The organism is Pseudomonas sp. SM4, assembly GCF_051913165.1.
In the GTDB taxonomy this organism is placed as follows: domain Bacteria; phylum Pseudomonadota; class Gammaproteobacteria; order Pseudomonadales; family Pseudomonadaceae; genus Aquipseudomonas.
In genome coordinates this window covers 56,642-114,312 of sequence record NZ_JBODOE010000015.1, presented here as the reverse complement: position 1 = coordinate 114,312, position 57,671 = coordinate 56,642, and the positions used below count along the sequence as shown (strand labels likewise).

The window sequence follows — 57,671 nt, the reverse complement described above, 5'->3', positions numbered from 1 at the left end:
GGCGCACTTATAAGCTGCCAATAAGTCAATTTTCGTCATTGCCAAGCCCGACTAAGATGCTCCGGTATTTTTCCCTCCGGAGTGTGTATTCATGACATCCCTGACGGCGGCAGCGTCCATCGCTGCGGCCAGCCCGGCGAAGGCGGCGACGCCACCGGTGTTCGGGGCGCGGATCATCATCGGCCTGGTCGGCGTGCTGCTGGCGGTATTGGTGTCGGGCCTCAACGAGATGGTCACCAAGGTTGCCCTGGCCGACATTCGCGGTGCGTTGCACATCGGCTACGACGAAGGCACTTGGCTGGTCGCCAGCTACACCGCCACCTCAGTCGCGGCCATGGCCTTCGCGCCGTGGTGCTCGGTGACCTTCTCGTTGCGCCGCTTCACCCTCTGCGCGATCGGCTTGTTCACCTTGCTCGGCGTGCTGTGCCCGTTCGCACCGAACTACGAAAGCCTGCTGCTGATGCGCATCCTGCAAGGTCTGGCCGGCGGCGCATTGCCGCCGATGCTGATGACCGTCGCCCTGCGCTTTTTGCCAGCGAACATCAAACTGTACGGCTTGGCCGGCTATGCATTGACGGCGACATTCGGCCCGGGCCTCGGTACGCCGCTGGCCGGTTTGTGGACTGAATACGTCGGCTGGCAGTGGACGTTCTGGCAAATCATCGTGCCGTGCCTGATTGCCATGGCCGCCGTCGCGTATGGCTTGCCGCAGGATCCGCTGCGCCTGGAGCGCCTCAAGTCGTTCAACTGGAAAGGCCTGCTGCTGGGTTTTCCGGCGATCTGCATGCTGGTGATCGGTCTGTTGCAGGGCAATCGACTGGACTGGTTCGAGTCGAGCCTGATCTGTGGATTGCTCGGTGCCGGCTCGCTGCTGTTGGTGGCGTTCCTGATCAATGAATGGTCGCAGCCGATTCCGTTTTTCAAGTTGCAGATGCTCGGTATCCGCAACCTGTCGTTCGCCTTGATGACCCTGGCCGGGGTGCTGATAGTTCTGCAGGCGGTGGTGTTGATTCCGTCGAGTTATCTGGCGCAGGTGCAGGGTTATCGGCCGGCGCAGACTGCCCCGATCATGCTGATCGCTGCATTGCCGCAACTGATTGCGCTGCCGATGGTGGCAGCGTTGTGCAACCTGCGCTGGGTCGACTGCCGCTGGGTGCTTGGCATCGGTTTGAGCATGTTGACGTTGTCCTGCCTGGGCGGATCGCTGCTGACTTCTGAATGGATTCGCGACAATTTCTACGTCCTGCAATGGCTGCAGATCTTCGGTCAACCGATGTCGGTGTTGCCGCTGTTGATGTTGTCCACCGGCAGCATCCAGCCGCAGGACGGGCCGTTCGCCTCGGCGTGGTTCAACACGGTGAAAGGCTTGGCGGCCGTGGTCGCTACCGGGGTGATCGAAGCGCTGACCACCGCGCGTCTGCATTTCCACTCGACCATGTTGGTCGACAACCTCGGTAATTCGCCGCTGGCCGATCACAGCGATCCGGGCCTCGCCCATCGCCTGCACGAACAGGCTGTGGTGCTGACTTCTTCCGATCTCTATGTGTGCATGGCTGGCGTCGCAGTGGCGCTGATCCTGCTGATTTTCTGGCTGCCGACGCGGATCTTTCCGCCACGCGCGCCGACCTGATTGCTTCACTGAAACAGAAGGTTTTTATGACGACTCAAGCAAAGCAAAAACTCGCGGTGGCCATCGCCGCCGCACTGGCGGTCGGCGTGCTGGTGTACCTGGCGCTGCCCGGCGTGTTTGGCAAACGTACTCAGCAAAACACCAACGATGCCTTTGTCTCCGCCGACTACACGCTCGTCGTGCCGCGCGTGGCCGGGTTCATCAAGGAAGTCTTGGTGGAGGACAACCAGCAAGTGAAGGCGGGCCAGTTGCTGGCGCTGATCGATGATCGCGACTTGCGTGCTTCAGCCGAGGCGGCGGATGCGCAGACACTGGTCGCGCGGGCGCAGTTGCAGAACGCCAAAGCGACGCTGGAACGCCAGACGTCGGTGATCGCCCAGGCGCAAGCTTCGGTGGTGTCGGCCAAGGCTGAAATGGCTTTCGCTCAACAGGAATTGAATCGCTATAACCATTTGGCCGGCGTTGGCGCCGGCACTGTGCAAAACGCGCAACAGGCGCGCACGCGCATCGATCAGGCCACGGCTCATCTCGACACGGCCACCGCGAAGCTGGCGGCGGAGCGCAAGCAGGTCGACATCCTCACCGCTCAGCGTGACGCGGCTGAAGGCAGCTTGAAACATGCGCAAGCGGCGCTGGAAATTGCCAGTTTTGAACTCTCCTACACGCGCATCACTGCGCCGCAGGATGGAATGATTGGCGAGCGTGCGGTGCGCGTCGGCGCGTATGTGACGCCGGGCAGCAAGCTGCTGGCGGTGGTGCCATTGAAGCAGGCCTATGTGGTGGCGAATTTCCAGGAGACGCAACTGACCGACGTGCAGCCAGGGCAAGAGGTGCAAGTACGCGTCGACAGCCTGGGTGGCGAAGCGTTGAGTGGCCGTGTCGAGAGTATCGCCCCGGCGACTGGCGTGACCTTCGCAGCAGTCAAACCGGATAACGCCACCGGTAACTTCACCAAGGTGGTGCAGCGGATTCCGGTGAAGATCCTGCTGGAACCGGGTCAGCCGCTGGCCGAGCGGTTGCGTGTGGGGATGTCGGTGGAGGCGAGTATTGATACGCGCAGCTCGGCGACGTCGGTGCGTGAGGTGACTCAGCGATGATTTGTGGTAATTCGACTGGCCTCATCGCTGGCAAGCCAGCTCCCACAGGGGGTCTCGGTGGGACTAGAGTTTTCGCACAACCTGCAAAGTCCCTGTGGGAGCTGGCTTGCCAGCGATGGGGCCAGTGGCAGCCACTGATTTTCAGTGCCTTGGTGACAGCAAGCCTCAGCGCCTGCACCGTCGGCCCGGACTTCCAGAAGCCCGAAGCCACACAAATCGCCGACTGGGCCAAACCGGCCAGGTCCGCGCCGAGCCAAGCCGTCAGCGAACCGTTGAACGAACGCTGGTGGGAAGTCTTTCATGACCCACAACTCTCCGCGCTCACCCAGCGCGCCGTCCGCAGCAACCTTGACCTGCAACTGGCCAGCAGCCGCCTGCAACAAAGCCGCGCCGCCCGCCAAGTGATCACCGCCGACCGCTATCCGAACACCGCCGCCACCGGCAGCTACGGCCGCGAGCGCAACAGCGGCAAAGGCCTGAGCGATCCGTCCGGACACAACGGCGATTCCGCGTTCAATCTGTGGGACGCCGGTTTCTCCGCGTCATGGGAACTGGATTTCTGGGGCCGCGTGCGCCGCGAAACCGAAGCCGCCGACGCCAATCTCGAAGTTGCCGAAAACGACCGGCGCGGTGTGCTGCTGGCGGTGCTTGCCGACACCGCGCAGAACTACATCCAGTTGCGCGGCGTACAGAACACTCGCGCCGTCACTGAGCAGAACCTCGACGTCGCCCGGCACAGCCTGAAACTCTCGCAACTGCGCCTGGCCGATGGCGTGGCAACTGACCTCGATGTCGCTGAAGCCGCCGCGCAAGTCGCCGCCATCGAGTCGCGCTTGCCGGCACTGGAGCAACGCCAATCACAGTTGATCAACGCGATCAGCCTGTTGATGGGCGAACCACCGCAAGCCTTGGTCAAAGACTTATCCACCGACGCCGCCGTGCCGCAGTCGCCGCTGCAAGTCGCTATCGGCTTGCCGTCGCAACTGGCTGAACGCCGTCCGGACATCCGCCAGGCCGGAGCGCGCCTGCACGCGGCCACTGCCAATATCGGCGTGGCCAAGGGCGATTTCTATCCGCGCATCACCCTGTCCGGCAACCTCGGCTCGCAAGCCATGCAACTCAGCGACTTTGGCTCGTGGGGCTCACGCGCCTTCGGCATCGGCCCGCAATTCAGCCTGCCGCTGTTCGACGGCGGACGCCTGCGCGGCGTGTTGCAGTTGCGCGAAGCTCAACAGCAGGAAGCCGCCGTCGCCTACCAGCAAACCGTGTTGCGTGCCTGGCACGAAATCGACGATCAACTGACTGCGTACAACGCCAGCCAACGCCGCCGCGACAGCCTCGCCGAAGCCGTACGCCAGAACCAGATCGCCCTGCGCACTGCGCAACAGCAATACGTCGAAGGCGTGGTCGATTTCGTCAACGTTCTTACTGTGCAAGGCGCGTTGCTGGCGACGCAGGAGCAGTGGGTGGAGAGCTCGACCGGTGTTTCGCTGGCTATGGTCGGGTTGTATAAGGCGTTGGGTGGGGGATGGGAGTCGGTGTATCCGGCAGGAGGGATGGCGCAGCTTTGAGGTTTCCCCTAGAGGACGAATTTGGCTAATAGAGCATTTCAACGGCTGAGTGAGCGGAACCTCAGCCTGCGAAATTTTCGATTTTGATTTGTCCGTCGGGAAACGTCGCGATGATTTCAAGTTCTCCGCCCATTGCGCGGATGTAATTACGCAGTGTGCTGATGTACATATCCGTACGTCGCTCCATCTTCGAAATCGCTGCCTGATTGACATGCAACGTTTCGGCAAGCGTTGCCTGACTCAGCGCTTTGGCCTGTCGCAGCTCGTTCAGCGGCATTTCCTTGATGTGTTGTTCGTAGATCGAATGGGCGCGCTCCCGGGCTTCGGGGGTCATGCGCGCCTCGAGTTCGGCAAATTTCTTAGCCATTTTTACAACCCTCTTTGCGCAATGTTTCGAGATGCTCATCGTACAGTTGATCGGCGATCGGGACGTTGACTTCATACCAGCGATCCTGACCGGTTTTATCTCCACCGATCAATAGCAGGGCGCAGCGCCTGGGATCAAACGCATACAGTATCCGGTACGGTCTTCCGGCATGTTGAACACGCAGTTCCCTCAAATGCCCATGCCGCGCGCCATTGATTGCGCTGCTGTGCGGAAAGCGTAATCCTGGGCCAAATTGACCCAGCAGTTTCACGCTCGCAGCCACCGAGCTCTGCTCGTTTTCAGTCAGATCTTCCCACCAGTCGCCGAACTCGTCGGTGTATTCGATACCCCAATTCATGGGTATCGAATATGAACGTTATGGAATATTCCATCAAGGTTATATTTTAGATAGGTTGACCATAGCTCTTCACTCGCGCTACAGCAAGGATTGCGATGCAATGATGGCCTTTCGCTTGACGCTAACCCCCGCTGTCGTAGACTCCGCACATCCGTCAGGGAGTAGCGGTTATGCAGCGTTTTCGTGGTTGGGTTGTCGGATTGACCTTAGTTACGTGTGCAGTTCAGGCGCAAACGCCCGGGCCAGACGATCCGCTGCTGGATAATCCGGGGACGGCGGCGGCCACCGTGAGCAGTGAGGCGCGCGGGGTGTTGCGGGCGCGTGATCAGGCGACGCTGGCCAGTGAGCTTTCCGGGCGGATTGTTGAGTTGCCCTACAGCGAGGGCGAGTCGTTCAAGAAGGGCGATACGCTGGCGAAGTTCGATTGTTCGGCCTATCAGGCGCAACTCAATGCCGCACAGGCGGCCAGTCGTGGTGCCGGTGAAGAGCTGGCGCACAACAAACAGTTGGCCGCCCTCAATTCTGTCGGCCGATTCGAAGTGGCGCGGGCCGAGGCCAAGGTCAGCGAAACCCAGGCGCAATCCCAGGTTTATCAAGTGCAGGTCAAGCGCTGTAGCGTGGTCGCGCCGTTCGACGGGCAAGTGGTCGAACGCAAAGTGCAGCGCTATGAAAGCGTGCCGGCCGGCGCACCGCTGCTTGATGTCGTCGATAACCGTACCCTCGAAATTCATTTGCTGGTGCCGTCACGGTGGATGGCACGGCTCAAGCCCGGCCAGACCTTCAGCTTCGTTCCCGATGAAACCGGCCAGCCGATCGATGCCACGGTCAAGCGCCTGGGCGCGCGAATCGATGAGGGCAGTCAGACCCTGTTGCTGGTCGCCACACTCCCCGAAGCCAAAGGCTTGCTGGCCGGCATGAGCGGCACGGCACGTTTCCCGGAGCTTAAGTGAACGCCCCGGTGAGCGGCGGCGCCGAGCAGGTATTCGCCAGGTTTCTTGACCTGGAACGCCAGACCCGCGCTGCCCGCGACGCCTCGCAACTGGCCTACAGCCTGGTCAACGATGGCCAGGCGCTGTTCGGCTTTCGTCATGCGGCGTTGTTGATTGCCGGCAAGGTGCAGGCGGTCACCGGGGTCAGTGCGGTGGAGCCCAACGCGCCGTTCGTGGCGTTCGTCGAGCAGGCCGTGGCGCAGTTGTTCAAACAGGGTGTGCTGCAGCAGGCGCGGGTGATTGCCCCGGAATTGCTGAATGACAGCATCCAGGCTGACTGGCGCACGCTGTCGGCGGCGCAGGTGTTCTGGCTGCCGCTGATCGACCGCGACGCTCAGGTGTTTGGCGGTTTGTGGCTGGCGCGCGATGTGCCGTGGAACCCTTCCGAACAAGTCTTGCTGTCGCAATTGGGCGACACCTACAGCCACGCCTGGCTGGCGCTGCAACCGCGCAAACCGTGGCGGTTGCGCTGGACCCGTAAACGCCAAGTGGCGCTGGTCGCGGTGCTGTTGCTCGGGCTGTTGATCCCGGTGCGCCAATCGGTGCTGGCCCCGGCTGAAGTGGTGCCGCTGGGCGGCCGCGTGGTGGCGGCGCCGCTGGACGGGGTGATCGCCGAGTTTCTGGTCAAACCCAATCAAACAGTGAAAACCGGTGATGTGCTGGTGCGTTTTGAAAGCACCACGCTGAAGGCGCAGGCCGATGTCGCCGAGCGTGCGCTGGGCGTGGCCGAGGCGGAATTGAAATCCAACTCGCAGCGCTCGTTTGCCGACGCGGAATCCAGTGCCAAGGTCGATTTGCTCGCCGCCCGCGCCGAACAGAAACGCGCCGAACGCGACTACGCCCGCGAGTTGCTCAACCGCAGCGAAGTGCGCGCCGAACGCGACGGCATTGCGGTGTTCGCCGACGCCGAACGTTTGACCGGCAGACCGGTACAGACCGGCGAGCGCCTGATGGAAGTCGCCGATCCGAGCCAGGCCGAGCTGCGCATCGAACTGGCCGTGGGCGATGCGATTGCCCTTGAGCCCGGTGCCGAGGTGGCGCTGTTTCTCGACAGCGATCCGTTGAAGCGCCATCTCGCCACGCTGGAACGCTCGGCTTACGAAGCGCAACCGACGGCGGGCGGGCAACTCGCTTACCGGCTCGACGCCAACTTCGCCGAGGCGCCGCCGCGTATCGGCCTGCGCGGTACGGCGAAGATTTTCGGTGATCGCGCGCCCTTGGCGCTGTATCTGCTGCGTCGGCCATTGGCAGGCCTGCGTCAGAGCGTGGGCCTGTAAATGAACCTGCCGAGCCTGCGTGCCGACCTGCAATTGTCGTCCGCGGCGCCGGCCCTGGACGGTTCGCCGCGCTGGACCCTGGCCGATCCGGTGCGCGGACGTTATTTCAAACTCGGCACGGCGGCGATGCGCCTGTTGCGCCACTGGTCGTTGGGCGATGCCGAACAGGTCTTGCGCGCGGCCAATCGCGAACCCGGTCTGCCGCTGGATGGCAGCGAGCTTGAGCAGTTGCTGGAGTTTCTTCGCGGTCACGATTTGATCAGCGCGCTCGATGACCAGCAGCGCGCCAGCTACCGGCTCAAGGCGTTGGCGCAGCAGCAAAGTCTGTGGCAAATCCTTCTGCATCAATATTTGTTTTTCCGCATTCCGCTGTGGCGCCCTGACGCTTTTCTCAATCGTGCCTGGCCATGGCTGCAGCGCTTCGGTCCGCGTCTGCTGCGTTACGGCTTGCCGGCAACGCTGGCGTTGGGCGTATTTCTGGTGTCGCGGGACTGGCAACGCTTTGTCGGGACGTTTCCCCACCTGTTCAGCCTCGGCGGCGCCATGGCGTTCGGTGTGGCGCTGTTTTTCGCCAAGCTCTGCCACGAATTCGGTCATGCGTTCATGGCCAAGCGTGCGGGCTGTCGGGTGCAGAGCATGGGCGTGGCATTCATGGTTTTGCTGCCGATGTTCTATACCGATGTCAGCGACGCCTGGCGGGTCAATGACCGCCGCGCGCGGTTGCTGATCGGTGCCGGCGGTGTGCTCGCGGAATTGCTGTTGGCGTGTATCGCGTTGCTGGCGTGGTCGTTGTTGCCTGACGGCCCGGCACGCACGGCGGCGTTCATGCTCGCCAGCGCGACATGGATCACCACGCTGGTGGTCAATCTCAATCCGTTCATGCGCTTTGACGGGTATTTTCTGATCAGTGATTTTTGGCAAGTCGACAACTTGCAGGGTCGCGCGTTTGCCCTGTGTCGCTGGCGCCTGCGGGAGTTTTTGTTTGGCTATGGCGCACCCGCGCCGGAGCCTTGGTCGCCGAAGATGCAACGGCGTTTGCTGATCTGGGGGTATGGCTCGTGGTTGTGGCGTGCGGCGTTGTTTTTCGGGATCGCGCTGGCGGTCTATCACCTGTTCTTCAAGGTGTTGGGGATCTTCCTGATGCTGGTGGAACTGGTGTGGTTCATCTTTCTGCCGATCATGCGTGAGTGGCGTCAGTGGTGGAGCCGTCGCGAGCAGGCGCACGCTCCGCGCGTGTTGCTCAGTGCATTGGCGCTGCTCGGGCTGTTGCTGCTGCTGATTGTGCCGTGGCGCAGTTCGGTGGAACTGCCGACGATGCTTGAGGCCGGGCGCGCCAGTGCCTTGCATGCGCCGACGGCGGCGCGGGTCAAAGCAGTGAAGGTGACGGATGGGCAGCAGGTTGCGCAGGGCGATGTGCTGATCGAGCTGGAGTCGCCGGATCTCGAATCGCGTCTGGCGATTGTCCGCCGCGAAATCAAGATTCAGCAGTTGTTGATGCGCCGCCAGGCCAGTCGCAGTGAAACCGCCGCGGACGCCGGCATCGTTGAGCAACGCCTGGCAGAAGCGGTGGCCGAGTACCGTGGCTTGAGCGCCCAGCGTGAACGCTTGCTGTTGCGTGCGCCGCATGCCGGCAGCGTGCGCGATCTGCTGCCGAATATGACGGTCGGGCGCTGGTTATCGACCCGCGATGCGCTGGCCCGGGTGGTCGAAGACGGTGCACGGCTGCGCGGATATCTGGCCGAAGCCGAGTTGTGGCGAGTTAAACCGGGGGCCAATGGCCGTTTCATCGCCGATGACCCGATGCACCCGGCGCTCGCCGTGCAATTGAATGAAATCGACACCAACGGCGTGGCTTACGTCGATCAGGAGGCGTTGACCTCCGATCACCACGGGCCGATCGCCGTGCGTCGCGATCAACAGCAGCGGGCGGAGCCGGTGCAGGCGCAATACGGCGTGCGCCTGAGTGTATTGACGACGGCATCGACCCCGACGCAACCGTTGCGCGGCGTGGTGGTGTTGCAGGGCAGCGGCGAATCGCTGCTCGGTGTGGCGTGGCGCCGGGTGGCGGCACTGGGCGTCAGGGAAAGCGGTTTCTAGGGAGAGCAGGATGACGGACAACGCAGCAGTGGCGGCAGAGGGATTGGTGGTACGGCCTTCGCGGGCAACCGACGGGCCGTTTTTGCAAAGTCTTTATCAAACGGCGCGGCCGGATCTGCAATGGATCGACGGCGAGCCGGAACACGTGCAGCAAGTCGTCGCCCAGCAGTTTCAGGTGCAAGAGCAGGGCATGGGCGACAACTACCCCAACGCCATGCACTACGTGGTGGAAAAACTCGGCACCGCCATCGGCGCGCTGAGCACCGATTTCGGCGCCAATGAGATTCGCGTGTTGTACCTGGCGTTCATCCCGCAGGCGCGCGGCCAGGGCTTCGGCCGTGCCGTATTGCAAGGCGTGCAGAAAGCCGCGCAACAGATTCGTTGCCCGGTGGCGACGGTGGTCTGGACCAGTAATCCACACGCGCGCAGGCATTATCTGGCATTGGGTTTTGCCGTCGAAGAACGCAACCCCGCCGCCGAACGCCTCGTCTGGTACCCCCAATAACCCCCTGTAGGAGCTGCCGCAGGCTGCGATCTTTTGATCCTGTTTTTTCAAACTGAAACTCAAGATCAAAAGATCGCAGCCTGCGGCAGCTCCTACAGGTCAACGATGCTTTTGATGTTGGTTTAACGATGGCCATGTCAGTTGAAGGTGACGTGGAAGTAAGCCAGTGCCGGGTCGCGCCCCATCGCGGGTACCCGCGAGACGAAGATCCCTTCGACCCGCCCCAGTTCCGGCAGCTCCAAGGCACACAAACCGTCGATGAATTCAGTCGGTTCCAGGCTGCTCAATTCGACGCAGAATGGCATGCGCTCGCTGTAGCGCATTTTCGCCAGCGGTTTTTCTTCGAGTTCTCCGATGTGGATCTGCAGCGCACTGCCATCGGGCAGATGCAGGGTGCCAACGCGACCCAGCAGTGCCTGGAAATGTTGGCTATGAACCGATTGCAGCATGGTCTCGCTCCAGCAAGGTGAGGTGTCGGGGGAGGTGGCTCCCCCGGCGTTCGGTCAGTTGCGCGAAGGAAAAATGCCGTTCAGCGCGATGCTGAAGTTGAGCACCAGATACGGGTTCATGATCGGCAGGGGCAGGCCATTGCCGGTCGGCGTGATGGTCCCGCTGATGGTGGTGGCTGCGCCTTTGAGCGGTACCGGCGATGCGCCTTGAGCGTCGGAAAAAATATTCGCCAGGCCCGGCCCGGTACCCGAAGCGCCGATGTAGGCGTTGGTCGCAGTCGGCGCGCCCGCCGGGTTACTGGCCGGGTTGGCCAGTTGCACGGTGGTGGTGGCCGTGAGCCCCGCCAGGGTGTGGGTGTGGTTCGGCAAATTGTTGAGGGTGGCGGTGACCTGCTCGGCGCCGGAAACTTCCCCCATCACCCTCGGTGTCAGGCCGGGGCCGTTGCCTTGGCAGACCGGCAGGCGGCTTTGCAGGTTGGGCAACCCGAACGTCTGCTGGCCGTTGCCTCCATACACCGTCCCCAGCAGTGCAAACAGCGCCTGGTTCTGGTTGATTCCGATGATCTGACCGTTGCACAAGGCCCAGCCGCTGGGCGCATAGTTGAAGGCAAACGTCAGAACAGTGCCCATGTAAACGTCCATAAAGTCCTCATCCTTCTGATTGATTGTCGGCGGGCCGCTAGTGAATTCAGGCTGCTGCAGTTGCCTTGGCACTCCGTGGCCAGGTCACGCCACGCCAGAGCGTAGACGCGGATTGGCAAGGTTGCCGGATGTCGTGAAAACGCACACCGGCATCGACGGTGCTCGTATGGCTGACCTAAAGTGAATGGCAGGTTTTTGCGGTTCATACGGTCGTGGCGATGTGGTGCGGCGAGAGGAAACGATGGCGCTGAACAGAGTAACCCCGGTGGGCGACACCCAGGATCCGCACGCGACACCAGGGCCGTGGTTTGCCGGTTTGCGCTTGCTTCGTTGGGCCAGAGAACACTGGCTGCTGCCGATCCTGTTGTTGGCGGCGGCCGTGCGTTTTTACGATCTGACGGCTGCGGCGATCTGGGGCGATGAGGGCTCCAGTCTGCTGCTGGCGCGTTACTCGCTGGGCGAGATCTGGCGCCACGCGGCCTACGATGTACACCCGCCGCTGTACTTCATGCTGCTGCACGGCTGGATCGATTTATTCGGCGACGGCATTTTTGCCCTGCGCAGTTTCAGCGCCCTCGCCGGGATCGCCGCCGTCGGGTTGGGCATCTGGCTGGTGGATCGACTGGCCACCCGCCGCGCCGCGATCTTCGCCGGCCTGCTGCTGGCGCTGTTGCCGACGGCGGTGCGCTACAGCCAGGAAGTGCGCATGTATGCGCTGCTCGGGCTGTTGCTGATGGCCGCGACGCTGGCGCTGGTCTACTGGATCCGGCGCCCGCAGCGTCATGCTTATCTGCTGTTTTACCTGCTGTTGATGACGGCAGCGTTCTACACCCATTACTTCGCCGTGCTGGCGGCGCTGTGCCACTGGATTTATCTGGCGCTGATCCGGGTCCAGCGTGGCTATCGCTTCCGGCATATCCAGCGCCCGGCGTGGTGGCTGGCGAATCTGGCCATCGTCGTGTTGTACCTGCCGTGGTTGCCCCATCTGCTCGATCTGACCCAGCACATGGAGCAACTGAAGGTGGGCGGGGACGTGGGCTGGGAGCCGCCGGTGAGCCTCGGCTCGTTGCCGTCGATGATCTGGTCCTGGCTGATTCAGGACGATGGTGAAAACCTGCCGCTGCCGGTGTTCGGCGCCTTGCCTCTGGCTCTGTTGACGCTGGCAGCGGTGGCGGTGATCCGTGATCGCAGCGTGTCGCGGGGCAGTGTCCTGCTGGCGTTGTACACCGGCGTGCCGCTGTTGCTGGTGTTTGCGGTGTCGTTCATCACGCCGGTGTTCATCGAACGCTACTTGACCGCTTATGCGCTGGGCCTGCCGCTGTTGGCGGCGCTGGCCATCGACCGTTTGTACAGCCGCGTGCGGGTGTTGGCGCTGGCGGTGCTGGTGTCACTGGTGGCGGTTGAACTGGTCGGTGTGAACAACAACGCCACGGTCGACAGCAATGACCAGCTCGACCGGGTGGTGAACTACGTCAATCAGCATTTCCAGCCCGGCGATCGCATCGTCACCAGCGACATGCTCTGGTACTTGAGCTACGTCTACTACGATCGCACCGGCGCCTTGGTGCGCCTCTACACGCCGCCGACTGCCGATGGCCATCCGACGCGGCCGAACGAGTACGGTTTTGGCACGTTGGTGACGCCCGATGTGTACCTAGACAGCCTTGCCGAGCTGAACGGCAATGGCCGGGTCTGGCTGGTCGGGTCGTTCGATGATCCGGCGGAATTTCTGCCGCTGCCGCCTGCCTGGACCGTCGGCGCGGAGGTTCACGCGGGTGGCGTACAAGCACGATTGTTCGTGGCCAGATCGCCGGCCAGCTGAGCCGTGACGGGACTAAAACGATTCATCTGCTTATTCGCGATTAAAAGTTAACCAGTTAGTTCTTTTTGCTCTGAGTGATATCAAAACACTACTAGTCGCAGGGTTACTAGTTGAACTACGCTCTGTCGGACAAAAGGACTTCCGATTACGGTGAAGGGATTGCAGCAGTTCCACTTTATCTCCGGCTTGCCGCGCTCAGGCTCGACCCTGCTTTCTGCGATCCTTTTGCAGAACCCGCGCTTTCATGCCGGCATGACCAGCCCGGTCGGTTCTCTGTTCTCCAGTGTCCTTGAACAATGCAGCGCCGGCAGTGAGTACGGCGCGGTGATCGACACTGCCATGCGTCGGCGCCTGCTGCGCGGCCTGTTCGAATCCTTCTATGCCGACAAGGCTGACAAGCCGCTGGTGTTCGACACCAACCGCCAGTGGAGCTCGCGTCTGCCGGCGATCCGCGATCTGTTTCCCCAGGCCAAAGTCATCGCCTGCGTGCGCAACGTGGCTTGGGTGATGGACAGCCTCGAACGCCTGTATCGCGCCAATCCCTACGAAAACACCAAACTGTTCAGCGACGCTGCCGAACGCAACACCGTTTACAGCCGCTGCGAAACCCTGGCCCAGCGCAATCGACTGGTGGGTTTTGCCTGGGCGGCGCTCAAGGAAGCCTATTACGGCGAGCATGCCGAATCGTTGCTGATCGTCGATTACGACCTGCTCAGCCAGGCCCCGGAACGGGTCCTGCGACTGGTCTACGACTTTATTGGCGAGCCGTGGTTCGAGCACGATTTCGAACACCTGGCCTATGACGCGCCAGCGTTCGACCAAGGCCTTGGCCTGGCCGGCCTGCACACGGTCAAACCCAAGGTTGCCTTGCAATCACGGCGCACGATTCTGCCGCCGGATCTGTTCAAGCAATACGCCGATTTGTCTTTTTGGCTCGATGGCTCAGCCAGCGCCGCCAATGTCATTCGTATGAAGTCCGACGCCGCGATCAGTTGATCGCGGCGTTTTTCATTGATGCGTCACGTACCTTCGTTCGAGTTCGGGTGAGCAACATGTGGTGGACCCTTTTTGGTGGGGCAAAGGTCAAGTCTCAGGCAACCGCAGGTCAGCGTCCGCTGGCCTCGCCGCTGATCATGTCGCTGGAGCCGCGCATGCTGTTCGACGGTGCGGTCGTCGCCACCGTGGCCGACACGGCCGCGCAGGCTGACAGCCATGCCCCTACCGCTGCCGATGCGGCCAAGGCGCCGACGGCCGATCACCCGGTCGCGAGCAAAGACACCCACGGTCAGGCTGATGCCGCACCCGCTGCCAGTCCTGTTGCCGTACCGGGCCAGAGCGTGGTCTTCGTCGACTCACGAGTGAAGGATGCTGACGCCCTGCTGCAAGGGATCGCGCCCGGCACGCAAGTGGTCAAGCTCGACGCTACCAAGGACGGCCTGCAGCAGATCGCCGATTACCTTGATCAACATCACGGCGTCAGTTCGGTGCAGATCATTGCCCACGGCAATGCTGGTGATTTGTGGCTGGGCAACAGCTATCTGTCCGCCGACAACGTCGCGCAACGCAGCGCGATTCTTGGCGAGATCGGCAAGGACATGAACGTCGGCGGCGACATCCTGATCTACGGTTGCTACACCGCCGAGGGCGATCGCGGCTTGAGTTTCGTCGACTCGCTGGCGCAGTTGACCGGGCGTGATGTGGCGGCATCGAACAACCGCACCGGCGTGGGTGGCGACTGGGATCTGGAGATCGCCACCGGCACCATCGAGAGCGCCAATGTGCTGTCGAGCAAAGCCATGAGCGAATACCAGTGGGGACTGGCCACGTGGACGGCGACCAACAACCTCAACTCGGGTGTCGGCTCGCTGCGCGCGGCGCTGGCTTCGGCGCAGAACGGCGACATTGTCACGTTCAGTTCGGGCATGACCGTTCAGCTCACTTCGGAGCTGCTGATCAACAAGAACATCACCGTCGATGGCGACCTGAACAACGACGGCGTGGCCGACGTGACCCTCGATGGCCAATACAAAACCCGCGTGGTGGAAGTCACCTCCGGCAGCACCGTGACCCTCGACGGGCTGGTGATTACCAAAGGCCTGGTGGCGGGCAACGGTGGTAATGGTGGCTCAGCCGCTGCGGGGGCCATGGGCGGGGGGATTTTCAACGCCGGGACTCTGACCCTGAACAACGTGACGGTGACTGCCAACGCCGCCTCCGGCGGTGGTGGTGGCGGTGGTGTGACCGGCGGTTATGTCGGCGGTGGCGGTGGCGGCGGTGCGGGTATCGGTGGCCAGACCGGTGGCCATGGCGGTACTTCTGGCCCGGGCACCGGCACCTATGCCGGCGGCGCGGGCGGTGCCAATGCCGGCGGTTATGGCGGTGGTTACAGCCCGACCGACATGGGCGGCCGCGGCGGCACCAGCACCGGTGGCGTCGGCGGCAATGGCGGCAGCGCCGGTGCCGGTTACAGTCATGGCGGCAACGGCGGTTCGGTCAGCAACGGCACGCTGTCCATTGGTGGCGGCGGCGGTGGTTCCGGTTGGGACAAAGTCGGTGGCGTCGGCGGCAATGCGGCCGGCGGTATCTACAACGCTGCAAGCGGCACCCTGAAAGTCATCGGCAACTCGGTCATCAGCAATAACATTGCTGCCGGTGGCGGCGGTGGTGGTGGCGGTGGGGTCGGCAGCAACGGCGCCGATGGCGGGGCTGGCGGTCGCGGCGTCGGCGCGATCTGGAACAACGGCGGCGTGGTGCTGATCACCGCGAGCAACTTTGCCGCGATCAGTGGCAACGGCGCTGCCAGCGGTGGTGGTGGGCTTTCCAACGGCGGTTCGACCGGCACAACGCCGAGCGCACTGGTGGGCATCTATAACAACGGCGGTACGCTCAACACCGCTTACGTGGAACCGCCGACTGCCACCATCGTGGTCGCCGACACCGCGCTGAAAATCGGCGAAACCTCGCTGGTGACCATCACCTTCAGCCGCGCCGTAAACGGTTTTACCAACGCCGACCTGACCATTGCCAACGGCACGCTCACCAATGTGTCCAGCGCCGACGGCGGTATCACCTGGACGGCAACCTTTACGCCGACCAACAACATTACCGACACCACCAACCTCATCACCCTCGACAACACCGGGGTGACGGCGGTCTCCGACAGCGTGGCTGGCGTCGGCACCACCAATTCCAACAATTACGCGATCGATACCCAACGTCCGACCGCAACCATCGTGATGGCAGACACTGCCCTGAAAATCGGCGACACCTCGCTGGTGACCATCACGTTCAGCGAGGCAGTGAGCGGTTTCACCAACGCTGACCTGACCATTGCCAACGGTACGCTGACCAACGTCAGCAGCGCCGACGGCGGCATCACCTGGACGGCGACGTTCACCCCGAACGCGAGCATTACCGATGCCACCAACCTGATTACCCTGGACAACACCGGGGTGGCGGATCTGGCCGGCAACGCCGGCAGTGGCACCACCGATTCGGCCAATTATGTGGTCGACACCGTGCGACCGACAGCGACCATTGTCGTTGCCGACACCAATCTGGCGGCAGGCGAAACCTCTGTGGTGACCATCACCTTCAGCGAAGCGGTGAGCGGTTTCACCGCCGCCGACCTGACGGTGGCAAACGGCACCTTGACCGGACTGAGCAGCAGCGACGGCGGCATCACCTGGACCGCCACGCTGACGCCAACCACGAGCGTCACCGACACCACCAACCTGATCACTCTGGACAATACCGGGGTCAATGACCTGTCCGGCAACGCCGGCACTGGCAGCACCAACTCCAACAACTACGCGATCGACACCGCACGGCCGACGGCGACCATCGTGGTCGCCGACAACGCGCTGAAAATCGGTGAAACCTCGCTGGTGACGATTACTTTCAGTGAAGCGGTCAGCGGCTTCACCAACGCCGACCTGAGCATTGCCAACGGCACGTTGAGCGCTGTCAGCAGCGCGGATGGCGGCATCACCTGGACGGCGACGTTCACGCCGACCAGCAGCATCACTGACGCTACCAACCTGATCACCCTGAATAACACCGGGGTCGCGGATCTGGCGGGCAATGCCGGCAGCGGCACCACTGATTCCAACAATTACGCGGTCGACACCGTGCGGCCGACCGCCACCGTGGTGTTCACGCAAAGCACCTTGAAAATCGGCGACACCTCGCTGGTGACCATCACCTTCAGCGAAGCGGTCAGCGGTTTTACCAATGCCGACCTGACCATCGCCAACGGCTCCCTGACGGCGGTCAGCAGCGCGGACGGCGGCATCACCTGGACGGCAACGTTCACACCGAGCGCGAACATCACCGACGCCACCAACCTGGTGACGCTGGATAACACCGGCGTCGCCGACCTGGCCGGCAATGCCGGCAGTGGCACCACCGATTCGAACAACTACAGCATCGACACCCAGCGGCCGACCGCGACCATCGTCATCGCCGATCCCGCGCTGAGTGCCGGCGAAACGACACTGGTGACCATTACCTTCAGCGAAGCCGTCAGTGGTTTTACCAACGCCGACCTGACCGTCCCCAACGGCACGCTCACGGCGGTCAGCAGCGCCGATGGCGGCATCACCTGGACGGCGACCTTCACGCCGACCGGCGGGATCAACGACACCAGCAACATCATCACCCTGGCCAACACCGGTATCGCCGACCTGGCCGGGAACGCCGGCACGGGCACGACCAACTCCGGCAACTTCACCATCAACACCGTGGCGCCAACCGCGACCATCGTCGTCGCGGACAACAGCCTGACCATCGGCGAAACGTCGCTGGTGACCATCACCTTCAGCGAAGCCGTCACCGGTTTCAACAACGCCGACCTGACAATTGCCAACGGCACGCTGACGGCGGTGAGCAGCAGCGACGGCGGTATCACCTGGACGGCGACTTTCACCCCGACCAGCAACATCACGGACGCGAGCAACCTGATCACCCTCGACAACAGCGGTGTGCAGAACGCCGACGGCAACGCCGGCAATGGCACCACCAACTCCAACAATTACGCCATCGACACCCAGCGCCCGACCGCCACCGTGGTGCTCGCCGATTCAGCGCTGGGCGTCGGCCAGACCACCACCGTGACCATCACCTTCAGCGAGGCCGTCAGCGGTTTGACCCTGGCCGACCTGACCGTGGCCAACGGCACGCTCTCCGGGCTGAGCACCTCGGACAACATCACTTACACGGCGACGTTCACTCCATCGGCGGGCATCACCGACACCAGCAACATCATCACCCTGGACAACACCGGCATCACTGACATCGCGGGCAATTCCGGCAGCGGCACCACCGATTCCGCCAACTACGTGATCGACAGTCAGCGCCCGACCGCCACCATCGTCATCAGTGATACCGATCTGCGTCCCGGTGAAACCGCGCTCGTCACCATTACTTTCAGTGAGGCGGTCAGCGGATTCGACAACAGTGACCTGAGCGTTGCCAACGGCACGCTGAGCAATGTCTCGTCGAGCGACGGCGGCATCACCTGGACGGCCACCTTCACGCCGACCATTGGCGTCAGTGACGCCACCAACCTAATCGTGCTGAACAACGCTGGCATCAGCGATCTGGCGGGCAATGCCGGCATCGGCATCACCAACTCGGCCAACTATGCGGTGCAGACCGAAGTGCCGACCGCGACCATCGTCGTCGCGGATACCGCGCTCAAGGCCGGCGAAACCTCGACGGTGACCATCACCTTCAGCGAGGCCGTCAGCGGTTTCACCAATGCGGACCTGACCATCGCCAATGGGACCCTGAGCAACGTCGCCTCCAGTGATGGCGGCATCACCTGGACGGCGACACTCACGCCGACCGCCAACATCACCGACACCACCAACCTGATTACCCTCGACAACAGTGGCGTGACCAACGCCTCCGGCAACAGCGGCGTCGGCACCACCGCTTCGAACAATTTCGCCATCGACACGGCGCTGCCGACCGCGACCATCGTGGTCGCCGACAATCGCCTGGGCATCGGTGCAACCACCACGGTGACCATCACCTTCAGTGAAGCGGTCAGCGGTTTTGACCTGTCGGACATCAGCGTCGCCAACGGCACGCTGGCGAACCTGACCAGCAGCGATGGCGGCATCACCTGGACCGCCACGCTGACACCGACGGCCAACGTCAACGACACGACCAACCTGATCATCGTCGACACGGCCGGTGTGCAGGATCTGGCCGGCAACCTCGGCGCGAGCATTGCGATTTCCAACAACTACGCGCTCGACGCGACCCGGCCGACGGTGAATATCGTGGTCGCCAATCCCCACTTGGGCATCGGCCAGACCACCACGGTGACGTTCACCTTCAGCGAGGCGGTGAGCAACTTCGACCTGTCCGACCTGAGCGTGACCAATGGCGATTTGAGCAACCTGAGCAGCAGCGATGGCGGCAAGACCTGGACCGCGACCTTCACGCCAACGGCCAATGTCACCGACCCGAGCAATTTCATTGCGCTCGACACCAGCAATGTCACCGATCTGGCCGGCAACGTCGGCAGCACAGTGGCGGTGTCGAACAACTACGCGCTCGACAGCGAGCGGCCGAGTGCGACGGTCGTCATTGTCAACCCGAACATCGGCATCGGTCAGACCTCGCAGGTGACCATTACCTTCAATGAGGCGGTCAGCGGTTTCGATCTGTCAGACATCGCGGTGGCGAACGGCACCTTGTCCAACCTGAGCAGCAGCGACGGCGGCAAGACCTGGACCGCCACCCTGACACCAAACGCCAACGTCAACAGTGCAAACAACGCGATCAGCGTCAACAGTGCCGGGGTCAGTGATGCGTCCGGCAACAGCGGCAGCGGCGTCAGCAGTTCCAACAACTACGCGATCAATACGGTGCCGGTGGTCGTGCCGCCCACCGTGCCAACTGTGCCGACCACGCCGGCCAGTGTCGTGATCCCGGATCCGTTGATTCGCAGCAGCGACCCGGTGGTGCCGGCACCGCCATCAAACGTGCCGCTGCAGCCGTTCATCTTCACTCCGCCAACCGGCGAACTCGGTTCACCGCTGACCTTTGCGCCGCTGTTTGAACAACGGGTGATCGGCAACGGCATTCGTCCGCTTGGCGATATTTTCATCAATCACGGTGCTCTCAGCCGCAGTTACATCGCGCAAGTGTTCAGCAGCAGTGACAGCAGCGGCGATGGCTCCGGCCACGGGTTCCTCGGTTTTGGCGGTGGTGATGGCGGCGTATTCGCCAGCAGCACACTGGCGAGCCTGTTCAGTCAGGACCGTGCTGCCGAGCGGGATGCGCTGAACGCATTCGGCAGCCAGTCGCTCAAGGCCGGCGATATTTCCCAAGGCCTGCGCGGTGTGTTTGGCGCGCCGACACTGGGGCAACAACTACAACAACTCAAAGACACCGAGCAGCACCGGGTCGACAACCTGGCGGCAGCGCTGCAACAGGTCGGCATCAGCGAAATGTCGGCCTGAACTCACCATTACTCAACACTGTGCAGGACCTAGGGGCGATCCAGGGATGAAGAAAAGTCAGAAGTTGTTCGGCGCCAGCCTGCTGGCGCTGGCGATCAGCGGATGTGCAGTGACCAGTGACCCGATTGAACGCAGCGTCAGCGAGCAGCGCGCCAAAAGCGATCTGCAAGGCATGTACAAGGATCAGGAACCGCTGCGCGGCCCGTTGACCCTGCACCAGGCCATGGCCCGCGCGGTGAAATACAACCTCGAAGGTCGCTTGAAGATCATGGAGGAAGCGCTGGCCAAGCGGCAGCTCGACCTCGCCAGTTTCGACATGCTGCCGCGCATGGCGCTGGACGCCGGTTACGTCGGGCGCAACAACGTCAACGCCTCCAGCAGCCAGAGTGTGCGCACCGGCACCCAGTCTCTTGAACCATCGACCTCGCAGGACCGTGACCGCGACGTTGCCGACCTGACCATGGTCTGGAACGTCCTCGACTTCGGCGTCAGCTACATCAGCGCCAAGCAGCAGGGCGACCAGCGTCTGATCGTTCAGGAACGGCGCCGCAAGGTGATCAACACCATCGTCCAGGACGTACGCTCGGCCTATTGGCGAGCGATGGCCGCCGAGCGTCTGCTCAAACAAATCGACAGCCTGATGGCGCGCGTGCAGACCGCCCGCGACAACAGCCAGACCCTGAGTGATCAGCGTATTGGTGATCCGGTGCAATCGCTCGGTTATCAGCGTTCGCTGATCGAAGCGACCCGCCAACTGGAAGAGCAGCGTCGCGCCTTGTCGCTGGCGAAAACCGAACTGGCCACCCTGATCAACCTGCCGCTGGGCACCAACCTGACCTTGGCCACCGATGACGGTTATCAGATTCCCGAGCTCAAGGTCGATCTGGCGAAACTGGAGCAGGAAGCCCTGACCAGTCGCCCGGAACTGCGCGAGCAGGACTACCAGACGCGCATCAGCGCTGCCGAAACCCGCAAGGCCATGCTGCGCCTGCTGCCGGGCCTGGAGTTTTCCGCCGGTGGCCATTACGACAGCAACTCGTTCCTCGTCGAGCAGGGCTGGGCCGATTACGGCGTGAAAATCACTTGGAACCTGTTCAACGTGATTTCCGCACCCGCTGCAATCAACGTCGCCAAGGCCGGTGAAGAAGTCGCCACCGCGCGGCGTCAGGCGATGTCGATCGCGGTGCTCGCGCAGCTCTATGTGGCCAACGCCAACTATCAAGAAGCGTTGCGCCAGTTCAAGACCAATCAGCAACTGTCGGACATCGACGGACAAATCGTCGGCCAGTTGCGCAACCGTCATCAGGCGGCAGGGATCGGTGAGCTGGAACTGATTCAGGGCGAACTGAACAACCTGCAAGCGGATCTGCGCCGCGATCTGTCCTACGCCGATCTGCGCAATGCGTATGGCCAGATCTTCGCCAGTGCCGGCCTCGATCCGCTGCCGGATCAGGTGCAGTCGACCGAAGTGCAGTCGATTGCCACCGCGCTGGCCAACCGTGAATCGGCTTGGGCGGCGGGGGATATCTCGACGCCAGTGGTGGCGCATGCTCCGGCACAGTGATGTGCTGGCGCCGAGCGCCAGTGTCAGCCGCACCCAACGCGAGGTTCGAAATGGGCATCGCGGTGCAGCGATTCTGTTGACCGGCCTACCGGCGGCGGGCAAGTCGACATTGGCGCAGGCGCTGCACGCCGAGTTGTTCGGGCGAGGTTTGCAAAGCGTGGTACTGGATGGCGACGGTTTGCGCATCGGGCTCAATCGGGATCTGCGATTCACCGACGCTGATCGCCAGGAAAATATTCGTCGCGCCAGCGAGCTCGCCGCGTTGCTGGTGGAAAACGGGCAAATCGTGATTTTGGCGATGATTGCGCCACTGGTTGAGCTACGTGAGGTGTTCGCGCAACGGTTAGGTGAGGACTATCGCGACGTTTGGTGCAGCGCCTCTCTGGCTGTTTGCGAACAGCGCGACCCGAAAGGACATTACGCACGGGCGCGACGCGGTGACCTCGCTGGATTTACCGGAGTGTCGGCACCGTATGAGCCGCCAACGCAGGCGTCGCTGGTGCTCGACACCGGTGCGCAAACGGTCGAAGCCTGCCTTGATCGATTGCTGACCTGGCTCGGCGAGTGCGCGGTGTTGCCCAGGACATGAGCCGGCCGGCGTTCTCGCGATTGCCGGTGACGGTGGATTTGCCGCTGTTGCTGCAAGCGCTGGCGGCGATTGCCGACGACGCCTGGCGCAGTCACTTCAACAGCGAGTATTTCTCGGGCGACTGGAGTGGCGTCGCGCTGATTTCGGCAGCCGATGCGTTGACCGAACTGTCGCCCGGTCGCGGTGAGCCGTTGCTACGCGAACCGTGGTTGCGTGATGAGCGCTGGCGCCACGGCTTGCGCAATCTGTCGCTGAATATCGTCAGCGCTCGACTGCTGCGCCTGGGCCCTGGCGCACGCATTCACGAACATCGCGATTACGATCTGAATGGCCCGGACGCCGATCGCCGTTTGCACATTCCGTTGCTCAGTCCGCCCAATGTCGACTTCTGGCTCGACGGTCAACGCGTGCCGATGGCTGCCGGGGAATGCTGGTTTCTCGATCTCGCCCGTCCGCACCGAGTGGATAACCGCGATACCGCTGCGCGTATTCATCTGGTCATCGATTGCAAACCCGATGCCTGGCTTGAGCAGATGATCGTCGAAGGATTGCCCGACACACCAGCGCCGGGTTTGGCCGATACCGACTTGCAGCGCTTTCAGAGGCTGGTGACTGAGGATGACTCGCTGTCACTGGCCTTGCGCACACTGCATGACCCTGAGATGTTTATCGCCCGAACGCTGGAACTCGCGGCGGAACGCGGCCTGGTATTTTCTCGCGAAGAACTGCGTACCGCGATGCGCAATGGTCGTCGGCAATGGCACGAACAATGGAGCTGTTGAGTTTCGACGGTTGGCTGCCCATTCGTGTCTGGCCGGTCGACGGGCAGTGGCGGGTGGATTGGTGCTGGTTCGGTGACACGCCGTTGCATCAGCCGTTTTTCCGTGAGGCGGTGGACGATGCACTGCGGCTGCCCTTCAATCAGGCGTTTCGACGGCAGACGCCGCTGTCGGCGCTGACCGAATGGCAAGCGCAAAGCCCCGGCCTCGTACCAAGCGCTTTTATTCTGCACGCCTCGCGCTGTGGCTCGACGTTGATCAGTCAGATGCTCGCGCAACTCGACGATCACATCGTGGTGTCCGAACCGCCACCGCTGGATGCGCTGTTGCGCGGTGATTTGCCTGATGCCGAACGCCGGGCCGCCATCGTCGGCTTGCTCTCGGCGTATGGTCAGCGCCGACGCGGTGTTGAACAGCGTTTAGTGGTCAAACTCGATGCCTGGAACATCGGTGAATGGCCGCTGTTGCAGACCTGTTTCCCGGACACGCCGTGGCTGTTTCTCTATCGTGATCCGCTGGAAATTGCTATTTCCCATCTGCGCCGTCCGGGCATGCACATGGTGCCGGGCATGCTCGGTGATTGCGTATTGGAGGATGGGTTGCAGTTCGAGGGCCGTGAAGATTTTATCGCGCGGCGTTTGGGGCGGTTGTTGGAGGCGGGGTTGCTACATTGTCGGGATTCGGCCGGTTTGGCGGTGAATTACAGCGAGTTGCCCGATGCGATGGCTGGGCGCTTGGCGCGGTTCTTTCGATTGAATGATGTGCAGCGTCAGCAGGTGTTTGCCGCTGCCGCGCAGCATGCGAAACAGCCTTCGCAAGTGTTTGTTGCCGATGGTGAAGACAAACGCCGCGAGGCTTCGGCGCTGTTGCAGGCGCGTGTGCAGACGCGCGCGCGAGCGCCCTATGAAGCTTTGGAAAAATTGCGTGGAGCCTGAAAAGATCGCAGCCTTCGGCAGCTCTTACATTGGAATGTGATCCCCTGTAGGAGCTGCCGCAGGCTGCGATCTTTCGCTCCTCAAGATTTCCCCGACAAATCCGCCATCCCCTTGAGCAACTCAATCGGCAACGGAAAGACAATCGTCGAACTCTTGTCGCCGGCAATCGAACTCAAGGTCTGCATATAACGCAACTGCATCGCCCCCGGCTGACGACCGAGCATCTCGGCAGCCTGCATCAGTTTCTCCGAGGCCTGCAATTCGCCTTCGGCGTGGATGACTTTTGCCCGTCGTTCGCGTTCGGCTTCAGCCTGCTTGGCGATGGCGCGGACCATCGATTCATTGAGGTCGACATGTTTGATCTCGACGTTGGCGACCTTGATGCCCCATGCATCAGTCTGCGCGTCGAGTACTTGCTGGATGTCGATGTTCAACTGCTCGCGCTCGGCCAGCAGTTCATCGAGTTCATGTTTGCCGAGTACCGCGCGCAACGTGGTCTGCGCCAATTGGCTGGTGGCGGACAGGAAATCCTCGACCTGAATGATCGCCTTCTGTGGGTCGAGCACGCGGAAATACAGCACGGCATTGACCTTCACTGAAACGTTGTCACGAGTGATCACGTCCTGCGGCGGTACGTCGAGAACAACGGTGCGCAGATCCACGCGAACCATTTGCTGCACCACCGGAATCAGCAGGATCAGCCCAGGGCCTTTGACCTGCCAGAAACGTCCGAGCTGGAACACCACGCCGCGCTCGTACTCGCGCAGGATGCGAAACGTCGAGCCGGCGAGGGCAATCACCAACAACAGCAGCGCAACAAAACCGATTTGCAGACCCATGATCACTCTCCGAGCGGCGCCGCGTCAGCCGCGGCCACTTGCAGCAACAATCCCTTGCGAGCCACCACGCGCACCGTTTGTCCGGTGTGCAAAGGGGTGGCGCTGAGCACTTGCCAGCGTTCGCCTTGCAATTGAATCCAGCCATTGCGCGCATCGCCCGGTTGCACGGTGGTGATCGCGGTGACGCTGCCGAGCAGGCCGGCATCACCGCTGACGGCTTGGCGCGGGCGGGTTTTCAGGGCGCGAATCACCAGTGCAATCAATAGCAGCGCGCTGATCAGGCCGAGGCCGATCATCATCGGCACTGGCAATTCGGCGTTGCTCAGAATCAGCGCGCCGATGACGAACATGATGATCCCGCCCAGGCCGATCACGCCGTAATTGGGCAGCGCGGCTTCAGCGATCAGAAACACGATGCCGAGGGTGATCAGCCATAGGCCGACCGGGCTCATCGCTGGCAACGAGCTCTCGGCGGCGAAAGCGGACGCGCTGCTCAGCAGGAGCAAGGCAAAGACACAACATCGGCTGTTCACGTGACTCTCCATGAGCGTCAGTGGCGGGTTCTTTCAGTCTAGTTCAGGGTTGGTCTGGATGAATTTTGATCAATGTGCGGATGTGTCCAGTGAGCGGATTTCCCGTCGCCAGCGGCCCGCCGAACTAGACTCAAAACACAGCAACCACCTTCCGCGCGACACCGAGGTGCATCATGCGAATGGCAAGAAAGGTGCAAAGCAGCCTGACCCGGGCGCACTGCGAATATGACGTCGTCGCTCACCGGCACTCATCGAGCAGCCTGGAAACCGCGCGAGTCGCCGGGGTGCCCGCCGAGCGGGTGGCCAAGTCGATCATCCTCGACGACCACCACGGGCATTACCTGATGGCCGTGCTGCCGGCCAGCCGTCATCTGGATCTGAGCAAGGTGCGCAACAGCGGCGAATGGCAACTGACCCGCGAAAGCAACCTGGCGCACATCTTCGACGACTGCGAACGCGGCGCGGTGCCGCCGCTGGGTGATTCCTACGGGCTGGACATGGTCATCGACCCATTACTGACGCGGCAGAAAGATATTTATCTTGAAGCGGGCAACCACAACTACCTGCTGCACATGAGCATGCCGGAGTTTCTGAAAATGGTGCCGCATGCTGAGGTGCGGGAGTTGAGTCATTAGGATTTGCAGTGGTCTCGCTGGCCTCATCGCGAGCAGGCTCACTCCTACAATGGGATTGCATTGCACCTGTAGGAGTGAGCCTGCTCGCGATTAATCTTCCATACACCCCATTTTTGAAGGAGCTCAGCAATGGAACAACCAACCCACAGCCTCCCATCTCTCTTCAAACAACTCGGCCTGGACAACGACCCGGTCAGCATCGACCAATTCATCGCCACTCATTCCCCACTCAAACCCGAGCTGCACTTGGCTGATGCGTTTTTCTGGACGGAGAGCCAGTCGCAGTTTTTGCGTGACGAGATTCTGGATGATGCCGATTGGGCGGAGGTGGTGGATCAGTTGAATGTGTTGTTGCGCAAGGGAAGACAGGGCTAAGACCGGTGACCTCTGGTCATTCAACTCAGAACCATGGTTGTTGCAGTTCAAAAAATAGACCAAAATCACGACCTCAATTGAGGTCTTTTATTATGCAAAGTGTTCTCGCCGATATGGCTGTCAGTGTTTCCGAGTTAAAGAAAAACCCTTCTGCCGTGCTGAACGGCGCGCATGGTGGAGCAGTGGCGGTTCTCAACCACAATCGCGTTATGGGCTACATGGTTCCAGCGGATGTGTACGAAGCAATGATGGAGCGGCTTGATGATCTGGAGCTTGCTGAAGTCGTTCGCGCCCGCAGCCACGAGACGCCAATTTCGGTAAGCCTGGATGACCTATAAGCTCGAATTTCTGCCATCTGCTTACAAAGAATGGAACAAGTTGGGTCACACACTACGAGAGCAATTCAAAAAGAAGCTGGGCGAACGGCTGAATCTGCCTAGAGTGCCTGCCGATGCGCTGCATGGGATGCCGGACTGTTACAAAATAAAATTGAAGGCTTGCGGCTATCGCTTGGTTTATCAAGTGATCGACGAACGTGTGGTCGTTTCCGTTGTTGCGGTCGGCAAACGGGAGCGCAGTAGCGTTTATGAGAATGCTAAAAAGCGCTGAATGACTTTCGGAGAGATTTTCTCCGCCCGAATAGGCAATTTGTTTCAAAACTTGACTGAAATTCCCCTCCAATGCAATATTGATAGTTAGCAAACTAACAGTGTGCATTTCCCCGTGTCCGATTCCCTCGACGCTCTCCAGATGAACATCAGCAGTGCCATGGTGGTGGCCGCCAGGCATTGGCGGAAGATCTGCCAGACCACGCTGGTCAACTATGGAATCTCCGAAGCCTGCGCCGTGCCGCTGTTGATGATCGGCCGTTTGGGCGAGGGTGTGCGGCAGGTGCAGGTGGCGCAGGCGGCCGGGATGGAGAGTCCGTCGCTGGTGCGTCTGCTCGATCAGTTGTGTCATTCGGGTTACGTCTGCCGTACCGAAGATGCCCACGATCGCCGCGCCAAGTGCTTGAGCCTGACCGACACCGGTCGTGAACTGGTGCAAGCGGTGGAGATCGAACTGGTGCGTCTGCGTCATGAAGTGCTTGAGGGCATCGACCAGAGCGATCTGGAAGCTACGCTTCGGGTACTCAGAGCTTTTGAGGCGGCCAACCCGCCATTGGTGGTTAATTCTTGAACGGTTTTTTCTCCGGCATTCCGCCGGCCCGGGACTGGTTCTACGGGGTGCGGACTTTTGCAGCGTCGATGATTGCGCTGTACATCGCCTTGCTCATGCAAATGCCGCGTCCGTATTGGGCGATGGCCACGGTTTACATCGTCTCCAGCCCGTTCCTCGGCCCTACCAGCTCGAAGGCTTTATACCGTGCGATCGGCACCTTTCTCGGTGCGGCAGCGGCGGTATTTTTCGTGCCGATGTTCGTGCAGAGCCCGTATGTGCTGGTGGTGGTGATCGCGCTATGGACGGGGATTCTGTTGTTCATGTCCCTGCATTTGCGCACCGCCAACAGCTACGCATTGATGCTCGCCGGTTACACCTTGCCGCTGATTGCCTTGCCGGTGGTGGATAACCCGCTGGCGGTGTGGGACGTGGCCGAAGCACGCACGGAAGAGATTTTCCTCGGCATCGCTGTCGCCGCCGTGGTCGGCGCAATGTTCTGGCCGCGACGCTTGGCGCCGGTGTTCAACGACGCCGTGAGCAAGTGGTTCGCCGACGCAACCACCTACAGCCTGAAATTCCTCAGTCGCGACGTGCAACCCGAAGAAGTCACCGCGCTGCGCATGGCCATGGTCGCCAACTTCAACAGCCTCGAATTGATGATCGGCCAGTTGCCCCACGAAGGCTCGCGACCGCAAACCGTGCGCAACACCAAAGAATTGCGCGGGCGCATGATTCATCTATTACCGGTGATCGATGCGCTGGAAGATTCGCTCTACGCCCTCGAACGGCGCACGCCTGAGCTGGTGGAAAAATTCGAACCGCTGCTCGTCGCGACCCGCGAATGGCTCGGCCATGAAGACGCCGATCTCGACCGCTGGCAAGCGCTGAAAGATCAGCTCGAAGCCCTGCAACCGAGCGCTGAAGCGCTGGAAGATCGCCGGCAACTGCTGTTCTCCAACTCGATTTATCGCCTCGGCGAATTCATCGATTTGTGGCAGGACTGCCGCAGCCTGCAGGACGCGATTGTCTGCGAGCGCCAGGACAACTGGCGCGCGGTTTATCGTCATTGGCGACTGGGTCGGCTGACACCGTTTATCGACCGTGGGCTGATGCTTTACTCGGTGGCCTCGACCATTTTGGCGATCATCACCGCCTCTGTGCTGTGGATTCTGCTCGGCTGGCCGGACGGCGGCAGTGCGGTGATTCTGGCGGCGGTGGCGTGCAGTTTCTTCGCCTCGATGGACGACCCGGCGCCGCAGATTTATCGATTCTTTTTCTGGACTGGCATGTCGGTGCTGTTCGCCAGCCTTTATCTGTTTTTGATTCTGCCCAACCTGCACGACTTCCCGATGCTGGTGCTGGCGTTTTCCATCCCGTTTATCTGCGTTGGCACCCTGACCGTGCAGCCGCGCTTCTACCTCGGCATGCTGCTGACGCTGGTCAACACCTCGTCGTTCATCAGTATTCAGGGCGCTTACGATGCGGACTTTTTCGCTTTCGTGAACTCCAACCTGGCGGGGCCGATCGGTCTGCTGTTCGCGTTTATCTGGACGCTGGTGGCGCGCCCGTTTGGTGCCGAACTGGCAGCGAAACGCCTGACCCGTTTCAGCTGGAAAGACATCGTGCACATGACCGAGCCGGCCAACCTCGCCGAGCACCGCAAATTGGGCGTGCAATTGCTCGATCGGCTGATGCAGCACCTGCCGCGTCTGGCACTTACTGGCCAGGACACCGGCATCGCCATGCGCGAAGTGCGCGTCGGTCTGAACCTGCTCGATTTGCTCGCCTACACCCCACGGGTGACTGGCGCGCCGAACGCTTTGTTGCAGCAAGTGGTCAGTGAAGTCGGTGAGTATTTCCGCGCTTGCCTCAAGGCCGGCGAACGCTTGCCGGCGCCTGCTCCTTTGCTGATGACCCTGGATCGCACCCGCCGTGCGCTCAATGGCCACGGCGACGATGAAACCCGGCTAAACCTGCTGCACGCCTTGAGCGGTTTGCGTCTGGCGTTGCTGCCCGGCGTTGAATTCGTTTCCAGCGCCGAGCCCGAAGAACCGCTGCCCGATGGAGCGCCCCTATGATCGGTGATCTGGACATCAGCGGCATTTTCCTGCCGACCTTGCTGGTGTTGATGGGCATCACTTATGTGCTGTTTTTGTTGGTGCATGCCGTGCTTACGCGCGTGCACTTTTACCGTCTGGTCTGGCACCGGGCATTGTTCAACGTGGCGCTCTACGCGGTACTTCTGTACGGCGTGGACTCACTCAGTCGATACCTGATGACATGAAAAAACCGTTTTTGACCATCGGTCGCGTGGTACTGACCCTGCTGATCGTGACTTTTGCCGTTGTCCTCGTCTGGCGCATGGTGATGTATTACATGTTTGCGCCGTGGACCCGCGACGGCCACATTCGCGCCGACATCATCCAGATCGCCCCGGACGTGTCCGGGCTGATCCAGCAGGTTGGCGTGAAGGACAACCAGTTGATCAAGCGCGGTCAGGTGCTGTTCAGCATCGATCAGGATCGCTTCAAGCTGGCGTTGCGTCAGGCCAAAGCGACTGTCGCTGACCGCGAAGAAACCTTGGCTCAAGCCCAGCGCGAAGCCAAGCGTAACCGTGGCCTCGGTAATCTGGTACCGGCCGAGCAACTGGAAGAAAGCCAATCGAAGGTCGCCCGTGCGCAATCAGCACTGGCCGAAGCCATGGTCACCGTGGACAGCGCCCAGCTCAACCTTGATCGCTCGGTGATTCGCAGCCCGGTCGACGGCTACGTCAACGACCGCGCGCCGCGTCCGCAGGAATTCGTCACTGCCGGGCGTCCGGTGTTGTCGGTGGTCGACAGCAACTCGTTCCACATCGACGGCTATTTCGAAGAGACCAAACTCGACGGCATTCATGTCGGCCAGTCGGTGGACATTCGCGTGATCGGCGACCGCGCCAAACTGCGCGGGCATGTCGAAAGCATCGTTGCCGGTATCGAAGACCGCGACCGCACCAGCGGCAGCAACCTGCTGCCCAACGTCAACCCGGCGTTCAGCTGGGTGCGACTGGCGCAGCGGATTCCGGTGCGGATTGCCTTTGACGATGTGCCGGAAGATTTCCGCATGATCGCCGGGCGCACTGCCACGGTATCCATCATCGAAGATTCGAAAGTCGACGATAAAAAGCAGGAGCCCGCGCAATGAGCAGGGCCCTGATGATCGCCGGGTTGGGCGTGATGTTGTCGGCTTGCCAGATGGTCGGGCCGGACTATCACGTGCCTGAGAATTCGGCGGTTCAGCGCAAGGATTTTCAGGGCGAACTGGCCGTCGACGGTAAGCCTGTGGTCTCGGCGCCGGTGCCGGCGGATTGGTGGCGACTGTATAAAGACCCGCGCCTCGATCAACTGGTGCAGCAAGCGATGGCCTCCAACACCGATCTGCGTGTTGCGGCGGCTAACCTGCAACGCGCCCGCGCTCAGGTCGACGAAGCCGAAGCGGCCGGTGGCTGGAGCGCTGGCGTGAAAATGGGCGCTGAGCGTTTGCAGGAATCCGGACAGGCGTTTTTGCTGCCGGAAAAAGTCCCGGTCGCCAATATCGGCGACATCGGCATCAGCGCCTCATACCAATTCGATCTGTGGGGCACCTTGCAGCGCGGCATTGAAGGCGCCAAAGCCAACGCCGATGCCACCCAAGCCGCCGCCGATACCGCACGCATCACCTTGGTCGCGGACGTGGTTCGCGCTTACACGCAAGTCTGCGCGGCCAACGAAGAACGCGAAATCGCTCAGCATTCCCTCGACCTGCAATCGCAAGGCACCACGCTGATCCAGCGTCTGCGCGACGCCGGCCGTGGCGACGAAACCCAGGTCACCCGTTCGCAAACCCAATTCAAATCCCTGCGCGCCGACATGCCGCGCTATGAAGCGGCGCGTCAGGCCGGGTTGTTCCGTCTGTCGATGCTGCTGGCGAAACCGGTCGATCAATTGCCAGCAGGCACCGCGACTTGCGCCGAGCTGCCGAAAATCGCTCAACTGGTGCCGGTCGGTGACGGTGCCGCACTGCTCAAACGTCGTCCGGACATTCGTCAGGCTGAGCGACGTCTTGCTGCCGCGACTGCCGGAATCGGCGTCGCCACCGGCGAGCTGTATCCGGACATCAGCATCGGCGCGACCATCGGTACCGTTGGCATCATCGATGACCTTGGTGATCCCTCGACAAACCGCTGGGGCTTCGGCCCGTCGCTGAGCTGGAAAGTGCCGACCAACGGCGCCCGCGCGCGCATCCGTGAAGCCGAAGCGACGACCCAAGGCGCGCTGGCGCACTTCGACGGCGTGGTGCTCAACGCCATTCGCGAAACCCAGACCGGCCTCGCCCAGTACAGCGCGCTGCTGCAACGCCGCGACGCGCTGGCCGATGCCGAGCAGTCGGCGAAACTGGCGGCAGACCAGACGCACCGCTTCTTCCAGGCCGGCCGCGAGTCTTTCCTGGCGGATCTGCAAGCGACTCGCACCTACACCGATGTCACCGCGCAACTGGCCGCTGCCAACACCCAGGTTGCGATGAGCCAGATCGATTTGTTCCTCGCCCTCGGCGGCGGTTGGGAAAGCGGACGAACGCACGCTCCAAGCCCGAGCAAACCCTGAGGCCATAGCTATGCTTTGAAGTGTTGGAAGGGCGCCCCGTGCAAAGCACCCTTCCAGCGCACATTGCTAGCGCTGGTCTAGGGGAAACCAATAATGAAAAACCCTTACGCTCTCGGCTTCTGGTGCGCCCTCGCAGCGCTGGTGCTGCTCTCGGCCACCTATTTCTACGGCATCATGCTGGCCCACCAGATCGACAAGGCGATGATCTTTCTCGACAGCACCGTCGCGCTGATCGCGGTCATGGCGATCGTCGTGGTGGCCTGGGCATCGATCCAGGTTCAGCGCGTCAAGAAACGGCAGCTTGAACAGGGCAAGACCCTGGTGCTGATCTGGGACACCAAAGTCGCCCTGCGTCGGGTCGAAACCGTGTTCGACCGGTATTTCTGGGGCAGCTACTGGCAGCCGGGACGAACGTTCGCCGAAGTCATGGGCGAACTCACCGGTACACCGCTGGAAAAAAGCCTCGAAGCGCTGAAAAAACAATGCCTGGAACTCGACAAGCAGATTGATGACGAGGGCTGGCACTGGCTGAACAATGCCCGTGAATTGTCGGATGTCGCCACAGCCATGGCCCGTGAGCGTTATCAGCTGGATTTCTGTGACCCGCGCGCTGATGGGCCGGGTGGGGCGGTGATTGATCGGGATTTCGAAGTGCTGGTCTACACCTGGACCGCGCGACTGAAAAGCTTTGATCATCAGCTGGATGAAATCGAGGTTCAGTATTCCTGATTCTCGGCTGAATCATCTGGCCTCATCGCTGGCAAGCCAGCTCCCACAGGTTGAAGTGGTGTGCACAAATTTTGTGTTCGCTGAAGATCCCTGTGGGAGCTGGCTTGCCAGCGATGGCAGTTTTGCTAACTGCGAAACTCTCACTGCCTGTCGGTTGTCCATTCTCCCCATAGACACTCTTTCACCTTTAAACATTGGGCCGTCTTGCGCGCCCGGTGCTAATCTCCATCGCTGAATTCAGCGCAGTCGAGCCGCGACCCGGTCACGGGTTCAGGGAAGACGACCACACTCACAGCCACGGAAATCGATCAGGTCATTCATGAATAAATCAGCAGGCGTGCTTCTCGGAATTGTTGTTGCCATCGGCGCGATCAGCGCAGGCGGGGCCTGGTACACCGGGACCAAGATCGAAGGCGTGTTGAACAACGCCGTCAGCAACGCCAACAAAGAGCTGCAGACCGCCATGGCCGGCTCCAACGGCAGCGCGTCGCTGGAACTGGTGTCGCTGGAACGCCACACCTTCACCAGCACCGCGCACTATCGCCTCAAGGGTGAAGGCGAGATGTTTGGCGACAAGCCGGTCGAATTGCTGTTCGTCGACCACATCGAACACGGCCCGCTGCCGTTCTCGCGTCTGGTGTCGCTGAAATGGCTGCCGGTCATGGCCACCAGCAACTACGAGCTGGAAAAGAACGCCGCCACCGAGAAGTGGTTCGCCGCAACCAAAGGCGCCTCGCCGCTCAAAGGCGTGACCAACATTGGCTACGATGAATCCACCACCAGCACCCTTGATCTGCTGCCGTTCGAAACCGCGCTGGATGAGCAATCGAGCCTGAAATTCTCCGGCCTGACCATGAACATCTCCGCCAGCGCCCAGGCGCAGAAGGTCAAGGCGGACGGTTACATGGACAACCTGAAACTGGTCACTGTGGCCGAAGATCAGGCGCCGGTGCAGGTTGAACTCAACGGTCTGACCCTGGCCAGCAATCTCGCCAAGAGCAGCTACGGCTATTACACCGGGGAAAACACCCTGGTGCTGACCAACAGCAAAACCACCTTCGGCACCAAACAATCGGTGCTCGGCGTGAAGAACTTCGAAATGAAGAACCTCACCGAAGAAAACGGCAGCAATGCCTCCGGCCGCGCGGACTACAAAGTTGGCGAAGTGTCGCTCAACGACAAGAAAATCGGTTCGGCGAACATGGCCATGAGCCTGAAAAACCTCGACATCCCGTCGACGATGTCGCTGATGCAGATCTACCAGACCAAACTGCAGCCGTACGAAAAAGCCGCCGCCGAGGCTGCAGCTCAAGGCTTGCCGGCTCCGGAGCTGAACCTGACCGAAGCTGAAAACGCCCAGGTCAAAGCCGATCTGCAAAAACTGCTGGCCGCCGGCCCACAGTTTGCGCTGGAAAACCTCTCGTTCAACACTGCCAACGGCGAGAGCAAGGCCAATCTGGTCATCGACCTGACCAAACCGCAATCGATGGATTTGCCGCCGGATCAGTTGGGCAAACAGCTGATCGCATTGCTTGATCTGAATATTCAGGTGTCCAAGCCGATGCTGGTCGATTTGCTCAGCGTGCAGGCGCAACTGGATGGCCAGACTGACGCCAAAGCCATCGTCGATCAGTCCAAGGAAGCGGCGGACATGTTCGCCGGTATGGCAGTCGGTTCGCAGTTGGCCGTGGTCGACGGCAGCAACGTCGTGACCAAACTGCATTACGCCGCCAATCAGGTCGAATTCAACGGCCAGAAGATGACCGTCGAGCAGTTCGTCGGCTTCCTGATGAGCAAGTTCGCCGGCGTCACGCAAGTGCAGTAATCCTGCGCTCTTAATAGCAACGCCCGGCCTCTGTGTTGAACAGACGCCGGGCGTTTTGCTGTCTGGCGTTCGGGTTTTGGCTGTTGCGGCGCAACCGTCGTGACGATTCTGAACAATTATTGTGTTCTGAATTCTGGTCTACGCTTGCGTGCAAGACTGCCTGACTAAGCTTGGCCGTTGGATGTGCACTGGCGGCCACCGTTACGAATGGGCAAGGAGGGCATTGCGACCCGGCTGGCCATGTAAGGATGCTGACGAATGCCGCGTATTGATGTTCCTGTATTGCATCGTGGTTTACGCCCTTTGTTCCGTGTTGCGCTGTGCAGCCAGTTGCTCTGGCCGGCGCTGGCGTTTGCCGACACACCCTACGATCAGATGGTGCGCGACGCCCGTGCCGGGCAAACCACGCCTGCGCTGACGGTGCTGCGTCAGGTGCCGCCGGGCCAGTCGACCACCGGGCAGATCAGCGATCACCTGCAAATCGCCAGTTGGGCCGGGCTCGACGCCGAAGTGGTGCAGGTCTATGAAACCCAGGGTCGCGATCGCGTCTTGCCGGTGCAGGCGCTGACTGCCACGGCGCGCGCCTATCGCAACCTCAAGCGCTGGGATCAGGCGACCCAGGTCTACAACAAGGCCCTGGCGCTGGAACCGGACAACGCCGACCTGCAACTGGGCCTGGCCCTGACGCAGGCGGATGCCGGCAAGCCCGACGAAGCGGTGACCCGCGCCAAGGCGCTGGTCGCAGCCAAACCCGATGATCCTTCCCGTCGCCTCGCGCTGGGCTATGCACTGACCCGCGCGGGCAAGCAATACGACGCGCTGTTCGAATACGATCAGGCCTTCAAGCGCGCCGGCAGCAAACCGGAAGTCGCCCGCGAATACGTGGTCGCTTTGCAAAAAGCGCGACTCCCGGAGCCAGCACTGCGCCTGGCCAATCAACGCCCGGGGCTGATTGATCCGGTCACGCTGCGCCGCCTCGAAGGCGACCTGGCCGCCGAACGCGTGCGCCTCGCCGAACTCGCTACCCGCAGTGAAAAAGAACGCTACGTCATCGCCGACCGCGCGCTGGCCGACTACGACAAACTGCTCGCCACCTGGACACCGGACGCGACCGCGCATGACGACGTCACCCGCTGGCGCATCGACCGCATGGGCGCACTCAAGGCCCGCGCGCGCACCGCCGACGTCATCACGGAGTACCAGAAGCTGCAAGCCGAAGGCGTGAAGATTCCGACCTATGCCTTGCGTTGGGTGGCGGCGTCCTATCTGGATCAGCGCGAACCGGAAATCGCCACCGACCTCTATCGCCAGGTGCTGGCTGCACCGGACGCCGATGTCGGCGACCGCCTCGAAGACACCACCGCGCTGTATTACGCGTTGCTGGAAAGCGACCGCGCCGACGAGGCACGTAAAGTGGCGGAAGACGCCGCCAAGTCGCAGCGCCCGCGTATCGAGCTCAAGGGCTTGCCGATCGGCAACCCCAACGATGAATGGATGGACGCCCAGCAACTCGCCGCGCAGGCCGGTACCTACGGTTCCGATTTGCCGCACGGTGAAGAGCGCTTGCAGACCTTGGTCGATCAGGCCCCGGGCAATATCGGCTTGCGCCTGGCCCAGGCCGATTTGTACCTGGCCCGCAACTGGCCGCGCCGTGCAGAAATGCAGCTCAAGGAAACCGAGAGCATCGTGCCGCGCGACATGGGTCTGGAAATTGGCCAGGCGCACACGGCCATGGAGTTGCAGGAATGGCGGCAAATGGATGCGCTGACTGACGACGTCGTCGCGCGTTACCCGGACAACCGCCAAGTGCAGCGTCTGGCGCGTGAGCGCGAAGTCCATGACATGTCCGAGCTGCGCGTCGAAGCTTACGGCGGCAAGGCCAACGGTGGCGGCAGCAGCGGTGCCGGGGCGGTCAGCGGCAGCCGCGATTTCGGCATTCAAAGCACGCTATACAGCCCGCCAATCGATGAAGACTGGCGCGTGTTTGCCGGCGTCGGATACGCCACCGGCGACTTTGCCGAAGGCACCGGCAACCATCGCTTCCAGCGTGTCGGCCTGGAGCGGCGCACCCGCGACATGACCCTCGAAGCCGAAGTCTCCAATCACGATTACGGCTACGGCGACAAACAGGGCGCGCGTCTGGCGATCGCCCGCGACATCAACGACCACTGGCAGTACGGCGGCAGCCTTGAATACCTCTCGGCTGAAACACCGCTGCGCGCGCTCAACAGCGACATCAAGGCCAATGGTGGCAGCGGTTTCATTCGCTGGCGCGCCAACGAAAGCCGCGAGTGGCGTCTGGCGGTGAGCCCGTCGCATTTCAGTGACGGCAACAACCGCGTCGAAGCTTTGCTCACTGGCCGCGAAGGCGTTTACAGCGCGCCGAACGTGCAGGTCGACGCCGGTCTGGAGGTCGGCACCAGCCACAACTCCAAGTCTGATGACGTGCCGTACTTCAACCCCAAATCCGACTTCAGCGTGATGCCGCTGGTCAACGTCAATCACGTGCTCTACCACCGCTACGAAACTTCCTGGAGTCAGCAATTCCAGGCCGGCGCGGGGACGTACAGCCAGCGTGATCACGGCACCGGCGGCATGGCCCTGCTCGGTTACGGGCAACGCTATGCCTGGAACGACGTGTTCGAGGTGGGCGGTTTGTTCAGTGTGATCAACCGGCCCTACGACGGTGATCGGGAGACCGATCTGCGTCTGCTCGTCGACCTCACTTTCCGCTTCTAGAAGAGTTTGAAGATGCCTTTGATTTCGCGTTTCATCCTTCTGCTGGGAGTGCTGCTGATCAGCGCCTGCGCCCAGCAAGCTCCGGCCTTCGCGCCGCCGTCCGAGCGTCCGCTGGCGGCCAGTGAAAAACCGTGGCCGAAAAATCACGTGCTCGGCATTGCCTACCACGATATCGAAGACCGCGACCCCGATCAGGCCGTGGTGGCGGTGCGCACCGAACGCATGATTGAGCAACTCGCTTGGCTGCGCGAAAACGGCTACAAGCCGGTCACGGTCGACCAGATCATGGCCGCGCGCAAGGGCGGCCCGGAGCTGCCGGCGAAAGCGATTCTGCTCAGCTTCGACGACGGCTATTCGAGTTTTTACACCCGCGTGCTGCCAGTGCTGCGGGCCTACAACTGGCATGCGCTGCTGGCGCCGGTCGGCAGCTGGATCGACACACCGCTCAATCAACCGGTGGATTTTGCCGGTGCGCCGCGTGCGCGTTCCGACTTCCTGACCTGGGATCAGGTGCGTGAAATCTCGCAATCGGGTCTGGTGGAAATTGCCGCGCACACCGATGCCAATCACAAAGGGATTCTGGCCAACCCGCAAGGCAACATGCAGCCTGCCGCCGCGACACGGCGCTACGATCCCGTCACTAGACGCTATGAATCCGAGGCCGATTTCCAGGCGCGTATTCGCACTGACGTGAACAACATCTCGGAGAAAATCCGCAAGGTCACCGGCAAGAAACCGCGTGTCTGGGTCTGGCCTTACGGCACGGCGGACGGTACTTCGCTGACCGTGGTCGGCGAACAGGGCTACGAAATGGCCCTGACGCTGGACGACGGCCTCGATGCCCTCGACAACCTGATGAGCAGCCCGCGCTTCCTCGTCGCTTCCGATCCTGACGGCGAACATTTCGCCAACAGTGTCGTCGGGGTGCAGTCGGATTTCACCATGCGCGTGGTGCATGTCGATCTGGACAATGTCTACGACCCGGACCCGGCGCAACAGGACATCAACCTCGGCAAGCTGGTGCAGCGCATGGCTGACATGGGCGCCAACACGGTGTTCCTGCAGGCCTTCGCCGATCCGCAGGGCGACGGCCTGGTGCATTCGCTGTACTTCCCCAACCGCCACTTGCCGGTGCGCGCCGATATTTTCGACCGGGTCGCCTGGCAACTGCGCACCCGTGCCCACGTGAAAGTCTTCGCGTGGATGCCGGTGCTGAGTTTCGGTCTCGATTCGAAGCTGCCGCGCGTCACCCGTTGGGACCCGAAAACCGGCACCACGTCGGTCGATCCGGACCAGTACAAACGCCTGTCGCCGTTCGATCCGGAAGTACGGCGGATCATTGGCGAAATCTACGAAGACGTCGCGCGCCTGACCTCGGTCGACGGCATTCTTTACCACGATGATGCGGTGCTCTCGGATTTCGAGGACGCCAGCCCTGAAGCCTTGAAAACCTACGCCGCCCAGGGCTTGCCAAGCTCAATCGCCGCCCTGCGCGACGATCCTGCCGCGATGCAGCGCTGGACGCGCTTCAAGAGCAAATACCTCATCGATTTCACCAACGAACTGACTGCCAAAGTCCGCGCGATTCGTGGTCCGCAGGTGCTGACCGCACGCAACATTTTCGCCGAGCCGATCCTCAATCCGCAGAGTGAAGCGTGGTTTGCGCAGAACCTCGACGACTTCCTCGCGACCTACGACTGGACGGCGCCGATGGCCATGCCGCTGATGGAGAAACAGACCCAGGCAGAGTCCGGCCCGTGGCTCGAAGCCTTGGTGGCCACGGTCAAGAAACGCCCCGGTGCACTGGACCGCACGGTGTTCGAATTGCAGGCACGTGACTGGACGAAAAAGGATCAAGCCGACATCGACGGTGCGCATCTGGCCGACTGGATGGGCCGTCTCAAGCGTCAGGGCGCGACCAGTTTCGGTTACTACCCGGACAACTTCCTCGACAACCTGCCGGACCTGAAAACCGTAAGGCCTGCGCTCTCCAACAAATGGAATCCATAACATGCTGGATAGACTGTTAGCCCTGCTTGTTCTGGCGATTGTCCTCGGCGTTCCGCTGGGGCTGATCTTCCTGGTGACCGGGCAGTTCCTGATGGACTTCGTGTTCTTCTACCCGCTGTTCATGTCCGGGTTGTGGATCGCCGGTGGTCTGTATTTCTGGCTGCACTGGGAGCGGCACTGGCCGTGGAAGGACGATACCTTGCCGCCGCCGCTGGAAGGCGAGCCGCTGATTTCGATCCTGATCCCTTGCTACAACGAGGGTGATAACGCCGCCGATACGATTCACGCGGCGCTGGCCCAGCATTACCCGAATATCGAAGTCATCGCGATCAACGACGGCTCCAAGGACAACACCGCACAAGTGCTCGACGCACTGGCCAAAGAAGACCCTCGGTTGCGCGTGCTGCATCTGGCGGAAAACCAGGGCAAAGCGGTGGCCCTGCGCATGGGCGCAATTGCCGCCCGCAGCGAATATCTGGTGTGCATCGACGGCGACGCGTTGCTGGCGCCGAACACGGCGGCGTATCTGGTCGCACCGATGCTGGATAACGCGCGCCTTGGCGCGGTGACCGGCAACCCTCGGATTCGTACACGTTCGACGCTGGTCGGGCGGGTACAGGTCGGCGAGTTCTCCTCGATCATCGGCCTGATCAAGCGCACGCAACGGGTGTTCGGGCGGATCTTCACCGTGTCCGGGGTGATCGTCGCGTTCCGCCGCACGGCGTTGAACCGGGTGGGCTACTGGAGCCCGGACATGATCACCGAAGACATCGACATCAGCTGGAAGCTGCAACTCGATCACTGGAGCATCTTTTACGAGCCGCGCGCGCTGTGCTGGATTCTCATGCCGGAAACCCTTGGCGGCTTGTGGAAGCAACGTCTGCGTTGGGCCCAGGGTGGCGCCGAAGTGCTGTTCAAGAACATTCGCGGCATCTGGCAGTACCGCCATCGTTACCTGTGGCCGCTGCTCTTCGAATACTGCCTGTCGACCGGTTGGGCGTTCACCTTCCTGCTGTCGGTGATTTTCTGGGGCGTGGGCAAATTCGTGGTCATGCCGGAAGCGATTGCGGTGGATCACCTGATGCCGCCGGCCTTCACCGGTTTGCTGCTGGCCTTCGTCTGCCTGGTGCAGTTCGCGGTCAGCATCATCATCGACCGGCGCTATGAGCCGGGGCTGGGCAAGACCATGTTCTGGGTGGTCTGGTATCCGTTGGTGTTCTGGCTCATCAGCCTGCTGACCACGCTGGTCAGCTTCCCGAAAGTGCTGTTCGGCCAACATCAGAAACGTGCGCGTTGGGTCAGCCCGGATCGGGGTATCAAGCCGATTGGCGACGACGAAGAGGAGGTCATCAAATGAAAATCATCCGGACTCGCCAGCGGCCCTTCCTGGTTGTGGTCGACGTGATCCTTACGGTCATAGCCTGGGTTGGTCTGTTGTTTCTGCTGATCCGCGGGTTATGGCCGCTGATCGAAACGCACGCGGGCGGGCCGCGCATCGACAACTCGGCGTTCGATGCGCTGGGTACCTTGCAGATTTACCTGTGGGTGGCGTTGGTCAACGCGGTGATTCTTATCAGTTGGGCGCGTTACCAGCAGCGCAAAAGTCGCAGCTTCGCCCAGCGCCGGTTGCCGTCGCCAGTGATCGACGATGAAGGGCTGAGCAGGAGCTTCAAGCTGTGCGATGACCGCTTTCAGAAATTGCGCAGCCCCGGGGTGATGACCATTCACAACGATCAGGAAGGCGACATCAGCCATGTGGTGACGCATTTCTGGCCGGTGCAGCAGCAGGAATTGCCACCGCCGTTGGCACCGCTGGAGCATCCGCGCGTGATCTTTCTGCATGCCGAAGACGACGACAACCGCGAGCCTCTGCCCCGCTAACCGTACGAACAATCCAACCCGTGTAGGAGCTGCCGCAGGCTGCGATCTTTTGATCTTTAACGTCAAAAGATCGCAGCCTGCGGCAGCTCCTACAGGTGGATGATCAGTGTTCGGGCTTCTTCCATCGGCAATGGTTGTTTCATGCGTTCGGCGAGCAAAGCCATGGCGCGTTCTTTTTCGCAGGCGACTGCAGCGACTAGCACACCCTTTTTGCCGAACAGCCCAATAAACGGCGGGTGCTCCGGCTCGCCGAGAAATTCGACCTCATCCCAGTGTTCGGCATGACCGAGGTAGTCGTAGTTCTTGCCGAAATGCCAGGTCCAGAAAAACGGCACGTCCAGATAATGTTCCTCGCCGCCGAGCATGTTCGCCGCGGCGATGCGCGCGTGCTGCTGGGCCAGGCGCCAGTGTTCGATGCGTTGCGGCAAGCCGTTCAACGGGAAGGTGGCGATGTCGCCGATAGCCCACAGTCCTTCGCTTACACGCATGCCGTCATCGACGCGCAATGATTGATCTTCCTCCCTCGGCAGCGACGCAAACGCCTGCGTGGCCGGGTGTACGCCGACCCCCGCCAACACCAGATCCGCCGACAACCGCAGGCCATTGTCCAGCAGCACGGCCTCTACTTTGCCGTCGCCGATGATCTCTGTCGCTTGGTGATCGGTGATGAATTTCACGCCTTTTTCTTCGTGCAGTGCGCGGATTGCTTTACCCACCGCCTCGCCGAATTGCGCCGCAAAAGGAATATCGTGGCGCGCAAGTACCGTGACGTCGAGACCGTGTTGGCGCAGAGCCGAGGCGCACTCGAGGGCAATAAAGCTGTCGCCGATAATCACCGCGCGCTGATCGGGGCTGGCCGCTTTCATGATCTGCTCGGCCTGGGCTTTTGAGCGCAGTAAAAACACTTGTGGCAGGTCGGCGCCGGGCAGCTTCAAGGGATTGGGCTCGCCACCCGTGGCCAGCACGGCGGCGTCATAACTCAACGTTTGGCCATTATCGAGATGCAGGGTTTTTGCTGTGGCGTCGAGTGAGACGACTTCACCGTGCTGGCGCTCGATACGTTGCTCTCTATAGAAAGTTTCATCTCGCAGCGCTGGGGTTTCCTGCGGCGACATTTCTCCGGCGAGGACAAATTTGCTCAGCACCGTGCGGTCGTAACCGGCAGCGGGCTCGCGGTCGATCATCAGGATGCGCCCGCCAAACCCTTTCTCCCGCAGGGCTGCCGCGCACGCGGTGCCCGCCGCCCCGGCGCCGACAATCACGAACGTCCGTGGGTCGTCCGCCGGCGGTGTGTGCGGATCCGGCAGCGGTTGGTCGTCGACCCAGACCTCCTCGCCACGCAGCTCCAGCGGGTAACGCTTGAGGCTGTCGAGGGCTGGCGGTTCGCACAGCGCGCCGTCCTCCGCACGAAAAGCCGCTTTGTGCCATGGACAGATCAGCCGTCCGTGGCACAACGCGCCCTCCGCCAGCGGCGCGCCGGCATGCGGGCATTCGCCCTGAAACGCCCGCAATTGGCCGCCGGTGCGCAGCAGGACGATCTTGCAATCGGCGATTTCGACTTGCAGACCACGGTCTTCAGGAACATCGGCGACACGGGCGACTCGGTGCAGGGACATGTTCGGCTTCCTCGCAGGCATTTCTCTTACGAGTTTGCGCCACGGTGTGAGGTTCAGCCATTTGCCACTGCCACGGCACGAACGGTACGGCTATAGTTTGCAGGCCGACGATGGCCCAACTGCACAAGGTGCTCCCGGAATGACCCGTTTGACCTCTCTCAACCCATGGCTGGCGGCGATCGCTGTCACCCTTTGCGTGCAGTTTCCGGCGCAGGCCCAGGAGCGTTTCACCCTGAGCATCCCTGGCGTGTCCGATAACCGCTTGTTCACCTCAGCAGCTGCCAGTGATGCCGCCGGTTGCGGCGGCAAGAACCAGTCGCCGGCGCTGAGCTGGAACGCCGGCCCCGCAGGGACCCAGAGTTACGCGATCGTCATGCATGATCCGGACGGGCAGAAAGGCCTGGGCGTCGATCACTGGATTCACTACGGCATCAAGGCCAACACCCGGCAGATTGCGGCAGGTGTCGGCGCCAAGTCGGCGTTGGAAGGCGTCGGCGGTACCAACAGCAAAGGCAACACGCATTACATGGGGCCTTGCCCGCCGGTAGGCGACAGTGCGCACCACTACATCATTCAGATCTACGCCCTGGACCTGGCCCCGGACGCCTTGCCCGCCGGCCTGACCCGCGCCGAGCTGATGGAAAAAATCAAAGGCCATGTCCTGCGCAACAGCAGTGCCGTGCGGCGTTATCACCGCTGATGAAACGCTGAAAAAGTGCGCGCTCCGTTCGGGGCGCGCGCTAACGGTTGGCGTCGGCCGCTGAAAGCGAGCACTATCCCAGCGCCCCCCCTTCGCGCTACAGGCCCATTCGCAGGCTCGTGCTGACGGTCTGTTCCTCACCTCGCGCCGATGCGGGTGTACGCTACCCTTTGCAAACGGGTTAACCCTGAACGCTGGAAATGGTCACCGGGACTGTCGAAGATGCCATGTGTCTGGCACTCGACGCGGGTCCGGGGAGAATGCCGTGCCGATCATCTTCGGGCACATGTGTGACTATCGAAAACGCCCACTGCTGAAAACGCTTTTAGACCGACTGGCATCTGTACGATGTCCGAGCGTTGGCATGGATGGCCGAGTGCAAGTGTTTGCCCCGTGGTCTTGACCTTTGAGGGGCGAGCGCAGTACCTAACGCACCAGGATTTAAAGCGATTGAGCATGAACCCAAGTAAAGATTCGACATTTGCCTACCAGGCTGTTTACCGCTATCTCGTCGAACTGATCGAAGCCGCGAGTCCCGAGGGAGAGCAGAAACTGCCGTCACTGCGTCAACTGGCGCAGCGTTTGAACGTGTCGGTGTCCACCACCAAATACGCCTATTCACTCCTGGAAGACCAGGGGCGGATCTACGCCCGACCGAAGCTCGGTTACTACACCCGGGCAATGCCTTCGGCACTGGTCAGCGAGGGTTCGCCGAACCTGCTCGACAGCGTTTTCGCCAGTGCCCGGCAACCCGGCATGCTGGCGCTGAGCAGTGATGCCCCGGCCATGTTGTTGTCGCTGGAAAATCCATTGCTGATGACCGAGCGCGAGCTGACGCGCCAATATCCACGCAGCCATGCGCCGCTTTATCAACCGTTTGGCGAAACCGAGCTGCGCAGTGTTCTGGCTGATCGCTACACCCGCTCGACGCGCTGCTACTGGCGTGCCGAACACGTGTATATCGGCTCCGATTTGCGCAGCGTGCTGGAATTGTCCCTCGAAGCCCTGCAATTGACGGGCACCGTGGCGCTGGTGGAGTCGCCGTGTTCCTGGGCGATTTTGCGCCAGTTGCATGCGGCGAAGATCCGCGTGATCGAAGTGCCGTTGGGCGACGATGGCCGCTTCGACTTGCCGCAGCTGCAACTGTTGTTGCAGCGCGAGCCCATCAGCCTGGCCGTGTTGTCGTCGACGGTGAGTATTCCCCACGGCAGTCTGATGCCTGGCGAAGATAAAAAACTGATCTGCCGCTGGTTGGCCGAGCGGCGTATCTGGCTGTTTGAAAATGACAGCTACGGCGAGTTCTGTTTCGAGCCGGGCGCCACCCGTTATCGTGATTTTGCCGACCCCGAGCGCCTCGTGGTGTTTTCGACGTTCGACAAGATCATCGGCTCGGAAGCCCCTTACGGCTATGTGTTGAGCCGGTTTCAGGGGCCCGAGCTGCATCGTCTTTTTCTTGAGCGAGCCTTTCGCCTGTCGCCGATTCGGCAGAAGGCGATTGCCCGCTTGTTCACCACGCGGCGCATCGATCAGCACACGCAGATGTTGCGCAGCCTGTTGATCGGGCGCATGCAGCGCATGCAAGGCATGCTGCACGAGCACACCGAAGGCCAGTTGCGCATCGTCGCGCCGCTGGGCGGTGCCGCGTTCTGGGTCGAGGCGACGCGGCCGGTGAACATGCGCCGGGTGTTCGAGCGTCTGTTGGCCAAACGCATCGTTATCGCTCCCGGCGAAATATTCAGCCAGCAAGGGGCCTGGCAGCATCACCTGCGCCTGAGCTACACCATCGACTGGAGCAAGGACATTACCCAGGCGTTGAAGATGCTCACTCAGGCCATTCAGGATGAAAGCTGAGGCCCTGACGTTCAATTGATGCCGTAGCAGTGCTTGGGCTCAGGGAAAGTGCCGTCGCGAACCTGCGTAGCAAACGCTTCGCACGCCTGCGTGATCAGCGCGCCGACATCGGCGTACTGTTTGACGAAGCGTGGCACATGATCGCCACCGAGCCCGAGCATGTCCTCTGTCACCAGCACTTGGCCGTCGCACGCCGGTGAAGCGCCAATGCCAATGGTCGGCATTGGCGAGAAGTCGGTGACCCGGCGTGCGACCCCTTCGGCCACCCCTTCAAGCAGCAGGCTGAAAGCACCGGCTTCAAGGTGCGCGCGTGCATCGGCTTCAATCGCCAGCGCGGCCGTCTCGTTCATGCCTTGGGCCTTGAAGCCGCCCATGGCGTTGACGTACTGCGGCATCAGGCCGATATGCGCCATTACCGGGATGCCCCGTTTGACCAGGAACTCCACCGTGTCGGCGAGCACCGCGCCACCCTCCAGCTTGATGGCGTCGCAGCCAGTGCGCGCCATCACCTGCGCACAATTGCGATAGGCCTGCTGGGGCGATTCCTGATAGCTGCCAAACGGCATGTCGGCGATCACACAGGCCAGCCGTGTGCTGCTGACGACGGCGCGGGTGTGCGCGATGATTTCCTCCAGGCTCATGTCGAGGGTCGACGTGCGGCCATAACCGACCATGGCGGTGGAGTCCCCCACCAGGATGAAGTCGACGATGGGGTCCATCAATTTGGCGATATGGCTTGTGTACGCGGTCAGGGAGACAATTTTCTGTTGCCCCTTCATCGCGACCAGTTGAGGAACGCTCAGTCGTTTGGTTCGGGTATGCAGGCTCATGGCTCTCTTCCTTGTTAAACCCCGTTGTCAGGGGTGTCTGTGGTTACAACCAGTCCCTTTCCCATCCACGCCACGCGGCGTAATCGGCGTCGATGCGTTCGAGCAGCGGGTGCAGCAAAAACACCGCGCCCGGGGAGCTGTTCAGGTCAATGGTGGGGGCCATCCTTGCCCCCTCGGCGAAACGAAACCTGACGTTATGAAAACTCGGCAGGCTTTCCAGGCGCTGGCGCGCCTGGCTCTGCGCGAACAGGCCCGGGCGATGGGCAATCAGGTTCAGGCACTTGGCGTGTTGCAGCAGCCGATAACGCTTGGGCCATTGCGCCAGGCGCAACGGGTCGAGATAGCTCAGGCACGTCAGCGCCACTTGATCGTTGCCAGTGGCGGCTTGCAGCGCGGGTGGGCAAGCCAGGCCGGAGAGCCGCGCGCCGCTTTCCAGCAGGCGCGGGCCGTCGGCGGTCAGAATCAGTTCGGTGTGCGCAGGGCCGTGCACGATGCCCAAGGCATCGAGCACGCCTTGCACGTACTCGATCAGTGCTGGCAGCTGCGCAGCTTCGGCCGGCACCAGGTCTTCGCGGTCGTAGATTTTGCGGCCATCGGCGGCGAAGGTTTTCGAGCATTTCCAGACGTCGGTGATCCAGTGCTCGCCCTGATGGCTGACGCTGTTGATCACGTATTCATCGCCGCTCAGGTATTCCTGCAACAGCAGGGCCTCGTTGTTGAGCATCATCAGGTTGGTCGCACCGAGGATCGACTCGACGGCCGCCTGCAATTGCCGCGCATCGTCGCAGATGAACACGTTGTCGGAACCGGCGCTGTCCAGCGGCTTGGCGACCACGCGGGTGCCGCCGCGTGCCTTGAACCAGGCCAGTGCCTCAGCCATTGATCGGGTGCGCAGTTGCGCCGCCACGGGCAGGCCGGCCTGCGCCACGCGCTCGGCCATCAGCGATTTGTCGCGACGCACGGCGGAGGTGGCCGGATCGTTGCCGGGAAGGCCCAGCCGCGCGGCCAGCAAATCGGCCAGTTCCACGCCGAATTCACTGCCGGTCAGCACCGCCGCCGGTTGTTGTGCGGCGAGTGTCGCGACCAGTGCATCGAGGCCTGCGTCGGCGACGCTGTAGTCCTCGGCAAACAGCTCTTTCGGGCAGCTCGCCGCAAAGGCATCGGGCATGTGCGCGCGCGAGCGTACATGCAGCAAGCGGCGTTGCCCGGCGAGCGCGCGCGCCAACAGCGCGCCGGTGGAATAGGCGTCGACCAGAATCAACGGCGCCAGGCTTAAATCAATGCAAGGGTTGGTCATAACGATTCACCGTGTAATGCAACATCTGAAACAGTTCGCTGGAGCTGACGCCGGGGCCATTCAGCGACCAGCCGCTGCTGCGGGGCAACGGCAGGCTGCCGGTATTGCCCCAGCGCAGCGCGCCCTTGTCGTCGATGCGGGTGGTGGCGCGGCCGGGGTTGTCCGGGTGCAGGCAGTAAGGGATGTCGAGCAAGCCGCGCGCGAACGCCTGGATCAATGCCAGGCCGATGTCGGCGTGCAGATTGCGCACGGTGTCTACCAGTTGCCGCGCTTCGAAGAGGGTTTCCTGGTAGTAACCGGTGCTGCTCGCGTCGATCGTCGGCAGGTCGCCGGCGGCCACGTCGGCGGCCATGCGCAGGGCGTCGAGGTTGTCCTCGACGGACGGAATCTGCCGCGATTCGGCGACGGTCTTGACGATCAGCCGTTCGCAACCGGCGGCCCGGGTTAGGCGCGCGCTGTCGCAAATCAAGCGCCGCGCGCCATGGTTGGTCGTCGGAAACACGCCCATGTAGGAATACACCACGACATGCCAGTGATCGCCGTCCAGATACTCGGCGGCCAATTCGCGCAGGGCCTGCAAGGCGCCGAAATCCTGCTCCATCGAGGTGCCCTGGGCATAACTGAGCGAAACCCCGCGAACCCCGTGCTGGCGGAAAAACAGCGCTTCGAGCAGTGTCATGGCTATCAGTAGAGAGGGCGGGCACAACTGCCCCAACAGGCAGCCACCAAAACTCTCGATATGCGCATGCTCGGTCGCGCCCGCCAGCAGCTGACAACTTTCGGCCCAGGCGCTGACCGCCTCGGCCAGCGGCAAGCGGCTGTACGGCATGCAATACGACACCGGGCCGCCTTCGGTAGCGTCGAGGCCCAAAGCGGCCAGGCGCTGGAACACATTCTGCGGTTTGGCGGTGCCGTGGCGGATCTGGATCGGAAAGTCTGCGCCATACAGCCCGGCGAGCATGCTGCGCACCGCTTCGATCGGGTGGCTGATGATCGGGAAACCGTTCATTGGCGCCGAGCTGTTGAGGCACTGCAGCGCGCTCTGGTAATCGCCGACCCGCGTGTAGCTGTCGAGGGTGATGGTGCCGATGGCCGCGCAGGGCAGGGCGGCGACACTGGCCAGCCCGGCGCGCATCTGGCCCAGTGCGCCAAAGCCCATGCGCGGCTGCACCACCAGCTCGTCGCGGGCGCGGGCACGCTCGATGAATTGTTGAAAATGGCCACCGCTGAACGCTGTCATGCGTCAGCGTCCCGAGACCAGTTCGACCACGGTTTCGCCGGTGGCCGGGTCGTAGCGACTGATTCGGCCTTTGTGCGGATCGCCGGCACGAACCCGGGCAATCAGCGTCGCGTCGCTGTCGAAATCGATCCGTTGATGCGCGTACAGGCTGCGCAAGGCCGGCAACGGCAGGCCGCTGACCTCGGTCAGCCACTGGCTGAGGGCCGGCTCGTTGTGTTCGCCGGCGAGGATCCGGTGCAGGGCATCGAGGTTGCCCAGGTGCTGCGCGTGGCACAGCCCGAGAAAGCTTGAAAGCTCACGGCCACGGTCAACGAACGGGGCAAATTGCATGCACACCAGTTGCGCCTCATCGAGGCCGAACGCCTGCACGGCGAAGCGTGCGGCGAGATCGCGGCGTGCCTGCATGCCCTGTTCGTCGGCATACGCGGCCATGGCCAGATCGATCAGGCGCTGGGGCATCTCTTTCTTGCGCATCAATGCCTGCGCCAGTTCGAGGTATTCGGCAATGCCCTGGTTGTAAGGGCGGCCCTGTACGTACTCGGCCTTGAGGCCGCGAAAGTGCGCCATCAACATCGGGTTGGCGCAGTCCGATTCGGTGAAACTGAACGCCAGTTCTTCGAAGCGGAAATCGAGAAACTCGGTGATCAGTTCCCAGTGATCCTCGACCTTGTAGCTGACCAGATCGTAGATGCTGACGAACTCCGGATCAGCATGCTCATCACCGCATGCGACGCGTCGTTCCTCGCGCTGCTGATCGAAACCTTCACCGAACAGCTCGACAAAATAGCTTTGCGCCACGCCGTCCAGCGCTTGCAGCAGGCCGCGAAAACCCTGGCGGCGGCATTCATCGACATTCAGGCCCAGACGCTGCGCCAGGCGCATGATCCAGGTGAAATAGTGCTTCTGTTCCTTGCGCGAGTCGCCGGTGACGACGGCATCGACGCCGCCCTGCCACCACGCCGCCCGCCCATAGAAATCGGCCACGGCCAGGTTGCAGCTGTTGCAGAAGGTCGGTCGCCCGTCACCGGCGGTGCGATGGCCGTTCATCAACACGTCGAAACGGTTCATCGCCTGCACATCGTCCGGGAATGGCAGGTGGCGCTCGAACGGCCGGATCTGCTGGTGATCGACCACCAGCATTTCCACGCGTGGATCGTCGAACAGGTGCAAGGCGCGGTAAACCCGGTCGATGTTCGCCATCACCGCATCCGGCACACCGGCGTGGCGCATGTTGGCGATGCGCAGCTGGAACGTGCGGCCATGCAGCACCGACAGGTGCAACTGCGTGGCACGCAGCATGGCCACGGTGTAGGAGCTGTCCTTGCCGCCACCGTAGGCGACCATCAGTTTGTAATCGGTCAGCCCTTCGAGGCCGCCCGCCGCATCGATCAGGCGTTCGCCAATGGTTGCGACGGCGCGGCGTTCATCGGCGCGCAGGTAATGATTGAGCTGACCCAGCAACGGCTCGTCGTTCCAGGCTTGGGAGGTATTGGCGTTCATAGCGGTTCTGCCTGGAATTGGAACGTCTGGGTGGTGTGGTGGATGTCGCGTTCAGTTGCGTCTTCACTGCCACCGACAAAAATGAAGCGGCCGCTGTGCAGCGCGTCGTAGCTGCCGCCGGCTTCGAGGATCTGCCCGGGTTCGGGGAGCAACTCGCGCCATAAATTGGGCAGGGTGTCGCGCAGCGATTGCGCCTGCACGACGCGGCAGGGCAACTGTGCCGGTTTGGGGATGACCAGCCAGCCGCCACTCGGATCTTCGTCGTTCGCCGGCAATGGCACTTGCTCGCCAGCGAGGCGGCGCAGCCAGTGCTCGTACAGATTGACCCCGAAGACCTTGTTGATCAGGTGCGGGACTTCACTGCCGCCGACCCGCGCACCGATTTCGAGGAACACCAGCGAGTCGTCCGGCTCGACGAAAATCTCCAGGTGAAACGCGGTGCAGCGCAAATTCAGCGCGCGCAGGATCTGTTGGCTGAACGCCTCGATCCGCGTGCGCAAGGGCGACGCCTGGACAATCACCGAACCCAATGGCTGCGCCTTGGCAAAATCCAGGCAACTGTTGATGTAGCGCGAGACCACTTGAAACGGCACGCTGCCGTCGACATCGGCGAAGCCGTCGATGTGGTAGGTCTGGCCGTGCATGAACGCTTCGATCTCGTAACGCGAGAGGTCGAGGGTGTCGAGCAGGTTGCGCAGCGCCGCTTCGTTTTCGACCTTTTCCACGCCCATGCTGGCGGCACCGTCGACCGGTTTGACGATCAGCGGAAAACCGATCTCGCGGGCAAAGTGCAGGGCCTGTTCCGCCGATTGGCAGCGCGCAAATGCCGGCACCGGCAGGCCCTGGGCCTGAAGAATTTCCTTCATGCGGGCCTTGTCGCGGTACACCGCCACTTCGTCCGGCCCGTCACCGGGAATGTTCAGGGTCTGGCGCACCCGCGCGGCGATTTCCAGGGTGAACTCCGACAGTGCGATCAACTGATCGACCGGGCCCACCCGCTCGATGACTTGCTGAACCGCACCCAGCAGCTGCTCGTATTGATTGACGTCGCTGACCTGCACCTGATGGGCGATGTGCTGCGCCGGGGCAAGCACGCCTTCGGCGCCGGGGGCATCGACCACGTAGCTGATGCGGTGTTGTTGATGATCGAAGAAGTCTTCGTAGCGAGTCAGTTCGTTGTCCCAGCGGCGCTCATCACGAAAGCGCGGCCAGCGGTTGACGATAACGATGTGCATCGTGGATATCCTTGATTGAGCGAAGTCAGCCGTGGTGGGGATCAGCCCCAGGACGGCACGCTAACGGCGGGTGCAGGTTCGGCGTCGGCTGGCGCATGCAGCGTGGCCAGGTAACCGCTGAAGGATTCGATCGCGTCGGGGCCGACAAACACCTGGTGGTAGCCGGCCTCGATCAACGGTTGGCGAACCGCCAGGGTTTCATCCTCGGAGGTGGTCAACTTGCCGCCGATCACGCAGGGCAGGTGCGGGTGCTTCTGGCGTACCTGGCGAATCAGCTCCAGACCTTGCGAGTAGCCGTGGCCATTGACGCTGCTGACCACCAGCAGTTGGGTTCGGCGCTGTTCGAGCGCATTGAGTACGGCGTCGATCGGGGTGCAGCTGCCAAGGTTTTTCACGTTCAAACCATGCTCGGCGAGCCACAGTTGCAAATACACCAGGTTCCACATGTGCGAGTCGGACTCGACCGTGGCAAGCACGCAGTGCGGCAGGGCTTTCATTGAGACGCCTCCATGGCGAGCGACGGACCACCCAGGGCCAGTTGAAAGCGCCGGGTGGTCAGGATGAACAGCAAAGTGCCGGGGATGGTCAGCACCAGTGCCAGCACCAGAATCAGCACCTGCGCGCCGTAGACGTGGCCGACACTGGCGGTCAACAGGCCGCCCAGCGGGTAGGACAGCAGGTTGACCAGGTAAAACGGTCCCATGACTTTGCCCAGGTGGGCGCGGTCGATCGCTTTGATGCGCTGCGTACGGTTGAACACGTTGAACAACGCACAACCGGCCATTGCCAGCAGAAAGCTCAGGGCATACAGCAACACGCCGTTGGCCACGCCCATGCAGATCAGGCCCAGACACAGCAAGGCAAAACCCAGCGCACCGAGTCGATAAATCGACATGCGCGCCAGCAGACGCGGCACCAGAATGAAGTTCAGCAGCCCGAGCGCGCCGGCCCCGGCGTTCATCAGGCCAAAGACACCGTCGGCGGCACTGAACACCCCACTGATGACAAACGCGTTGGCGCTCAGCACCGCGGCGAAGGCCAGGTTAATGGTGAAATTCAGTCCGGCCAGGGTCAGCACCGGTGGATTGCCGAGCAGCAGGCGCCAGCCGAGGGCCAGATCGTTGAACACGCTGCTCGGGCCGCTGGCCGCCGCGCGCGCCGTGGGCAGTCCGCGCCAGAACAGCGCCGCGGCAAACAGTGCCACCGCCGCCAGGCCGAGCAGCCAGCGCTTGTCGGTGTACATCGCCAGGCCAGCGGCGAGTGCCGGACCGAGCGCCATCGCGAGCAATTCCATGTTCTGCACCAGCGACTGACAGTGCGCGAGACGCTCGGGACCGGCGATCAGTGGCACGCTTTTTTCAACCGCCATGCGCACCGGCGCCATCAACACCGAAAGCACGATGCCGTTGCCGATCAACGCCCAGATCATCCACTGCGGCTGATACCAGCAGATCCACAGCGTGACGCCCAGGCTCAGCGCGCGCGCCGTGTTGGCCGTGCGAAACAGCAGTCGGCCGCCAAAACGGTCGGCCAATAACCCGGCAAACGGATAGGCAATCAGTGCCGGCAGCCATTCAAGGGCAAACGCGACGCCGGAATAGCGCACGTTGCCGGTCAGTTGATAAATCATCAGCGGCACAGCAAACAGCACGGTCTGTTCCGCCAGCAAGGCGCACAGCAGACCGGCGCCAAACCAGCGGATGGCGCTGTGGCGGGCATCGGCGCGGGCCTCAGGCATGATCGCGATCCCAGATCGTTTCCAGTTCGCGCAGGTAAGGCAGCACGTACTTGCAGAAACGGCGCATTTCGTCGCGGGTTGGCCAGCCGGAGAAAATGAACTCGCTGACGCCGACCTTTTTGTATTCGAACAAGTACTCGGCGACTTCCTGATAACTGCCAACCACGCACAGCGCCGGGCCGCCGCGATACGCCACCGCCCCCGACCAGAGCATTGGCGATAACCAGTCGTGCTGTGCCTTCTCCGCCAGGCGGAACGAGGTTTTCACCGCTTCCGAATCGCAGCGTCCGACAAATTCACGGACCCATTCACGATGCTGTTCGTCAGGGTTTTCCATCATGCTTTCGACAGCCGCCAGCGCTTCTTCGCGGGTTTCGCGAGCCAGTACGTGCATGCGGATGCCGACCGAGCAGCCCGATTCCAGAACAGTGCGGCTGGCCTCGGCAATACCTTCAGGCGTATCGCCGTAACGCAGCCAGCAATCGCTGTGTTGGATGGCGATCTGCTGGGCGATGTCCGAAGCGCCACTGAGGTAAATACGCGGGCGCTCAGCGTCTTTGAACGGCAGGCCCAACTGGGCTTTTTCGATGCGGTAGTGCGCGCCGTGATAGGTCAGCGGCGATTCGCCGTTCCAGAACCGATGCAGGATGTCGAGGAATTCGCCGGTGCGTTCATAGCGTCCGTCGTGGGCCACGAAGTCGCCGTAATAAGCTTGCTCGTCCGGCGAAATGCCGGCCACCAGGTTGAGCGAAATGCGCTTGTCGGACATCCACGAAACCGTGTTGACGATCTGCGTGAACAACGTCGGCGGCACCAGGCCGGGACGGTAGGCGAGGATGAATTTGACCCGCTCGGTTTCACGCACCAGCGCGCCAATCATCGGCAGCGGATCGGGCATGTGATAACTGATGCCCATCAACAGCGAGTCGATGCCCAACTCATCGGCTTCCTGGGCAAAGTCGACGATGCCGGCAAAATCGAGAGCGCCGGTGTTGTATTTTTCCGAGGCCTTTTGCTGACCGCTGTCCAGCGGTGAGCACCAGTGAATGCGCAGTGGTGCAGACATTGTGTTTCTCCATGGCACAGCCTGCCGCCGCCGGAGCGGGAGCAGGCGAGGGCAATCAGTGCGGGTCAGAACAGGAAGCTGGTACCGACGGTGCGGTCGAACAGCGCGACGTCGCGGATGCGGCGTTTGCCGCAGATGAACTTGAGCAGACGTTCGATGCCCAGGCCGCCACCGGCGCTTGGGTGCAGCAAGCCGCGACGGGCGACTTCCAGGTAGTTGGCGAACGGCTCAAGGTCCATCGACAGTTCGTTCATGCGGTAGACGATCTGTTCGTATTCGAATTCGCGCTCGGCGCCCGACAGGGCTTCGCCGTAGCCATCGGGATAGATCAGGTCATAGTTGTTGTAGGTCCCGCGCTTGCCCGGGGTTTCGCGATCGTAGAATTCGCGGCGGTAGTTGGTGACGAAGAACGGCGTGTGCGCTTGCGCCGACATGATCTTCTCGAAGTCGTCACCATGCTCGGCGCGCAACGCGTCGGAGCTGTAGATCGGGAAGGCGGTGGCGAAGTGCGGCAGTTGCCGGCCGAGCTGCGCCAGTTCGGCGGCGCAGTGTTGGCTGACTTCGCTGAACACGTGCTTGATCAGGCCTTCGATCAGGGCCATGACCTGGTGCATGTCGCCGTCGCGGATCTCGAAATCGAACTGCGAGAACTCCAGCAAGTGGTTCTCGGAATCCTTGATCTCGGCTTTTTCCAGGCGAATGTTCGGCGCCACGATGAAGATCTTTTCGTGACCCTTGGCGGTCAATGCCAACTGCTTGTGGAAGATCATGCTCGCCGTCAGTTTCAGGCGTCGTTCTTCGTACTGGATCTCGGCCGGATACACCGCGTGGTTCAGTGGATCGGTGATCGGCGACATCAGGATCGGCATCAACTGTTTGAAGTCGCGCTCCAGCAAATATTGCTGCAAAGCTTGTAGGACGCGGCCCCGGATGATGGCAATGGATTCTATGTCTGGATTAGCAAAATCGACGAAGTTACGGGTAATTTCTTCCATGATTGGCCAGATATTCAGGGAGTTAGGGAGGCCCTGATTATTGTTTAATCGAACGAAAACTCAATGTACAGATTTCGACTAAAAAGCAGCACAGAGCTCGGGTTTGGTTGTCCGACGACGCTTTTGCATGGACGATATCGCGCTGCTGAAATTGATCGGGTGGCGCACCAGTGGGCAGGTTCCTACAGACCCTGTCAGCCGGCGCCGCTCTCTCCAGTTCGTCTATTCAGAGTTCGCCCATGACTGCCCTAAATGGCTCGCGGCCCCACCAGTTTTCCAGGTCTGACTACAAGACCCTGGGCCTCGCTGCGCTCGGTGGCGCGCTGGAAATCTACGACTTCATCATCTTCGTGTTTTTTGCCCTGACCTTAAGCCAGTTGTTCTTTCCGCCAGAGATGCCGGAATGGCTGAGACTGCTGCAAAGCTTCGGCATTTTCGTCACCGGTTATCTGGCGCGGCCGCTGGGCGGGATCCTGATGGCGCACTTCGCCGATCAGTTGGGCCGCAAGCGCGTGTTCAGCCTGAGCATCTTGATGATGGCGTTGCCGTGCCTGCTGATCGGCATCATGCCGACCTACGAGCACATCGGTTATTTCGCCCCGCTGTTGTTGCTGCTCTTGCGCGTGCTGCAAGGCGCTGCGGTGGGGGGTGAAGTGCCGAGTGCCTGGGTGTTCGTCGCCGAGCATGCACCTGCCGGGCATCGCGGTTACGCTTTGGGGTTTCTCCAGGCCGGACTGACCTTCGGCTATTTGCTGGGGGCGCTGACCGCGACCCTGCTGGCGCAACTGTTTACCCCGGCGGAAATCCTCGATTACGCCTGGCGCCTGCCGTTTCTGCTCGGCGGATTGTTCGGAGTGATCGGCGTGTGGTTGCGTCGCTGGTTGAGCGAAACGCCAGTGTTCATGGCCTTGCAGGCACGCCGTGAAGCCGATGCCGAACTGCCGTTGCGCACCGTGCTGCGTGAACACCGCGGGATGTTGCTGCCGGCGTTCATTTTGACCTGTGTACTGACCTCGGCCGTGGTGGTGTTGGTGGTGATCACCCCGACCGTCATGCAAAAGAGTTTTGGCATGACCCCCAGCCATACCTTTGGCCTGAGCAGTTTGGGCATCGTCTTTCTCAACATCGGCTGCGTGATTGCCGGCCTGATCGTTGACCGCATCGGCGCCTGGCGCACGGTCAAGCTGTACAGCGTGCTGCTGCCGATGGGCATTGCCGTGCTGTATGGCTGCCTGATCAGCGGCGGCAACTGGCTGGGGCTGGCATACGCGTTGGCGGGCTTGAGCTGTGGTGTGGTCGGCGCAATACCATCAGTGATGGTCAGCCTGTTTCCGGCGCACATCCGCGTGTCGGGCATTTCCTTTACCTACAACATTGCCTATGCCCTGTGGGCGAGTACCACGCCGTTGCTGCTGATTGCGTTGATGCCATGGAGCCCTTGGGTGTGCGTGGCGTACTGCGTGGTGATGGGCGCGGTGGGTGTCGGCTGTGCGACCTGGTTTGGCGGGCGTGAGCCTGCCCAGACCGCGTCGGCACTGGTCGCGGAGCGTTGAGGCAAACGATGCAGAGTGCGCACCTTGGACTTGGCACGGATGGCTACTGGATGATGGAATTACACGAATTACCGGCGACCCAACTGCTGGCCCTGTTCGCCAGTCGCGAGTTGTCTCCGCTGGAGTATTACGATCACCTGCTGGCCCACATCGAACGGTGGGAGCCGAGCATCGGTGCGCTGTATGCGTTCAATCCACAGCGTGTGCGCGAGCAGGCGCGGGCGTCGAGCGAGCGCTGGAGCAAAGGCGCGCCGCGCGGCTGGCTCGATGGTGTGCCGGTGACCCTCAAGGAACTGATCGCCACCCAAGGCGACTGCATTCCTCAAGGGTCGCGCGCCAGCAGCCTGATGGCGGCAACCGCAGACGCGCCACCGGCCGCCCGCATGCGCGAGAGCGGGGCAATCATCCTCGGCAAAACCACGGTGCCGGACTTCGGCATGCTGTCGTCGGGACTGTCGAGCTTTCATGGCATCACACGCAACCCCTGGGACATCCGCTGCAACCCGGGCGGTTCGAGTTCCGGTGCGGCAGCAGCGGCGGCAGCCGGTTATG

The 57,671-nt window shown here is 61.8% G+C and carries 49 protein-coding genes (1 of these 49 cut by a window edge); 33 read left to right on the top strand and 16 right to left on the bottom strand.

Annotated features, from left to right (window positions below; all coding sequences use genetic code 11):
* Nucleotides 1-91: 91 nt before the first annotated feature.
* The 3 genes from ACQ4MY_RS24745 to ACQ4MY_RS24735 are packed head-to-tail and all read left to right on the top strand — an operon-like array spanning nt 92 to nt 4,298.
* Nucleotides 92-1,630 carry an MFS transporter gene (locus ACQ4MY_RS24745; protein ID WP_008080343.1) on the top strand — a complete coding sequence of 513 codons (1,539 nt, stop codon included), beginning with the start codon at nt 92-94 and terminating at the stop codon, nt 1,628-1,630.
* Nucleotides 1,631-1,656: 26 nt separating this feature from the next.
* A complete protein-coding gene (locus tag ACQ4MY_RS24740; RefSeq protein WP_440096766.1) occupies nt 1,657-2,727 on the top strand; it encodes an HlyD family secretion protein in 1,071 nt (356 codons plus the stop codon).
* Nucleotides 2,724-4,298: an efflux transporter outer membrane subunit gene (locus ACQ4MY_RS24735; RefSeq protein ID WP_440096765.1), complete on the top strand. Its 1,575-nt coding sequence runs from the start codon at nt 2,724-2,726 to the stop codon at nt 4,296-4,298. The genes ACQ4MY_RS24740 and ACQ4MY_RS24735 overlap by 4 nt, the downstream gene beginning before the upstream one ends.
* Nucleotides 4,299-4,359: 61 nt before the next feature.
* Here ACQ4MY_RS24735 and ACQ4MY_RS24730 read toward each other — a convergent pair whose 3' ends face one another.
* On the bottom strand, nt 4,360-4,665 hold the full coding sequence (locus ACQ4MY_RS24730; protein WP_008080340.1) for an XRE family transcriptional regulator: 306 nt from the start codon (nt 4,663-4,665) through the stop codon (nt 4,360-4,362).
* On the bottom strand, nt 4,658-5,023 hold the full coding sequence (locus ACQ4MY_RS24725) for a type II toxin-antitoxin system RelE/ParE family toxin (protein WP_440096764.1): 366 nt from the start codon (nt 5,021-5,023) through the stop codon (nt 4,658-4,660). Before ACQ4MY_RS24725 ends, ACQ4MY_RS24730 begins: the two co-directional genes overlap by 8 nt.
* A gap of 170 nt (nt 5,024-5,193) precedes the next feature.
* On the opposite strand from ACQ4MY_RS24725, the gene ACQ4MY_RS24720 reads away from it, so the two are divergent.
* The 4 genes from ACQ4MY_RS24720 to ACQ4MY_RS24705 are packed head-to-tail and all read left to right on the top strand — an operon-like array spanning nt 5,194 to nt 9,891.
* Nucleotides 5,194-5,973: an efflux RND transporter periplasmic adaptor subunit gene (locus tag ACQ4MY_RS24720; protein ID WP_008080339.1), complete on the top strand. Its 780-nt coding sequence runs from the start codon at nt 5,194-5,196 to the stop codon at nt 5,971-5,973.
* On the top strand, nt 5,970-7,289 hold the full coding sequence (locus ACQ4MY_RS24715) for an efflux RND transporter periplasmic adaptor subunit (RefSeq protein ID WP_008080331.1): 1,320 nt from the start codon (nt 5,970-5,972) through the stop codon (nt 7,287-7,289). Before ACQ4MY_RS24720 ends, ACQ4MY_RS24715 begins: the two co-directional genes overlap by 4 nt.
* Entirely contained in the window at nt 7,290-9,386 is a 2,097-nt protein-coding gene (locus ACQ4MY_RS24710; protein WP_440096763.1) for a biotin/lipoyl-binding protein, read from the top strand.
* 10 nt (nt 9,387-9,396) lie between these two features.
* On the top strand, nt 9,397-9,891 hold the full coding sequence (locus tag ACQ4MY_RS24705) for a GNAT family N-acetyltransferase (RefSeq protein ID WP_440096762.1): 495 nt from the start codon (nt 9,397-9,399) through the stop codon (nt 9,889-9,891).
* A 137-nt stretch (nt 9,892-10,028) separates the two neighbouring features.
* On the opposite strand, the gene ACQ4MY_RS24700 is transcribed toward ACQ4MY_RS24705, so the two are convergent.
* Together ACQ4MY_RS24700 and ACQ4MY_RS24695 are read right to left on the bottom strand one after the other, a co-directional pair.
* Nucleotides 10,029-10,340: a DUF6916 family protein gene (locus ACQ4MY_RS24700; protein ID WP_008080325.1), complete on the bottom strand. Its 312-nt coding sequence runs from the start codon at nt 10,338-10,340 to the stop codon at nt 10,029-10,031.
* Nucleotides 10,341-10,394: 54 nt separating this feature from the next.
* Nucleotides 10,395-10,982, bottom strand: a complete 588-nt coding sequence (locus ACQ4MY_RS24695) for a phage tail protein (RefSeq protein WP_158830271.1) — start codon at nt 10,980-10,982, stop codon at nt 10,395-10,397.
* 241 nt (nt 10,983-11,223) lie between these two features.
* Between ACQ4MY_RS24695 and ACQ4MY_RS24690 the strand changes: the two genes are divergently transcribed.
* The 7 genes from ACQ4MY_RS24690 (at nt 11,224) to ACQ4MY_RS24660 (ending at nt 24,149) form a co-directional block, all read left to right on the top strand.
* Entirely contained in the window at nt 11,224-12,804 is a 1,581-nt protein-coding gene (locus tag ACQ4MY_RS24690) for a glycosyltransferase family 39 protein (RefSeq protein ID WP_440096761.1), read from the top strand.
* A gap of 150 nt (nt 12,805-12,954) precedes the next feature.
* Nucleotides 12,955-13,800 (top strand): sulfotransferase family protein, encoded by an 846-nt coding sequence (locus tag ACQ4MY_RS24685; protein ID WP_008080322.1) that lies wholly within the window; start codon nt 12,955-12,957, stop codon nt 13,798-13,800.
* A gap of 56 nt (nt 13,801-13,856) precedes the next feature.
* Nucleotides 13,857-20,282 carry an Ig-like domain-containing protein gene (locus ACQ4MY_RS24680; RefSeq protein WP_440096759.1) on the top strand — a complete coding sequence of 2,142 codons (6,426 nt, stop codon included), beginning with the start codon at nt 13,857-13,859 and terminating at the stop codon, nt 20,280-20,282.
* 46 nt (nt 20,283-20,328) lie between these two features.
* A complete protein-coding gene (locus tag ACQ4MY_RS24675) occupies nt 20,329-21,846 on the top strand; it encodes a TolC family protein (RefSeq protein WP_158830274.1) in 1,518 nt (505 codons plus the stop codon).
* Nucleotides 21,830-22,435 carry an adenylyl-sulfate kinase gene (cysC, locus tag ACQ4MY_RS24670; RefSeq protein ID WP_122594109.1) on the top strand — a complete coding sequence of 202 codons (606 nt, stop codon included), beginning with the start codon at nt 21,830-21,832 and terminating at the stop codon, nt 22,433-22,435. Before ACQ4MY_RS24675 ends, cysC begins: the two co-directional genes overlap by 17 nt.
* Entirely contained in the window at nt 22,432-23,217 is a 786-nt protein-coding gene (locus ACQ4MY_RS24665) for an aspartyl/asparaginyl beta-hydroxylase domain-containing protein (protein WP_440096785.1), read from the top strand. The genes cysC and ACQ4MY_RS24665 overlap by 4 nt, the downstream gene beginning before the upstream one ends.
* Complete coding sequence (locus tag ACQ4MY_RS24660) at nt 23,205-24,149, top strand: sulfotransferase family protein (protein ID WP_440096784.1); 945 nt, start codon at nt 23,205-23,207, stop codon at nt 24,147-24,149. Before ACQ4MY_RS24665 ends, ACQ4MY_RS24660 begins: the two co-directional genes overlap by 13 nt.
* 80 nt (nt 24,150-24,229) lie before the next feature.
* On the opposite strand, the gene ACQ4MY_RS24655 is transcribed toward ACQ4MY_RS24660, so the two are convergent.
* Together ACQ4MY_RS24655 and ACQ4MY_RS24650 are read right to left on the bottom strand one after the other, a co-directional pair.
* The gene (locus ACQ4MY_RS24655; protein WP_003220464.1) at nt 24,230-24,988 is read right to left on the bottom strand and encodes a slipin family protein; all 759 of its coding nucleotides are present in this window, start codon (nt 24,986-24,988) and stop codon (nt 24,230-24,232) included.
* Between the two features lie 2 nt (nt 24,989-24,990).
* Nucleotides 24,991-25,521: an NfeD family protein gene (locus ACQ4MY_RS24650; RefSeq protein WP_440096758.1), complete on the bottom strand. Its 531-nt coding sequence runs from the start codon at nt 25,519-25,521 to the stop codon at nt 24,991-24,993.
* 173 nt (nt 25,522-25,694) lie between these two features.
* Here ACQ4MY_RS24650 and ACQ4MY_RS24645 point away from each other — a divergent pair, with 173 nt between their 5' ends.
* The 15 genes from ACQ4MY_RS24645 to pgaD all read left to right on the top strand — a co-directional run bounded on the left by ACQ4MY_RS24645 (nt 25,695) and on the right by pgaD (nt 41,498).
* A complete protein-coding gene (locus ACQ4MY_RS24645) occupies nt 25,695-26,156 on the top strand; it encodes an aminoacyl-tRNA deacylase (RefSeq protein ID WP_008080313.1) in 462 nt (153 codons plus the stop codon).
* Nucleotides 26,157-26,285: 129 nt separating this feature from the next.
* Complete coding sequence (locus ACQ4MY_RS24640) at nt 26,286-26,531, top strand: DUF2789 domain-containing protein (protein WP_440096757.1); 246 nt, start codon at nt 26,286-26,288, stop codon at nt 26,529-26,531.
* Nucleotides 26,532-26,623: 92 nt separating this feature from the next.
* Complete coding sequence (locus tag ACQ4MY_RS24635) at nt 26,624-26,869, top strand: type II toxin-antitoxin system Phd/YefM family antitoxin (RefSeq protein WP_008080310.1); 246 nt, start codon at nt 26,624-26,626, stop codon at nt 26,867-26,869.
* Nucleotides 26,859-27,140 carry a type II toxin-antitoxin system RelE family toxin gene (locus tag ACQ4MY_RS24630; protein ID WP_008080308.1) on the top strand — a complete coding sequence of 94 codons (282 nt, stop codon included), beginning with the start codon at nt 26,859-26,861 and terminating at the stop codon, nt 27,138-27,140. The genes ACQ4MY_RS24635 and ACQ4MY_RS24630 overlap by 11 nt, the downstream gene beginning before the upstream one ends.
* Before the next feature lie 141 nt (nt 27,141-27,281).
* Entirely contained in the window at nt 27,282-27,710 is a 429-nt protein-coding gene (locus tag ACQ4MY_RS24625; protein ID WP_008080307.1) for a MarR family winged helix-turn-helix transcriptional regulator, read from the top strand.
* The gene (locus tag ACQ4MY_RS24620; RefSeq protein WP_400751044.1) at nt 27,707-29,770 is read left to right on the top strand and encodes an FUSC family protein; all 2,064 of its coding nucleotides are present in this window, start codon (nt 27,707-27,709) and stop codon (nt 29,768-29,770) included. Before ACQ4MY_RS24625 ends, ACQ4MY_RS24620 begins: the two co-directional genes overlap by 4 nt.
* Entirely contained in the window at nt 29,767-29,976 is a 210-nt protein-coding gene (locus tag ACQ4MY_RS24615; RefSeq protein ID WP_007917703.1) for a DUF1656 domain-containing protein, read from the top strand. Before ACQ4MY_RS24620 ends, ACQ4MY_RS24615 begins: the two co-directional genes overlap by 4 nt.
* Nucleotides 29,973-30,875 carry an efflux RND transporter periplasmic adaptor subunit gene (locus ACQ4MY_RS24610; protein WP_440096756.1) on the top strand — a complete coding sequence of 301 codons (903 nt, stop codon included), beginning with the start codon at nt 29,973-29,975 and terminating at the stop codon, nt 30,873-30,875. Before ACQ4MY_RS24615 ends, ACQ4MY_RS24610 begins: the two co-directional genes overlap by 4 nt.
* Nucleotides 30,872-32,314 carry an efflux transporter outer membrane subunit gene (locus tag ACQ4MY_RS24605; protein ID WP_440096755.1) on the top strand — a complete coding sequence of 481 codons (1,443 nt, stop codon included), beginning with the start codon at nt 30,872-30,874 and terminating at the stop codon, nt 32,312-32,314. Before ACQ4MY_RS24610 ends, ACQ4MY_RS24605 begins: the two co-directional genes overlap by 4 nt.
* Before the next feature lie 93 nt (nt 32,315-32,407).
* Complete coding sequence (locus ACQ4MY_RS24600; RefSeq protein WP_158830283.1) at nt 32,408-33,043, top strand: NADH:ubiquinone oxidoreductase subunit N; 636 nt, start codon at nt 32,408-32,410, stop codon at nt 33,041-33,043.
* Nucleotides 33,044-33,362: 319 nt separating this feature from the next.
* A complete protein-coding gene (locus ACQ4MY_RS24595; RefSeq protein ID WP_440096754.1) occupies nt 33,363-34,868 on the top strand; it encodes a YdgA family protein in 1,506 nt (501 codons plus the stop codon).
* 258 nt (nt 34,869-35,126) lie between these two features.
* Entirely contained in the window at nt 35,127-37,607 is a 2,481-nt protein-coding gene (gene pgaA / locus ACQ4MY_RS24590; protein ID WP_158830285.1) for a poly-beta-1,6 N-acetyl-D-glucosamine export porin PgaA, read from the top strand.
* 12 nt (nt 37,608-37,619) lie between these two features.
* Nucleotides 37,620-39,617, top strand: coding sequence for a poly-beta-1,6-N-acetyl-D-glucosamine N-deacetylase PgaB (gene pgaB, locus ACQ4MY_RS24585; RefSeq protein ID WP_440096753.1), 1,998 nt, complete (start codon nt 37,620-37,622; stop codon nt 39,615-39,617).
* Between the two features lies 1 nt (nt 39,618).
* Nucleotides 39,619-40,974 carry a poly-beta-1,6-N-acetyl-D-glucosamine synthase gene (gene pgaC / locus ACQ4MY_RS24580; protein ID WP_008080296.1) on the top strand — a complete coding sequence of 452 codons (1,356 nt, stop codon included), beginning with the start codon at nt 39,619-39,621 and terminating at the stop codon, nt 40,972-40,974.
* The gene (gene pgaD, locus ACQ4MY_RS24575; RefSeq protein ID WP_440096752.1) at nt 40,971-41,498 is read left to right on the top strand and encodes a poly-beta-1,6-N-acetyl-D-glucosamine biosynthesis protein PgaD; all 528 of its coding nucleotides are present in this window, start codon (nt 40,971-40,973) and stop codon (nt 41,496-41,498) included. The genes pgaC and pgaD overlap by 4 nt, the downstream gene beginning before the upstream one ends.
* A gap of 89 nt (nt 41,499-41,587) precedes the next feature.
* Here pgaD and ACQ4MY_RS24570 read toward each other — a convergent pair whose 3' ends face one another.
* Nucleotides 41,588-43,114: an FAD-dependent oxidoreductase gene (locus ACQ4MY_RS24570; protein ID WP_440096751.1), complete on the bottom strand. Its 1,527-nt coding sequence runs from the start codon at nt 43,112-43,114 to the stop codon at nt 41,588-41,590.
* Between the two features lie 139 nt (nt 43,115-43,253).
* On the opposite strand from ACQ4MY_RS24570, the gene ACQ4MY_RS24565 reads away from it, so the two are divergent.
* Nucleotides 43,254-43,814 (top strand): YbhB/YbcL family Raf kinase inhibitor-like protein, encoded by a 561-nt coding sequence (locus ACQ4MY_RS24565; protein WP_440096750.1) that lies wholly within the window; start codon nt 43,254-43,256, stop codon nt 43,812-43,814.
* A gap of 456 nt (nt 43,815-44,270) precedes the next feature.
* Nucleotides 44,271-45,665: an aminotransferase-like domain-containing protein gene (locus tag ACQ4MY_RS24560; RefSeq protein WP_045123082.1), complete on the top strand. Its 1,395-nt coding sequence runs from the start codon at nt 44,271-44,273 to the stop codon at nt 45,663-45,665.
* Nucleotides 45,666-45,676: 11 nt separating this feature from the next.
* Here the strand turns inward: ACQ4MY_RS24560 and panB are convergent, their stop codons facing one another.
* From panB to ACQ4MY_RS24515, 9 genes are all read right to left on the bottom strand, one after another.
* Entirely contained in the window at nt 45,677-46,495 is an 819-nt protein-coding gene (gene panB, locus ACQ4MY_RS24555; RefSeq protein ID WP_440096749.1) for a 3-methyl-2-oxobutanoate hydroxymethyltransferase, read from the bottom strand.
* 43 nt (nt 46,496-46,538) lie between these two features.
* Nucleotides 46,539-47,792, bottom strand: coding sequence for an ATP-grasp domain-containing protein (locus ACQ4MY_RS24550; RefSeq protein WP_440096748.1), 1,254 nt, complete (start codon nt 47,790-47,792; stop codon nt 46,539-46,541).
* Nucleotides 47,773-49,032, bottom strand: a complete 1,260-nt coding sequence (locus ACQ4MY_RS24545) for a methylaspartate mutase (RefSeq protein WP_440096747.1) — start codon at nt 49,030-49,032, stop codon at nt 47,773-47,775. Before ACQ4MY_RS24545 ends, ACQ4MY_RS24550 begins: the two co-directional genes overlap by 20 nt.
* A 3-nt stretch (nt 49,033-49,035) precedes the next feature.
* A complete protein-coding gene (locus tag ACQ4MY_RS24540) occupies nt 49,036-50,532 on the bottom strand; it encodes a hypothetical protein (protein WP_440096746.1) in 1,497 nt (498 codons plus the stop codon).
* Entirely contained in the window at nt 50,529-51,767 is a 1,239-nt protein-coding gene (locus ACQ4MY_RS24535; RefSeq protein ID WP_158830294.1) for an ATP-grasp domain-containing protein, read from the bottom strand. Before ACQ4MY_RS24535 ends, ACQ4MY_RS24540 begins: the two co-directional genes overlap by 4 nt.
* A gap of 41 nt (nt 51,768-51,808) precedes the next feature.
* Nucleotides 51,809-52,264 carry a cobalamin B12-binding domain-containing protein gene (locus ACQ4MY_RS24530; RefSeq protein WP_440096745.1) on the bottom strand — a complete coding sequence of 152 codons (456 nt, stop codon included), beginning with the start codon at nt 52,262-52,264 and terminating at the stop codon, nt 51,809-51,811.
* The gene (locus ACQ4MY_RS24525; RefSeq protein WP_440096744.1) at nt 52,261-53,505 is read right to left on the bottom strand and encodes an MFS transporter; all 1,245 of its coding nucleotides are present in this window, start codon (nt 53,503-53,505) and stop codon (nt 52,261-52,263) included. Before ACQ4MY_RS24525 ends, ACQ4MY_RS24530 begins: the two co-directional genes overlap by 4 nt.
* Nucleotides 53,498-54,571, bottom strand: a complete 1,074-nt coding sequence (locus ACQ4MY_RS24520) for an LLM class flavin-dependent oxidoreductase (RefSeq protein ID WP_440096743.1) — start codon at nt 54,569-54,571, stop codon at nt 53,498-53,500. The genes ACQ4MY_RS24525 and ACQ4MY_RS24520 overlap by 8 nt, the downstream gene beginning before the upstream one ends.
* 65 nt (nt 54,572-54,636) lie before the next feature.
* Nucleotides 54,637-55,566 carry an asparagine synthetase A gene (locus ACQ4MY_RS24515; RefSeq protein WP_158830298.1) on the bottom strand — a complete coding sequence of 310 codons (930 nt, stop codon included), beginning with the start codon at nt 55,564-55,566 and terminating at the stop codon, nt 54,637-54,639.
* 239 nt (nt 55,567-55,805) lie between these two features.
* Here ACQ4MY_RS24515 and ACQ4MY_RS24510 point away from each other — a divergent pair, with 239 nt between their 5' ends.
* Entirely contained in the window at nt 55,806-57,119 is a 1,314-nt protein-coding gene (locus ACQ4MY_RS24510) for an MFS transporter (RefSeq protein ID WP_440096742.1), read from the top strand.
* A gap of 50 nt (nt 57,120-57,169) precedes the next feature.
* Nucleotides 57,170-57,671 carry the 5' end (the start) of an amidase gene (locus ACQ4MY_RS24505; protein ID WP_440096741.1) on the top strand. It continues 893 nt past the right edge of the window, so 502 of the gene's 1,395 nt are visible here — the first part of the coding sequence; its start codon is at nt 57,170-57,172; the stop codon falls past the right edge of the window.

Bases quoted from the DNA above. Each gene is read 5' to 3' on its own strand.
- ACQ4MY_RS24705 (WP_440096762.1), top strand. From the start codon at position 9,397: ATGACGGACAACGCAGCAGTGGCGGCAGAGGGATTGGTGGTACGGCCT.
- ACQ4MY_RS24560 (WP_045123082.1), top strand. From the start codon at position 44,271: ATGAACCCAAGTAAAGATTCGACATTTGCCTACCAGGCTGTTTACCGC.
- ACQ4MY_RS24600 (WP_158830283.1), top strand. From the start codon at position 32,408: ATGAAAAACCCTTACGCTCTCGGCTTCTGGTGCGCCCTCGCAGCGCTG.
- ACQ4MY_RS24700 (WP_008080325.1), bottom strand. From the start codon at position 10,340: ATGCTGCAATCGGTTCATAGCCAACATTTCCAGGCACTGCTGGGTCGC.
- ACQ4MY_RS24675 (WP_158830274.1), top strand. From the start codon at position 20,329: ATGAAGAAAAGTCAGAAGTTGTTCGGCGCCAGCCTGCTGGCGCTGGCG.
- ACQ4MY_RS24525 (WP_440096744.1), bottom strand. From the start codon at position 53,505: ATGCCTGAGGCCCGCGCCGATGCCCGCCACAGCGCCATCCGCTGGTTT.
- ACQ4MY_RS24615 (WP_007917703.1), top strand. From the start codon at position 29,767: ATGATCGGTGATCTGGACATCAGCGGCATTTTCCTGCCGACCTTGCTG.
- ACQ4MY_RS24515 (WP_158830298.1), bottom strand. From the start codon at position 55,566: ATGGAAGAAATTACCCGTAACTTCGTCGATTTTGCTAATCCAGACATA.
- ACQ4MY_RS24740 (WP_440096766.1), top strand. From the start codon at position 1,657: ATGACGACTCAAGCAAAGCAAAAACTCGCGGTGGCCATCGCCGCCGCA.
- ACQ4MY_RS24630 (WP_008080308.1), top strand. From the start codon at position 26,859: ATGACCTATAAGCTCGAATTTCTGCCATCTGCTTACAAAGAATGGAAC.
- pgaB (WP_440096753.1), top strand. From the start codon at position 37,620: ATGCCTTTGATTTCGCGTTTCATCCTTCTGCTGGGAGTGCTGCTGATC.
- ACQ4MY_RS24510 (WP_440096742.1), top strand. From the start codon at position 55,806: ATGACTGCCCTAAATGGCTCGCGGCCCCACCAGTTTTCCAGGTCTGAC.
- ACQ4MY_RS24745 (WP_008080343.1), top strand. From the start codon at position 92: ATGACATCCCTGACGGCGGCAGCGTCCATCGCTGCGGCCAGCCCGGCG.
- ACQ4MY_RS24520 (WP_440096743.1), bottom strand. From the start codon at position 54,571: ATGTCTGCACCACTGCGCATTCACTGGTGCTCACCGCTGGACAGCGGT.
- ACQ4MY_RS24660 (WP_440096784.1), top strand. From the start codon at position 23,205: ATGGAGCTGTTGAGTTTCGACGGTTGGCTGCCCATTCGTGTCTGGCCG.
- ACQ4MY_RS24540 (WP_440096746.1), bottom strand. From the start codon at position 50,532: ATGAACGCCAATACCTCCCAAGCCTGGAACGACGAGCCGTTGCTGGGT.
- ACQ4MY_RS24680 (WP_440096759.1), top strand. From the start codon at position 13,857: ATGTGGTGGACCCTTTTTGGTGGGGCAAAGGTCAAGTCTCAGGCAACC.
- ACQ4MY_RS24690 (WP_440096761.1), top strand. From the start codon at position 11,224: ATGGCGCTGAACAGAGTAACCCCGGTGGGCGACACCCAGGATCCGCAC.
- ACQ4MY_RS24735 (WP_440096765.1), top strand. From the start codon at position 2,724: ATGATTTGTGGTAATTCGACTGGCCTCATCGCTGGCAAGCCAGCTCCC.
- ACQ4MY_RS24610 (WP_440096756.1), top strand. From the start codon at position 29,973: ATGAAAAAACCGTTTTTGACCATCGGTCGCGTGGTACTGACCCTGCTG.
- ACQ4MY_RS24645 (WP_008080313.1), top strand. From the start codon at position 25,695: ATGCGAATGGCAAGAAAGGTGCAAAGCAGCCTGACCCGGGCGCACTGC.
- ACQ4MY_RS24730 (WP_008080340.1), bottom strand. From the start codon at position 4,665: ATGGCTAAGAAATTTGCCGAACTCGAGGCGCGCATGACCCCCGAAGCC.
- pgaA (WP_158830285.1), top strand. From the start codon at position 35,127: ATGCCGCGTATTGATGTTCCTGTATTGCATCGTGGTTTACGCCCTTTG.
- ACQ4MY_RS24545 (WP_440096747.1), bottom strand. From the start codon at position 49,032: ATGACAGCGTTCAGCGGTGGCCATTTTCAACAATTCATCGAGCGTGCC.
- ACQ4MY_RS24535 (WP_158830294.1), bottom strand. From the start codon at position 51,767: ATGCACATCGTTATCGTCAACCGCTGGCCGCGCTTTCGTGATGAGCGC.
- ACQ4MY_RS24655 (WP_003220464.1), bottom strand. From the start codon at position 24,988: ATGGGTCTGCAAATCGGTTTTGTTGCGCTGCTGTTGTTGGTGATTGCC.
- pgaD (WP_440096752.1), top strand. From the start codon at position 40,971: ATGAAAATCATCCGGACTCGCCAGCGGCCCTTCCTGGTTGTGGTCGAC.
- ACQ4MY_RS24665 (WP_440096785.1), top strand. From the start codon at position 22,432: ATGAGCCGGCCGGCGTTCTCGCGATTGCCGGTGACGGTGGATTTGCCG.
- cysC (WP_122594109.1), top strand. From the start codon at position 21,830: ATGCTCCGGCACAGTGATGTGCTGGCGCCGAGCGCCAGTGTCAGCCGC.
- ACQ4MY_RS24550 (WP_440096748.1), bottom strand. From the start codon at position 47,792: ATGACCAACCCTTGCATTGATTTAAGCCTGGCGCCGTTGATTCTGGTC.
- ACQ4MY_RS24595 (WP_440096754.1), top strand. From the start codon at position 33,363: ATGAATAAATCAGCAGGCGTGCTTCTCGGAATTGTTGTTGCCATCGGC.
- ACQ4MY_RS24695 (WP_158830271.1), bottom strand. From the start codon at position 10,982: ATGGACGTTTACATGGGCACTGTTCTGACGTTTGCCTTCAACTATGCG.
- ACQ4MY_RS24605 (WP_440096755.1), top strand. From the start codon at position 30,872: ATGAGCAGGGCCCTGATGATCGCCGGGTTGGGCGTGATGTTGTCGGCT.
- ACQ4MY_RS24720 (WP_008080339.1), top strand. From the start codon at position 5,194: ATGCAGCGTTTTCGTGGTTGGGTTGTCGGATTGACCTTAGTTACGTGT.
- ACQ4MY_RS24640 (WP_440096757.1), top strand. From the start codon at position 26,286: ATGGAACAACCAACCCACAGCCTCCCATCTCTCTTCAAACAACTCGGC.
- ACQ4MY_RS24530 (WP_440096745.1), bottom strand. From the start codon at position 52,264: ATGAAAGCCCTGCCGCACTGCGTGCTTGCCACGGTCGAGTCCGACTCG.
- pgaC (WP_008080296.1), top strand. From the start codon at position 39,619: ATGCTGGATAGACTGTTAGCCCTGCTTGTTCTGGCGATTGTCCTCGGC.
- ACQ4MY_RS24635 (WP_008080310.1), top strand. From the start codon at position 26,624: ATGCAAAGTGTTCTCGCCGATATGGCTGTCAGTGTTTCCGAGTTAAAG.
- panB (WP_440096749.1), bottom strand. From the start codon at position 46,495: ATGAGCCTGCATACCCGAACCAAACGACTGAGCGTTCCTCAACTGGTC.
- ACQ4MY_RS24570 (WP_440096751.1), bottom strand. From the start codon at position 43,114: ATGTCCCTGCACCGAGTCGCCCGTGTCGCCGATGTTCCTGAAGACCGT.
- ACQ4MY_RS24725 (WP_440096764.1), bottom strand. From the start codon at position 5,023: ATGAATTGGGGTATCGAATACACCGACGAGTTCGGCGACTGGTGGGAA.
- ACQ4MY_RS24710 (WP_440096763.1), top strand. From the start codon at position 7,290: ATGAACCTGCCGAGCCTGCGTGCCGACCTGCAATTGTCGTCCGCGGCG.
- ACQ4MY_RS24565 (WP_440096750.1), top strand. From the start codon at position 43,254: ATGACCCGTTTGACCTCTCTCAACCCATGGCTGGCGGCGATCGCTGTC.
- ACQ4MY_RS24625 (WP_008080307.1), top strand. From the start codon at position 27,282: ATGAACATCAGCAGTGCCATGGTGGTGGCCGCCAGGCATTGGCGGAAG.